This is a genomic window from Nonomuraea deserti (genome assembly GCF_004348685.1).
Classification (GTDB): domain Bacteria; phylum Actinomycetota; class Actinomycetes; order Streptosporangiales; family Streptosporangiaceae; genus Nonomuraea; species Nonomuraea deserti.
The window spans coordinates 56,260-112,164 of record NZ_SMKO01000008.1; the positions used below are offsets into that span (position 1 = coordinate 56,260).

The 55,905-nt window shown below is 71.8% G+C and carries 53 protein-coding genes and 1 pseudogene (2 of these 54 cut by a window edge); 27 read left to right on the top strand and 27 right to left on the bottom strand.

What is annotated here, in order from left to right; translation table 11 throughout:
- Positions 1-277: the 3' end of an NAD(P)H-dependent flavin oxidoreductase gene (locus tag E1292_RS05470; RefSeq protein WP_132592613.1), read on the top strand. 752 nt of this gene lie to the left of the window's left edge; only the last 277 of its 1,029 coding nucleotides appear in the window; the start codon falls outside the window, past its left edge; its stop codon occupies positions 275-277.
- Between the two features lie 88 nt (positions 278-365).
- Here the strand turns inward: E1292_RS05470 and E1292_RS05475 are convergent, their stop codons facing one another.
- Genes E1292_RS05475 through E1292_RS05485 form a run of 3 tightly spaced genes read right to left on the bottom strand, consistent with a single transcriptional unit; the run spans position 366 to position 3,763 of the window.
- On the bottom strand, positions 366-1,037 hold the full coding sequence (locus E1292_RS05475; RefSeq protein WP_132592615.1) for a pentapeptide repeat-containing protein: 672 nt from the start codon (positions 1,035-1,037) through the stop codon (positions 366-368).
- Between the two features lie 4 nt (positions 1,038-1,041).
- The gene (locus E1292_RS05480; protein WP_132592617.1) at positions 1,042-2,541 is read right to left on the bottom strand and encodes a glycoside hydrolase family 3 protein; all 1,500 of its coding nucleotides are present in this window, start codon (positions 2,539-2,541) and stop codon (positions 1,042-1,044) included.
- A gap of 52 nt (positions 2,542-2,593) precedes the next feature.
- Positions 2,594-3,763, bottom strand: coding sequence for an acetyl-CoA C-acetyltransferase (locus E1292_RS05485; protein WP_132592619.1), 1,170 nt, complete (start codon positions 3,761-3,763; stop codon positions 2,594-2,596).
- Between the two features lie 97 nt (positions 3,764-3,860).
- Between E1292_RS05485 and E1292_RS05490 the strand changes: the two genes are divergently transcribed.
- Both E1292_RS05490 and E1292_RS05495 read left to right on the top strand, forming a co-directional pair.
- A complete protein-coding gene (locus E1292_RS05490) occupies positions 3,861-4,529 on the top strand; it encodes a TetR/AcrR family transcriptional regulator (protein ID WP_132592621.1) in 669 nt (222 codons plus the stop codon).
- Positions 4,526-5,209: a DNA alkylation repair protein gene (locus E1292_RS05495; protein ID WP_132592623.1), complete on the top strand. Its 684-nt coding sequence runs from the start codon at positions 4,526-4,528 to the stop codon at positions 5,207-5,209. Before E1292_RS05490 ends, E1292_RS05495 begins: the two co-directional genes overlap by 4 nt.
- Here E1292_RS05495 and E1292_RS05500 read toward each other — a convergent pair.
- Positions 5,199-6,038, bottom strand: coding sequence for a helix-turn-helix domain-containing protein (locus tag E1292_RS05500; protein WP_132592625.1), 840 nt, complete (start codon positions 6,036-6,038; stop codon positions 5,199-5,201). The genes E1292_RS05495 and E1292_RS05500 overlap by 11 nt on opposite strands.
- 102 nt (positions 6,039-6,140) lie before the next feature.
- Between E1292_RS05500 and E1292_RS05505 the strand changes: the two genes are divergently transcribed.
- Positions 6,141-6,848: an SDR family NAD(P)-dependent oxidoreductase gene (locus E1292_RS05505; RefSeq protein ID WP_132592627.1), complete on the top strand. Its 708-nt coding sequence runs from the start codon at positions 6,141-6,143 to the stop codon at positions 6,846-6,848.
- A gap of 1 nt (position 6,849) precedes the next feature.
- Here E1292_RS05505 and E1292_RS05510 read toward each other — a convergent pair whose 3' ends face one another.
- Positions 6,850-7,713, bottom strand: coding sequence for a LysR family transcriptional regulator (locus E1292_RS05510; protein ID WP_132592629.1), 864 nt, complete (start codon positions 7,711-7,713; stop codon positions 6,850-6,852).
- Between the two features lie 61 nt (positions 7,714-7,774).
- Between E1292_RS05510 and metE the strand changes: the two genes are divergently transcribed.
- Together metE and E1292_RS05520 are read left to right on the top strand one after the other, a co-directional pair.
- Complete coding sequence (gene metE, locus E1292_RS05515) at positions 7,775-9,928, top strand: 5-methyltetrahydropteroyltriglutamate--homocysteine S-methyltransferase (RefSeq protein WP_132592631.1); 2,154 nt, start codon at positions 7,775-7,777, stop codon at positions 9,926-9,928.
- Positions 9,929-10,078: 150 nt separating this feature from the next.
- Positions 10,079-11,695 carry an RICIN domain-containing protein gene (locus E1292_RS05520; protein WP_342775615.1) on the top strand — a complete coding sequence of 539 codons (1,617 nt, stop codon included), beginning with the start codon at positions 10,079-10,081 and terminating at the stop codon, positions 11,693-11,695.
- 174 nt (positions 11,696-11,869) lie between these two features.
- Here E1292_RS05520 and E1292_RS05525 read toward each other — a convergent pair whose 3' ends face one another.
- From E1292_RS05525 to E1292_RS05545, 5 genes are read right to left on the bottom strand one after another with little or no spacing between them, the layout of a single operon-like run.
- Positions 11,870-12,736: a carbohydrate ABC transporter permease gene (locus E1292_RS05525; protein ID WP_246089944.1), complete on the bottom strand. Its 867-nt coding sequence runs from the start codon at positions 12,734-12,736 to the stop codon at positions 11,870-11,872.
- A gap of 57 nt (positions 12,737-12,793) precedes the next feature.
- Positions 12,794-13,705, bottom strand: a complete 912-nt coding sequence (locus E1292_RS05530) for a carbohydrate ABC transporter permease (RefSeq protein ID WP_132592637.1) — start codon at positions 13,703-13,705, stop codon at positions 12,794-12,796.
- Complete coding sequence (ngcE, locus tag E1292_RS05535; RefSeq protein ID WP_132592639.1) at positions 13,705-15,111, bottom strand: N-acetylglucosamine/diacetylchitobiose ABC transporter substrate-binding protein; 1,407 nt, start codon at positions 15,109-15,111, stop codon at positions 13,705-13,707. Before ngcE ends, E1292_RS05530 begins: the two co-directional genes overlap by 1 nt.
- A gap of 19 nt (positions 15,112-15,130) precedes the next feature.
- Positions 15,131-15,865, bottom strand: coding sequence for a sugar isomerase domain-containing protein (locus E1292_RS05540; RefSeq protein ID WP_132592641.1), 735 nt, complete (start codon positions 15,863-15,865; stop codon positions 15,131-15,133).
- Positions 15,866-16,735, bottom strand: coding sequence for a MurR/RpiR family transcriptional regulator (locus E1292_RS05545; protein WP_132592643.1), 870 nt, complete (start codon positions 16,733-16,735; stop codon positions 15,866-15,868).
- 82 nt (positions 16,736-16,817) lie between these two features.
- On the opposite strand from E1292_RS05545, the gene E1292_RS05550 reads away from it, so the two are divergent.
- Positions 16,818-17,894, top strand: a complete 1,077-nt coding sequence (locus E1292_RS05550; protein WP_246089952.1) for an N-acetylglucosamine kinase — start codon at positions 16,818-16,820, stop codon at positions 17,892-17,894.
- Positions 17,895-17,980: 86 nt separating this feature from the next.
- Positions 17,981-18,385 (top strand): winged helix-turn-helix domain-containing protein, encoded by a 405-nt coding sequence (locus E1292_RS05555; RefSeq protein WP_132592647.1) that lies wholly within the window; start codon positions 17,981-17,983, stop codon positions 18,383-18,385.
- On the opposite strand, the gene E1292_RS05560 is transcribed toward E1292_RS05555, so the two are convergent.
- From E1292_RS05560 to E1292_RS05590, 6 genes are all read right to left on the bottom strand, one after another.
- On the bottom strand, positions 18,375-19,193 hold the full coding sequence (locus E1292_RS05560) for a carbohydrate ABC transporter permease (RefSeq protein ID WP_165974395.1): 819 nt from the start codon (positions 19,191-19,193) through the stop codon (positions 18,375-18,377). The two genes, E1292_RS05555 and E1292_RS05560, sit on opposite strands and share 11 nt — an antisense overlap.
- Complete coding sequence (locus E1292_RS05565; RefSeq protein ID WP_165974396.1) at positions 19,190-20,074, bottom strand: carbohydrate ABC transporter permease; 885 nt, start codon at positions 20,072-20,074, stop codon at positions 19,190-19,192. Before E1292_RS05565 ends, E1292_RS05560 begins: the two co-directional genes overlap by 4 nt.
- A complete protein-coding gene (locus E1292_RS05575; RefSeq protein ID WP_132592653.1) occupies positions 20,074-21,333 on the bottom strand; it encodes an extracellular solute-binding protein in 1,260 nt (419 codons plus the stop codon). The genes E1292_RS05565 and E1292_RS05575 overlap by 1 nt, the downstream gene beginning before the upstream one ends.
- A 60-nt stretch (positions 21,334-21,393) precedes the next feature.
- A complete protein-coding gene (locus E1292_RS05580) occupies positions 21,394-22,746 on the bottom strand; it encodes a cellulose binding domain-containing protein (protein ID WP_132592655.1) in 1,353 nt (450 codons plus the stop codon).
- Between the two features lie 77 nt (positions 22,747-22,823).
- Positions 22,824-23,603, bottom strand: coding sequence for a sugar isomerase domain-containing protein (locus tag E1292_RS05585; protein ID WP_132592657.1), 780 nt, complete (start codon positions 23,601-23,603; stop codon positions 22,824-22,826).
- The gene (locus E1292_RS05590) at positions 23,600-24,499 is read right to left on the bottom strand and encodes a MurR/RpiR family transcriptional regulator (protein ID WP_246089947.1); all 900 of its coding nucleotides are present in this window, start codon (positions 24,497-24,499) and stop codon (positions 23,600-23,602) included. The genes E1292_RS05585 and E1292_RS05590 overlap by 4 nt, the downstream gene beginning before the upstream one ends.
- Positions 24,500-24,559: 60 nt before the next feature.
- Between E1292_RS05590 and E1292_RS05595 the strand changes: the two genes are divergently transcribed.
- A complete protein-coding gene (locus E1292_RS05595; RefSeq protein ID WP_165974397.1) occupies positions 24,560-25,789 on the top strand; it encodes an N-acetylglucosamine kinase in 1,230 nt (409 codons plus the stop codon).
- Positions 25,790-26,049: 260 nt separating this feature from the next.
- On the opposite strand, the gene E1292_RS05600 is transcribed toward E1292_RS05595, so the two are convergent.
- The 3 genes from E1292_RS05600 to E1292_RS05610 all read right to left on the bottom strand — a co-directional run bounded on the left by E1292_RS05600 (position 26,050) and on the right by E1292_RS05610 (position 28,682).
- Positions 26,050-26,958: a hypothetical protein gene (locus tag E1292_RS05600; RefSeq protein WP_132592661.1), complete on the bottom strand. Its 909-nt coding sequence runs from the start codon at positions 26,956-26,958 to the stop codon at positions 26,050-26,052.
- Between the two features lie 38 nt (positions 26,959-26,996).
- The gene (locus tag E1292_RS05605; protein ID WP_132592663.1) at positions 26,997-27,530 is read right to left on the bottom strand and encodes an RNA polymerase sigma factor; all 534 of its coding nucleotides are present in this window, start codon (positions 27,528-27,530) and stop codon (positions 26,997-26,999) included.
- 90 nt (positions 27,531-27,620) lie between these two features.
- Positions 27,621-28,682, bottom strand: a complete 1,062-nt coding sequence (locus E1292_RS05610) for a thiolase C-terminal domain-containing protein (protein WP_132592665.1) — start codon at positions 28,680-28,682, stop codon at positions 27,621-27,623.
- Positions 28,683-29,047: 365 nt separating this feature from the next.
- On the opposite strand from E1292_RS05610, the gene E1292_RS05615 reads away from it, so the two are divergent.
- Together E1292_RS05615 and E1292_RS05620 are read left to right on the top strand one after the other, a co-directional pair.
- Positions 29,048-29,896, top strand: coding sequence for a LysR family transcriptional regulator (locus tag E1292_RS05615; protein ID WP_132592667.1), 849 nt, complete (start codon positions 29,048-29,050; stop codon positions 29,894-29,896).
- Between the two features lie 15 nt (positions 29,897-29,911).
- Positions 29,912-30,532: a MerR family transcriptional regulator gene (locus E1292_RS05620; RefSeq protein WP_132592669.1), complete on the top strand. Its 621-nt coding sequence runs from the start codon at positions 29,912-29,914 to the stop codon at positions 30,530-30,532.
- On the opposite strand, the gene E1292_RS05625 is transcribed toward E1292_RS05620, so the two are convergent.
- Positions 30,496-31,437 carry a LysR family transcriptional regulator gene (locus E1292_RS05625; RefSeq protein WP_165974398.1) on the bottom strand — a complete coding sequence of 314 codons (942 nt, stop codon included), beginning with the start codon at positions 31,435-31,437 and terminating at the stop codon, positions 30,496-30,498. The two genes, E1292_RS05620 and E1292_RS05625, sit on opposite strands and share 37 nt — an antisense overlap.
- Before the next feature lie 109 nt (positions 31,438-31,546).
- On the opposite strand from E1292_RS05625, the gene E1292_RS05630 reads away from it, so the two are divergent.
- Together E1292_RS05630 and E1292_RS05635 are read left to right on the top strand one after the other, a co-directional pair.
- Entirely contained in the window at positions 31,547-32,176 is a 630-nt protein-coding gene (locus tag E1292_RS05630; protein WP_132592673.1) for a flavodoxin family protein, read from the top strand.
- Positions 32,177-32,192: 16 nt separating this feature from the next.
- On the top strand, positions 32,193-32,570 hold the full coding sequence (locus tag E1292_RS05635) for an ectoine synthase (protein WP_132592675.1): 378 nt from the start codon (positions 32,193-32,195) through the stop codon (positions 32,568-32,570).
- Between the two features lie 15 nt (positions 32,571-32,585).
- Here E1292_RS05635 and E1292_RS05640 read toward each other — a convergent pair whose 3' ends face one another.
- Entirely contained in the window at positions 32,586-33,473 is an 888-nt protein-coding gene (locus E1292_RS05640) for a hypothetical protein (RefSeq protein WP_132592677.1), read from the bottom strand.
- 51 nt (positions 33,474-33,524) lie between these two features.
- Positions 33,525-34,199, bottom strand: coding sequence for a ThuA domain-containing protein (locus tag E1292_RS05645; RefSeq protein ID WP_132592679.1), 675 nt, complete (start codon positions 34,197-34,199; stop codon positions 33,525-33,527).
- Between the two features lie 143 nt (positions 34,200-34,342).
- Here E1292_RS05645 and E1292_RS05650 point away from each other — a divergent pair, with 143 nt between their 5' ends.
- The 3 genes from E1292_RS05650 (at position 34,343) to E1292_RS05660 (ending at position 38,001) form a co-directional block, all read left to right on the top strand.
- Positions 34,343-35,188 (top strand): RNA polymerase sigma-70 factor, encoded by an 846-nt coding sequence (locus tag E1292_RS05650; RefSeq protein ID WP_246089948.1) that lies wholly within the window; start codon positions 34,343-34,345, stop codon positions 35,186-35,188.
- Between the two features lie 263 nt (positions 35,189-35,451).
- Positions 35,452-36,213 (top strand): SDR family NAD(P)-dependent oxidoreductase, encoded by a 762-nt coding sequence (locus E1292_RS05655; protein WP_132592683.1) that lies wholly within the window; start codon positions 35,452-35,454, stop codon positions 36,211-36,213.
- Between the two features lie 138 nt (positions 36,214-36,351).
- On the top strand, positions 36,352-38,001 hold the full coding sequence (locus E1292_RS05660; RefSeq protein ID WP_132592685.1) for an NAD(P)/FAD-dependent oxidoreductase: 1,650 nt from the start codon (positions 36,352-36,354) through the stop codon (positions 37,999-38,001).
- A 206-nt stretch (positions 38,002-38,207) separates the two neighbouring features.
- Here E1292_RS05660 and E1292_RS56070 read toward each other — a convergent pair.
- Positions 38,208-38,312: pseudogene (locus tag E1292_RS56070) on the bottom strand (helix-turn-helix domain-containing protein); the annotation flags it as partial.
- A gap of 169 nt (positions 38,313-38,481) precedes the next feature.
- Between E1292_RS56070 and E1292_RS05670 the strand changes: the two are divergent.
- Together E1292_RS05670 and E1292_RS05675 are read left to right on the top strand one after the other, a co-directional pair.
- Positions 38,482-39,927: an ATP-binding protein gene (locus tag E1292_RS05670; protein WP_132592687.1), complete on the top strand. Its 1,446-nt coding sequence runs from the start codon at positions 38,482-38,484 to the stop codon at positions 39,925-39,927.
- A gap of 219 nt (positions 39,928-40,146) precedes the next feature.
- The gene (locus E1292_RS05675) at positions 40,147-41,280 is read left to right on the top strand and encodes a M20 family metallopeptidase (protein WP_246089949.1); all 1,134 of its coding nucleotides are present in this window, start codon (positions 40,147-40,149) and stop codon (positions 41,278-41,280) included.
- 185 nt (positions 41,281-41,465) lie between these two features.
- Here the strand turns inward: E1292_RS05675 and E1292_RS50925 are convergent, their stop codons facing one another.
- Positions 41,466-41,612, bottom strand: a complete 147-nt coding sequence (locus tag E1292_RS50925) for a hypothetical protein (protein ID WP_165974399.1) — start codon at positions 41,610-41,612, stop codon at positions 41,466-41,468.
- 480 nt (positions 41,613-42,092) lie between these two features.
- Between E1292_RS50925 and E1292_RS05680 the strand changes: the two genes are divergently transcribed.
- The 3 genes from E1292_RS05680 to E1292_RS05690 are packed head-to-tail and all read left to right on the top strand — an operon-like array spanning position 42,093 to position 45,849.
- The gene (locus E1292_RS05680) at positions 42,093-43,157 is read left to right on the top strand and encodes an LLM class flavin-dependent oxidoreductase (RefSeq protein ID WP_132592689.1); all 1,065 of its coding nucleotides are present in this window, start codon (positions 42,093-42,095) and stop codon (positions 43,155-43,157) included.
- Positions 43,154-44,647 (top strand): AMP-binding protein, encoded by a 1,494-nt coding sequence (locus E1292_RS05685; RefSeq protein WP_132592691.1) that lies wholly within the window; start codon positions 43,154-43,156, stop codon positions 44,645-44,647. Before E1292_RS05680 ends, E1292_RS05685 begins: the two co-directional genes overlap by 4 nt.
- 50 nt (positions 44,648-44,697) lie before the next feature.
- Positions 44,698-45,849: a cytochrome P450 gene (locus E1292_RS05690; protein ID WP_132592693.1), complete on the top strand. Its 1,152-nt coding sequence runs from the start codon at positions 44,698-44,700 to the stop codon at positions 45,847-45,849.
- A 65-nt stretch (positions 45,850-45,914) separates the two neighbouring features.
- On the opposite strand, the gene E1292_RS05695 is transcribed toward E1292_RS05690, so the two are convergent.
- Positions 45,915-46,823, bottom strand: coding sequence for a cyclase family protein (locus tag E1292_RS05695; RefSeq protein WP_132592695.1), 909 nt, complete (start codon positions 46,821-46,823; stop codon positions 45,915-45,917).
- Between the two features lie 27 nt (positions 46,824-46,850).
- Between E1292_RS05695 and E1292_RS05700 the strand changes: the two genes are divergently transcribed.
- Positions 46,851-48,032 (top strand): serine hydrolase domain-containing protein, encoded by a 1,182-nt coding sequence (locus E1292_RS05700; RefSeq protein WP_132592697.1) that lies wholly within the window; start codon positions 46,851-46,853, stop codon positions 48,030-48,032.
- 11 nt (positions 48,033-48,043) lie between these two features.
- Here E1292_RS05700 and E1292_RS05705 read toward each other — a convergent pair whose 3' ends face one another.
- Positions 48,044-48,781: an SDR family NAD(P)-dependent oxidoreductase gene (locus tag E1292_RS05705; RefSeq protein ID WP_132592745.1), complete on the bottom strand. Its 738-nt coding sequence runs from the start codon at positions 48,779-48,781 to the stop codon at positions 48,044-48,046.
- Positions 48,781-49,401: a cysteine hydrolase family protein gene (locus E1292_RS05710; RefSeq protein WP_132592699.1), complete on the bottom strand. Its 621-nt coding sequence runs from the start codon at positions 49,399-49,401 to the stop codon at positions 48,781-48,783. The genes E1292_RS05705 and E1292_RS05710 overlap by 1 nt, the downstream gene beginning before the upstream one ends.
- Positions 49,402-49,560: 159 nt before the next feature.
- Between E1292_RS05710 and E1292_RS54800 the strand changes: the two genes are divergently transcribed.
- The 5 genes from E1292_RS54800 to E1292_RS05735 all read left to right on the top strand — a co-directional run.
- Positions 49,561-51,507 (top strand): serine/threonine-protein kinase, encoded by a 1,947-nt coding sequence (locus E1292_RS54800; protein ID WP_132592701.1) that lies wholly within the window; start codon positions 49,561-49,563, stop codon positions 51,505-51,507.
- A gap of 239 nt (positions 51,508-51,746) precedes the next feature.
- Entirely contained in the window at positions 51,747-52,103 is a 357-nt protein-coding gene (locus tag E1292_RS05720; protein ID WP_132592703.1) for a Zn-ribbon domain-containing OB-fold protein, read from the top strand.
- Positions 52,100-52,423 carry a VOC family protein gene (locus E1292_RS05725; RefSeq protein ID WP_342775162.1) on the top strand — a complete coding sequence of 108 codons (324 nt, stop codon included), beginning with the start codon at positions 52,100-52,102 and terminating at the stop codon, positions 52,421-52,423. The genes E1292_RS05720 and E1292_RS05725 overlap by 4 nt, the downstream gene beginning before the upstream one ends.
- A 29-nt stretch (positions 52,424-52,452) precedes the next feature.
- Positions 52,453-53,961 (top strand): class I adenylate-forming enzyme family protein, encoded by a 1,509-nt coding sequence (locus E1292_RS05730; RefSeq protein ID WP_132592705.1) that lies wholly within the window; start codon positions 52,453-52,455, stop codon positions 53,959-53,961.
- Positions 53,958-55,905, top strand: the 5' portion of a protein-coding gene (locus E1292_RS05735; RefSeq protein WP_132592707.1) for an acetate--CoA ligase family protein. It continues 77 nt past the right edge of the window; only the first 1,948 of its 2,025 coding nucleotides appear in the window; it begins with the start codon at positions 53,958-53,960; its stop codon lies beyond the right edge, outside the window. Before E1292_RS05730 ends, E1292_RS05735 begins: the two co-directional genes overlap by 4 nt.

A 55,905-nucleotide genomic window follows, 5' to 3' on the forward strand; every position in this document is an offset into this window, starting at 1 on the left:
CAGGTTCCGGCGGCTGTCGGGGCTGTCATGGGCCGGGCTGATCCGCGAAGGGCGGCGGATGCGGCGGGGCAGGGAGCTGACCTGGGCACAGGTGCTGCAGGCGGCCAACACGCCGGTGCTGCTGCGGGCGGCCATGGTGGACGGGCGGGCGGATCTGGGGGTGATGGCGTCCGGGCAGGTGGTGGGGGTCATCGGTGACCTGCCGTCATGCCGGGAGCTGATCGACCGCGTCATGGCCGAGGCCGAGACCGCCCTGGCCCGCCTGCCGGCGCGCTGAGCCCGCCAGGGAAGCGGATCTCCGCCTGGCGCTGAGCCCGCCGGCGCGGAGATCCGCCTCGGTGCGGCCCCGGCTTCGACCCGGCGGGTCAGACGACCGTGATGCCGCGGGCGGCGAGGATGGCGTTGGCCTGCGTCTGGTTGATGACGGCGCCGGCGAACGCCCGGAGCTTGGCGTCGTCGGGCTGCCCCAGGTCGGCCCCGCGCAGGTCGGCCTTCGTGAACGTGGTGTTCAGCAGGCGCGTGCCGATGAGGCGGCAGTCGCTGAGCGTGGCCTCGGTGAAGTCGCAGCCCGACAGGTCGGCGTCGTCGAAGCGGACCCCCTCGATGTGCTCGCCGCGCAGCGAGCAGCCGCCGAGGTTGGCCAGGGTCAGGTTGGAGCGGGTGACCGTGAAACCGGTGCCGCGCGAGGCGGTCAGCGCGGCGCCGATCATGCGGCAGCCGGTGAAGGACACGTCGGTGAGCAGCGCGCCGCCGAACTGGGCCGAGGACAGGTCGACGTCGGTGAACGTGACGTCGATGAGGTCGGCGTCGTTGAAGCGGATGCGCATCCCGCCCCCGCCGGTGAAGACCGCCCCGTCGAGGTCGGCCTTGCGGAAGTCGGTCTGCTCCAGCACGCACGACTCGAAGCGGGCCCCCGCCAGGGAGGCGCCCCACAGGTCGGCCTCCGTCAGGTCGCATCCGCGGAAGACGTGTGTCTCGCCGGCCGAGAGCCGTTCGGCCAGCGCCTTGTGTGAGAGGTCCTCGCCGTCGAAGTTCACGGTCTCAGAGACTACCGGCCAGGATCTCCGCGGCGGCCTGGCCGCAGACCCGGGCGGAGCCGTACGTGGCGATGTGCACGGCCCCGAGGTCCGAGCGGGCGGGCAGGCCCATCTCGACCACCACGGCGTCCTTGCGGGCGCTCAGCAGGTGCCTCAGCGCCTCTTCCTGCCACGGGTGGCGGTGCGCGTCGCGGACCACCACGACCAGGGGGCGGCCGGCCGCCGCGCCGAGCAGCCGTTCGAGTGCCGGACCGGTCGTCTCCCCCGCGGCCATGCGCGTGACCACGGTGCCGGGCAGCAGCCCGGCCAGCGGCTCGCCCACTCCCCAGGGGGTGTGCCGGTCGATGGCCAGGTTCATCTCCGGCACCAGCTCCACCACGTGCGGGGCCGCGGCCAGCGGCAGCGCCGGCGTGGTGGAGCGCCGGACGACCCTGACGGCCCGCCGGGCCGCCACCAGCCCGGCGCCGCCGTCGCCCGCGGCTCCGGCGAGGACGACGTCGGATGGGCTGCCCGAGGACGCGGTCCATGCCGCCAGCTCGCGGACCCTACGAGCGGCGTCGGCCAGCCGGTCCTCGGGCAGCAGTCCTTGGGTCACCGCGGCGGCGATCGCGTCGCGGATCCCCGTGGCGGTGGCCTCGTCGGCGTGCTCGCCGCCGACGCAGATCGCGTCCGCCCCGGCGGCGATGGCGCGGGCCGAGGCGCCCCCGATCCCGTACGCCGCCGCCACCGCGGCCATCTCGATGGCGTCCGTGATGATCACCCCTTGGAACCCGAGCTCCTCGCGCAGCAGCCCGGTGAGCACCTTGGGGCTGAGCGTGGCGGGCAGTTCGCCGTCGTACGAGGGCACGAGCAGGTGGCCCGTCATGACCGCTTTGACGCCCTCCCTGACGGCGTCCGCGAACGGCAGCAGCGCGTCCTCGACCGTGTCCGCGGCCATCTCGGGCACGCCGTGGTGGGAGTCGACCGTGGTGTCCCCGTGGCCGGGGAAGTGCTTGACGCAGGCGGCCACTCCGGCGGACTGCAGGCCGCGGACGAACGCCCTGGCGTGCCGGGAGACCAGTGCGGGGTCGGCGCCGAAGGAGCGCAGGCCGATGACCGGGTTGTCCGGGTTGGAGTTCACGTCGGCGGAGGGGGCGAAGTCGATGGTGATGCCCGCGCGGGCCAGGTCGGCGCCGAGGTCCGCGGCCAGGGTCTCGGTCATGGCCACGTCGTCGACCACGCCGAGCGCGTACGCCCCGGGGCGGCTGCTGCCGGTGGCCGCCTCCAGCCGGGTGACCTCGCCCGACTCCTCGTCGACGCCGACGAGCACCGAGGGGTTCTCCGCGCGCAGGGCGGAGGTCAGCCGGGCCACCTGGGCCGGGCCGGCGATGTTGCGCGAGAACAGCGCCACCCCGGCCAGCCCCTCGCCGAGCCGGCGGCGGAGCCAGTCGGGTGGTTCGTGTCCGGCGAAACCGGGGAAGAGGACGGCGTCGGCAAGGCGCAGCAGGTCACCGCTCATGGGCATGACCCGCAATCTAATAGGAAAGTTTCCTATTTGCTAGTGGCATTTTCTGACGTCAGGCCGCTCCCATGCCGACGAGCCGTTCGATGACGGTGACGTTCGCCTGCCCTCCGCCCTCGCACATGACCTGCAGGCCGTACGTCCCGCCCGTTCGCTCCAGCTCGTGCAGCAGCCGCACCGCCAGGACCGCGCCGGTCGCTCCGAGCGGGTGGCCGAGCGCGATCGCCCCGCCGTTCGGGTTGACCCTGGCGGGGTCGGCGCCGGTCTCCTTCATCCAGGCCAGCACGACGGAGGCGAACGCCTCGTTCACCTCGATCGCCGCGAAGTCGTCGATGGACATGCCGGTCACGCGGAGGGCGCGGGCGGTGGCGGGGATGGGCGCGGAGAGCATCGTGATCGGGTCGGCGCCGCGGGCCGACAGGTGGTGCACGCGGGCGCGCGGGGTCAGGCCGTGCTCGCGTACGCCCCTGGGCGAGGCGACGAGCAGGGCGGCGGCGCCGTCGGAGATCTGTGAGGCCAGGGCCGCCGTGATCCTGCCGCCCTCGGTCAGGGGCTTGAGCCCGGCCATCTTCTCGGGCGAGGTGTCCGCGCGCGGGCCCTCGTCCGCCGCGACGCCCTCGTAGGGGACGATCTCGCGCAGGAAGTGACCGGCCTCGATGGCGTGCAGGGCCCGCCGGTGCGACGTGTACGCGTAGCGCTCCATCTCCTCGCGGGTGATCTCCCAGCGGGCGGCGATCCGCTCGGCCCCGGCGAACTGCGAGACCTCCTGCGTGCCGTACCGTTCGGCCCAGCCCTTGGAGCCCTCGAAGGGGGTCTCGTGCCCGAGCGGCCGGCCCGCGAGCATCGCGGCCGAGATGGGGACCATGCTCATGTTCTGCACGCCGCCGGCCACCACCAGGTCGTTCGTGCCGGAGAGCACGGCCTGGGCGGCGAAGTGCAGCGCCTGCTGGGAGGAGCCGCACTGGCGGTCGATCGTGACGCCTGGCACCTCCTCGGGCAGGCCGGCGGCCAGCCAGCAGGTGCGGGCGACGTCGCCGGCCTGCGGGCCGATGGTGTCGACGCAGCCGAAGATCACGTCGTCGACGGCCGAGGGGTCGGCGCCGGCGCGGCGCATCAGCTCCTTGAGCACGTGGGCGCCGAGGTCGGCGGGGTGCGCTCCGGCCAGTCCGCCGTTCCTGCGCCCGACGGGGGTGCGGACGGCCCCGACGATGTAGGCCTCGCTCATCGACGCATTGTAGCAAGCGCTTGGTCTAGCGCGGAATGCCGCATGAACTGCGCAGGTTGGGTGAACAAGCGATTGTCTGAGGCTCCATAATGGGAACGTGACCACGCGAAAGAACTCCGGCACCGCGACCACCCCGGCCAAGCGCCAGCGCACGACCTCGTCAGGGTCGGCGTCAGAGCGCCGCGACCACCTCGTCAAGCTCGCCGCGGAGCTCTTCGCGCGCAAGGGCTTCCAGGCCACGACCGTCCGCGAGATCGCCGACGAGGCCGGCATCCTCTCAGGAAGTCTCTACCACCACTTCGACTCCAAGGAGACGATCGTCGACGAGGTGCTCTCCACCTTCCTCGACGACCTCATCGCCCGCTACCGCGCCGCCCTCGAGTCCGGCGGCGACGCGCGCACCGTGCTGTCGGAGATGGTCCGCATCGGCTTCGGCACGCTCGAGCCCCACCGCGCCGCGATCACCGTCATGCAGAACGACTGGAATTACCTGCGCCAGTTCCCCCGGTTCAACTACCTCGTCAAGGCCGAGGACGAGGTCGAGCAGATGTGGGTGTCGCAGATCAAGGCCGGCCAGGCGGCCGGGCTGTTCCGGCCCGACGTCGACCCCAAGCTGACCTACCGCATGATCCGCGACACCATCTGGGTCGCGGTCCGCTGGTTCCGCCCGGGCGGCAGGCTCAACACGAGCGGCCTGGCCGAGCACTACATCACCGTGCTGTTCGACGGGCTCGCCACGGGCGAGCGCACCACGCACAAGAAATGAGCCTGGGCAAGGCGGTGCGGCTGGCACTGCAGGAGGTCGCCGAACCGGCCAAGGCCGAGGCGATGCGCGCCTACACGAAGTCCGCGCTGCCGTTCCTCGGCGTCCAGGCCGTGGCCCGGCGGGCGGCGCTGCGGCGGGTGTTCGCCGCGCACCGCCTGGAGACCGCGCCCGAGTGGCGGCGGGCGGTGCTGACGTTGTGGCGGGAGGCCGAATACCGCGAGGAGCGCTACGCCGCCGTCGAGCTGTCCGGCCACCACTACTACCGCGAGTTCCAGACCCTCTACACCGTGCCGATGTACGAAGAGATGATCGTCACCGGCGCCTGGTGGGACCTCGTCGACGAGCTGGCCACCCACCGCGTCGGCGGGCTGCTGACCGCGTTCCCCGACACCATGCGGCCGCTCATGCTGGAGTGGGCCCACGACGCCGACCTGTGGAAGCGCCGCACCGCGATCCTCTGCCAGAACCGCTTCAAGGCGCGCACCGACACGGCCCTGCTCTACGCGTGCATCGAGCCGAGCCTGTCCGACAACGACTTCTTCGCGCGCAAGGCCATCGGATGGGCGTTACGCGAATACGCCAAGACCAACCCCGCCGAGGTCATACGCTACGTCAACGCCAAGGGCATCTCGGGCCTGAGCCGCCGCGAGGCGCTGAAGAACCTGCCCGCTAGCCCGTGAGGGTCTGGGTGCCGAGGACGGCCAGCAGCACGAGGCGTTCGGCGTCGTCGGTGCCGGGCTCGGCGGTGTAGACCATGATGCGCAGGTCGCTGCCCGCCACGCTGAGCACGTCGCAGTCGAGCGTCAAGGGCCCCACCTGCGGATGCTCGATCGTCTTGCGCGCCGCCTCGTGCCGGCCCACGATGCCGGAGTCCCACAGCTCGGCGAACCGGGCGCTGATCGCGCGCAACCGCGCGATCAGGCGGCGCACCTGCTGGTCGCCGGGATAGCGCCCGGCGGTGGCGCGCAGGTCGGCGACCAGCGCGGCCTCGAACGCGCGCCGCGCCTCGGGCGTGTGGCGCACCCGGCCGCCGGGGCCCGCGAAGTTGCGCCAAACGCCGTTGCGTTCGTCGCCCCGCCATCCGGACGGATCGCCCATCAGCGCCGCGTACATCGGGTTGGCCAGGAGCAGCGTCCAGGCCGCGTCGTAGACCCCGACGGGCGTGCCGGCCAGCCTGTCGAGCAGCCGCTGGACGCTCGGGGTGATGAACCCGGGCACCATCTCCGGCCCCGGGGGCTCGAGCCCGGCCATCCGGAACAGGTAGCCGCGCTCGTCCGCCGACAACCGCAGCGCCCGCGCCAGCGCCTCGACGACCTGGGCCGACGGGCTGACGGCCCGGCCCTGTTCGAGGCGGGTGATGTAGTCGGCGGAGATCCCGGCCAGCAGGGCGAGCTCCTCCCGGCGCAACCCGGCCGCGCGCCGGCGCCCGGCGGCGGGCAGCCCGACCGTCGCGGGCGACATCCGGTCGCGCCAGCGCCGCACCGCCCGCCCGAACTCCGTCCGCGTCATGCCACCAGTGTGCACGCGGCACCGGTGTGCCCGCCTGGTACTGACGGTCCCAGGACAACCGGACGACTGGCCGGCCGGACCGCCCCGCCGGAGGCTGAGGGCATGACGACCACACTGATCACCGGAGCGAACAAGGGCCTGGGCTTCGAGACCGCCCGCCGGCTCATCGAGGCAGGTCACACCGTGTACGTCGGCAGCAGGAACGCCGAACGCGGGCGCCTGGCCGCCGAGCGGCTGGGCGCGCGGTCCGTCCTGCTCGACGTCACCGACGACGGCTCCGTCGCGGCCGCGGCCAAGACCATCGAGGCCGAGGGCGGGCTCGACGTGCTGGTCAACAACGCGGGCATCGAAGGGCGCACCCCTGACGGAGGCGTACTCGGCGCCGCGGACGTGACCGCCGACATGATGCGCACGCTGTTCGAGACGAACGTCTTCGGCGTCGTCCGCGTCACCCACGCCTTCCTGCCGCTGCTGCGGCGGTCGGCGGCGCCCGTCATCGTCAACGTCAGCAGCGGCCTGGCGTCGCTGGCCGGGGTCACCGCCCAGGGCACGCCGGCGCACGCCTACCCGGGTGTGGCCTATCCCGCCTCGAAGACCGCGGTCAACATGATCACCGTGCAGTACGCGAAGGCGTTCCCCGGCATGCGGATCAACGCGGTTGAGCCCGGCTACACCGCGACGGACCTGAACGGGCACACGGGCACGCAGACCGTGGAGGAGGGCGCGGAGATCATCGTACGGATGGCGCAGGTGGGCCCCGACGGCCCGACCGGCGGCTATTTCGACGTCTCGGGCACCCTCCCGTGGTAGGTCACCTGGTCCACAGGGCGTCCTGGACGGCCTGCACCAGGGCCATCAGCTCCGGTGTGACGCGCTCCTTCGACCAGGCGAGCGCGTAGGTGATGCGCAGGTCACCCGCGTCGAGCGGCACGAAGCGCACGTCGTCCCGCTTGATGGTCCTGACCAGCAGGTGCGGGATCGGCAGCAGCCCGGCGCCCGCCGCCACCAGGTCGAGCGCGGCGGCGAAGTCGTCGTCGGCCACCATGCGCGCGCGGCCGGGCAACCCCGACCACGGCCGGCTGAACGGCGTGAGCAGCACCTGGCCGCCCAGGTCCGCCGGGGCGACCCTGGCTGCGGGCGCCAGCCGGTGGCTCACGGGGACGGCCAGGTGGTCGACGGTGACGTGGAACCGGGCGGCGGTGACGAACTGCGCGGGAGCGGGGGTGGCGAGGATCGCCGCGGAGACCTCCCCGCCCGCCAGCGCCCGCGCCGCCGCGCCCCGGCCGGCGGGCCGGAGCTCCACGCCGAGCGCCGGGGTGCGGCTCGCGAGCCGCCTGGCGATCCGCGCGGCGAGCGTGCCGACGAGCGGAGGATAAGCAAGGTGAATGGTCGGCCGGGCCAGCCGCTCGGCCTCATCGGTGAACGCCCGGGCCGAGTCGATCACCTGCCGCGCGTGCGCGAGCAGCGCCTTGCCCTCCGCCGTGAGCCGCACTTCGCGGGCCGTGCGCTGGAAGAGCTGGACGCCGGTGGCGCGTTCGAGACGGGTGATGGCCTGGCTCATGGCGGGCTGCGACATCCCCAGGTCGGCGGCGGCCCTGGAGAAGCTGAGCCGTTCCGCCACCCTGGTGAAGCAGTGGATCTCCCTGAGCATAAGCAGCACCAATACATAGTGCATGACTCCAGGGGTACTCGGCAGGATCTCAGCGATCTGATCCACGTCCTAGGGAGCCTGGAAGATGTCCCCATTTCCCACGTCCACGGTGCTCGGATACCCGCGGATCGGCCCGCGCAGGGAGCTGAAGCGGGCGCTGGAGTCCTACTGGGACGGCCGCGCCACCCGTGACGAGCTCGACCGGGTGGGCGCCCAGCTCCGCGAGCGGACCTGGCGCGGGCTGGCCGGGCTGGGGCTGGAGGGGCTGCCGAGCAACACCTTCTCGATGTACGACCAGGTGCTGGACACGGCCGTGCTGCTGGGCGCGGTGCCGGCGCGCTATCGCGCCGCGGACGACCCCTATTTCGCGATGGCCAGGGGCACCGAGGGGCTGGCGCCGCTGCGGATGACGAAATGGTTCGACACGAACTACCACTACATCGTGCCGGAGGTCGGGCCCGACACGGTGTTCAAGCTCGACCCGGGCAAGCCGCTGTCCGAGGTGCGGGAGGCGCGGGCGCTGGGGTACGAGACGCGGCCCGTGGTGGTGGGGCCGGTGACGTTCGTGCTGTTGGCCTCGGCCCTCGACCGGCTGGACGAGGTGCTCGGCTGCTACGAGGAGCTGCTGTCCGCGCTCGCCGCGGAGGGCGTCGCATGGGTACAGCTCGACGAGCCGGCGCTGGTGGCCGACCGGACGCCGGAGGAGCTGGCCGCCGTACGGGCCGCGTACGAGCGGCTGGGTGCCGCCGGCGCGCGGCCGGGGTTGTTCGTGGCGACGTACTTCGGGGACGCGGGCGAGGCGCTGCCGGTGCTGGCCGGCACGCCGGTGGAGGCCATCGGCGTCGACCTGGTCAGGGGCGGCGTGCCGGAGATCGACCTGCCGGGCAAGACCGTGGTCGCGGGCGTCGTGTCCGGGCGCGACGTGTGGCGCACCTCGCCCGAGCGGGCGCTGGCGGCGCTGGCCGCCGTACGCGCCGGGCGGGTGACGGTGAGCACCTCGTGCTCGCTGCTGCACGTGCCCTACGACGTGGCGGCCGAGCCAGGGCTGGACCCGGCGCTGAAGGAGCGGCTGGCGTTCGCCGAGCAGAAGGTGGCCGAGGTGGTGGCGCTCTCGCAGACTGCCTTCCCTCCGTCCACCGCCGCCCTCGTCCCGCCCGGGCCGTCCGTGGCGCTGCCCGCGCCCGTGGCTGCGGAGGGGCGCGGCCCGTACGCGGAACGCGCGGCGGCCCAGGCCGAGCACCTGCGGCTGCCCCCGCTGCCGACCACCACGATCGGGTCGTTCCCGCAGACCGGCGAGCTCCGCGCGGCCAGGGCGGCGGTCGCGGCCGGCACCCTGTCGCGGGACGACTACGAGCGGCGGGTCGAGGCCGAGATCGAACGGGTCATCCGGCTGCAGGAACGGCTCGGCCTCGACGTCCTCGTGCACGGCGAGCCCGAGCGCAACGACATGGTGCAGTATTTCGCCGAGCACCTCGACGGCTTCGCCGTCACCGCCAACGGCTGGGTCCAGTCGTACGGGTCGCGCTGCACCCGGCCGCCGATCCTGCACGGCGACGTCGGCCGCCCTTCGCCGATCACCGTCCGGTGGGCCACCTATGCGCAGTCGCTCACCGACAAGCCGGTCAAGGGCATGCTCACCGGGCCCGTCACCATCGTGGCCTGGTCGTTCGTCCGCGATGACCTGCCGCTGCGTGACGTGGTGTTCCAGGTGGCCGACGCGGTGCGCGAGGAGGTGAGCGACCTGGAGGCGGCCGGGGTGCAGATCATCCAGGTGGACGAGCCGGCGCTGCGCGAGCTGCTGCCGCTGCGGCGGGCCGCGCAGGCCGACTACCTGGAGTGGGCGGTGGCGGCGTACCGGAGGGCCACGTCGGGGGCGAGCGACCGCACGCAGATCCACACGCACCTGTGCTACTCCGACGCCGACCAGATCCTGGCCGCCATCGACGGGCTGGACGCCGACGTCACCACCATCGAGTCGGCCCGGTCGGGAGGCAGGATCCTGGGAGCGGTGGAGGCGTTCGGGCGCGGGCTCGGGGCGGGCGTCTACGACATCCACTCGCCGCGCGTGCCGAGCGCTGAGGAGGTCGAGGAGCTGCTGCGCAGGACGCTGGCGGTGCTGCCCGCGGAGCGGGTGTGGGTGAACCCGGACTGCGGGCTGAAGACGCGGACGTACGAGCAGGTGGAGGCGTCGCTGGCGAACGTGGTCGCGGCCGCCCGCGACGTGCGCGCCGGGTTGTGAGGCTCAGGCGTGGCGCTCGGACATCGGATGAAAGTTTCACCGGGTTTGGGCAGGCAGGCGGGCCTGGCGGCCCCTACCCGCTTGACTATGTCCCGGCCGCTCGCTGATCTGATCCCAGGAAAGCGCTTTCCTCCAGGATGGGAGCAGACAGTGAGATCCTTACCCCAGGCCACCGGACGAGGCTGGCGGCGCCTGCTCGCCGTCCTGGCGGCGATCCTCGCCCTGACCGGCGCCGTCGTCGCGCAACCGCCGCCCGCCGGCGCGGCCAGCGTCGACACCAGCGCGTGGTACGTGCTGGTCAACCGGCACAGCGGCAAGGCCCTCGACCTGTACGACTTCGCGACCGACGACGGGGCGCCGATCGTGCAGTGGGCCCGCAACGACGGCAACCAGCAGCAGTGGCAGTTCGTCAGCTCCGGCGACGGCTACTACCGGCTCAAGTCGCGCCACAGCGGCAAGGTGCTGGACGTCTACGAGTGGTCGACCGAGGGCGGCGCGGAGATCGTCCAGTGGGCCGACCTCAACGCCGCCAACCAGCAGTTCCGCCTGGCCGACTCCGACGGCGGCCACGTCCGGCTGATCAACCGCAACAGCGGCAAGGCCCTGGAGGTGTGGGAGTGGGGCACCGGTGACGGCGCAAGGATCTCCCAGTGGGACGACCTCGGCGGCGCCAACCAGCAGTGGCAGCTCGTCAAGATGGGCGGCGGCGGGTCCGGCGACTGCGGCAGCGGGTCGTTCAACGCCGAGGCCGTGCTCAGCGGCAGCACCTGGACGGCCAGGAACGGCGGCACCACCCTCTACAACGGCGGCAGCATGATCGAGGCCATGCGCGCGGCGGTGGGCAGCCTGACGTCCGGCCGCACCTCAAAGCAGAAGGTGATCGTCCGCGGCTCCGGCTCGATGAACGCCAACCAGTCGCTCGACCTGCCCAGCTACACCGTGCTCGAAGTCTGCGGCACGATCAACGTGTCGGGGAGCATCAGCGCCAACAACGCGGTCGTGCGTGCCCAGAACGTCACCGACGTCGAGGTCACCCACCTCACCGTGACCGGCAACCCGTACTTCGGGGTGTTCGTCCGCAACGGCACCAACATCACGCTCGGCCGGCTCGACCTGCGGCTCGGATCGTCCGGGCTCGGCGTCCGCATCGACAACCACGCCAACAGGAACGTCCGCACCCGCAACGTGCGCATCGACAGCGTGTACGCCTCGGGCGGCAGCAGCCACGGCGTCGAGACGTACGGCGTGGACGGCATCACCATCGGCACGGTCACGGCGCGCGACACCGGCGAGTCGGGCCTGCTGTTCAACGACACGATCAACGCCACGGTCGGCACCGTCGACGCCCAGGGCGCCGGCACCGGAACCGGATACGCGGCCTTCCGCATGGCCAACCGCAACGGGCGCATCGGCAGCGGCTACCCGACCAACGTCCGGGTCGGCACCGTCATCGCCAGGGGCGGCGGACGCGGCGTCTTCTGCGTCTCGGAGAGCGGCGGCGCCGTCATCGACCGCGTGGACATCTCCGGCACCGGCAGCAACTCGATCCTGATCGAGAACTGCTACAACGTCACCATCGCCGCCCAGAGCGGCACCGTGAACGGCTCCGACATCCGCATCGCCGCCCGCAGCGAATTCCCCGTGACGTCGGACATCACCCTGCAGAACCTGACGCTGACCAACTCCGCCATCAACGAGAACCCGTGCGGCGACAACATCGTCATCCGCGACATCGAGCTGGTGAACTCGCAGATCAACCGCTGCTGACGGCCTGCGACGCCCCCGGTCGTGGACCGTGCCGCAGGAGCCGGTCCGCGACCGGGCCCGGGGAGGGCCCCGAGCCGCGTGGGCGTGGAGCCGTGACAGCGTGTCGGCCTCCTGGCTGGCGTTGCCCCGCCGCCGGCCCCCCGCAACCGCACCCGACGTCCAGCGCGGCACCGGCTACTTGAGCGCCCCCGCGGTCAGGCCGGACTGGATCTGCCGCTGGAAGACCGTGTAGACGACCAGCATGGGCAGGATGGCCAGGGTGAGGGCGGCGAACAGGGCCGCCCAGTCGGCGTCGTATCCGGCGGCGGTGGAGATGTCCGCGATGCCCTGGGTGAGCACCCACTTCTCGCGATCCTGGAGCAGGATCAGGGGGATCTGGTACTGGTTCCACTGGCCCAGGATGTTGAAGATCGTGATGCTGATGATGCCCGGTTTGGCCATCGGCAACATGATCTGGAAGAAGACCCTGGTGTGCGACGCCCCGTCCACCATCGCGGCCTCCGCGACCGCCGTCGGCAGCGTACGGAAGAAGGCGGCCAGGAAGAAGACCGTGAACGGCATCGAATAGGCGATGTAGACCAGCACCGCGCCCGCGTACGTGTTCAGGCCGATGAACTGCCCGATCACCGGCACGTTGCCCATGTTCTGCACCACGAAGAACAGCGGGGTCAGCGCCAGGAAGAACGGGAAGGCCAGGCCCGAGACGAACAACATGTAGATCGCCCGGTTGCCGCGGAACGGATAGCGCGCCAGCACGTACGCCGCCATCGAGCCGACCAGCATCGTGCCGAACGTGCTGAACGACACGACGACGAGGCTGTTGAGCATGTACTGGCCGATGCGCGCCTGCTCCCAGGCCCTGGCGAAGTTGTCCCACTGCAACGTGGCCGGCAGCGACCAGGCGTCGCCGAAGATCTCGTCCTCGCTCTTGACCGAGGCCAGGAAGGTCCAGACGATCGGCACCGTCACGAGGAGGGTCCAGATTCCCAGCGCCGCGTGCGTCAGCACGCCCATCGGCCCCAGCCGCCGCTTCCGCTCCACGCGGGCGGCGCTCCTCGAATGCGCCCCTGGGGTCGCCTGAGTCGTCGTTGCCATCTCTCAGTACTCGATTCGTTCGCGCCGCGACAGGCGCAGCGACAGGACCGCGAAGCCGACGGTGAAGAAGAACATCACCACGCCGAGGGCGGAGGCGTAGCCGAAGCGGAAGTATTCGAAGGCGTTGCGGTAGATCTCGGCCGCCATGACCGTGGTCGACCAGTCGGGCCCGCCCTGCTGGTCGGTCATCACCCAGACGATCGCGAAGACGTCCATGGCGAGGATGCCCAGATAGACCCAGGCGACCTGGACGGTGTCCCACAGCAGCGGGAGCGTGACGCGGAAGAACAGGGTGATCCGGTTGGCCCCGTCGATCTGGGCCGCCTCGAACATGTCCTTGGGGATGCTCGCCAGCCCGGCCGAGAACAGCACGACGTAGAAGCCGACCGCCTGCCAGACCAGGACGCCGAGCACCGACCAGAACGCGACGTCAGGGTCGGACAGGAACCCGACAGGGTTGAGCCCGAGCCCCATCAGCGGCCCGTTCAGCATGCCGCTGCCGTCGGGCCTGAACACCTGCTGGAAGAGCACCGCCACGATGGTGACGGCCAGGACCTGCGGGAAGAAGAAGACCACCCGGTAGAAGCCGGACCCGGGAATGCCCGACACGCCCTGCCGCCCGCCCACGTTGAGCAGGAAGGCGAAGAACAGGGCGATGACGATCGTGATCACCGGCAGCAGCACCAGCAGGGCGATGTTGTGGGTGACGGCCTTCCAGAAGACGCTGTCGCCCAGCAACCGCTGGAAGTTCTCCAACCCGATGAAATTCGGCGTGGCGGAAACGCCGCGCCAGTCGGTCATCGCGATGTAGAACGCCTGCACGTACGGCGAGATCACGTAGACCAGGTAGAGAATCACCGGGGCTGCCAGGAACGAGGTGATGAACAGCCCACGGCGATACCTGTTGAACAACATCAGCGCTTGTACTTCTTGATGGAGGAGTCGTTCTTGATCTCGTCGGCCTTCTTCTGGACGCGCTCGAGGTACGCCTTCGGGGTCAGGCCGCCCGACATGAGCTCGCCGGTGGCGGCCTTGGCCTCGTCGTTGAGCGGGCCGTACCACGCCGCCCAGCGGTAGTAGACGGCGTTCTCGCCCGCGTCGGCGACCGCCTTGGAGGCGCTCGTGACACCCGGTGAGATGTCGCGGCCCTCGCTCGCGCCCTTGACCACCGTGACCGTGGTGACCAGCTCGCTGAAGTCGCCGGCCGCCTTCTTCGACAGCATGGCGCGCAGGTATTCCATGCCGGCCTGCGGGTGGGCGCTCTTGGCGGCGACGATGAAGTTCTCGCCCGGCTGGGTGTGCAAGGTGCCGTACGGCATCGCGTCGGAGTCCGTGATGTCGGGGATCGGGAACATCGCGTACGCGAAGTCGTCCGGCGTGGTGGTCTTCTGCTCGTTCTCCAGCCACGAGCCGCAGGGCAGCATGGCCACCTGGTTCTTGTTCTGGGCGGTCTGCGTCTGCACGTGGTCGAGGCCGGCGGTGCCCTGCATGAGGTATTTGGAGCCCACCTCGGCCCAGTGCTCGGCGGCGGTCAGCATGGGCTCGGCGGTCCAGGCGCCGTCTTCCAGGTTGTCGATGTTGACCAGCACGTCGTTGCCGCCGATCTTCGCGGCCATGGTGAGCAGCGGCTCGTACAGGTACTGCGGGTGCTTGCCGGCGTAGGTGAAGGGCGCCATCTTGCCCGACTTCTTGATGGTCTCGCACAGCGCGAGGAACTCATCCCAGGTCTTCGGGACCTCCCACCCGTTGTCCTTGAAGACCTTCTGCGAATACCAGATGCCGTGGATGTAGTTGACGTAGCCGAGGACGCTGAACTTGCCGTCGTACGTGCCGATGTCGATCACCGACTGGTCCAGCAGGTCGCGCACCTTGACGTTGGGGTCGTCCCACGAGGGCGCGTCGAGCAGCGGCGTCAGGTCCTGGAGCTGGCCGTCCTGGGCGAGGGCGCCGAAGTCCATGGCGTTGGCGCCGGAGTTGTCGATCACCTCAGGAGGGTTTCCACCGGCGAAGCGCGGCTGGAGGACCTTGGTGATCTCCTTGGTGGAGTTGTGCTTGATCTCGACTTTCGCGTACTTGCTCTTGAACAGCGGCTGGTGGATGTCCGTGGCATAGGCCTGACCGAAACCGCCGTCGAAGATCCACACCTCGAGGGGCTTGTCGCCCACGCCGAACGGGTTGGCCGCGCTGGTGGCGGCCGGCGCCGCCGAGGAGGGCGCGGGTTGGGCGGCGGGGGTAGCGCACGCGGCGAGCGCGCCCGCGACGGGCACGAGAGCGGCACCGCGAAGAAGCTCGCGCCTGGTGATATGGGGGGTGTTGGGCATGGTTACTGCTCCTGACCTTTCATGCTCCGCGCCGGATGCGCCCTGCGTAGCGGCTCTCCAGCGCCTTGTTGTGCTCGTCCCCGCCCGCCACGTTGGCCGACAGGTAGATAGGAGGCGTCTCGCCCATGGCCACGAGCTCGTCCACCGCCTCGGTGACCACCATCTGCGCGAGCAGCGCGGAGGTGATCGTGGACACCGCGCCGTAGCTGCCCCCTCCTGGTAGGTCGAGGAGAGCGTCGCCGTACGGCGCGCCGTTGTCCAGCACGACGTCGGCCAGGTCGAGCAGCTTGCTGCCCGACGGGTGGCGCGAGGTCATCTGGGTGCTGTGCTTGACCGAGGTCAGCGCGATCAGGGGGTGGCCCTGGTCCTTGACGATACTCGCCAGCTCGACGACCGTGCCGTTCACGCCCGAGCTGGAGATCAGCACGAACACGTCCTGCGGCGCGACCGGCGCCAGGTCGTAGATCTGCCGCGCGACGGCAGGGTCGCGCTCCAGCTCCGGGGTCAGCACGCCGGGCGGCTGACCGCCGTACAGGACGAGGTCTCTCGGCGTGAGGCGGTTGCTCGGGACGAGGCCGCCGGCCCGTCCGGCGATCTCCATGGCGATGGCCTCGGAGTGCCCGGAGCCGAAGGCGTTGACCACGCCGTCCGCCCTGAGCGAAGGCACGAGCAGCGCCGCCGCCTTCCGCACCGGCTCGGCCTGGCTCTCCGCGACCTGGTGCGCCAGATCGAGAACCCTGTCTGCGTACGTCATCTAGCCTCTCTCCACCCGATGGCTTTCCACGGCGCTGATCGTTCGCTCGAACGCCTCGTTGGTCCGTTCGTACGTGCTCTGGGCGATCGCCACGTAGACGGCGTCCAGCACGAACAGTTGCGAGTGGACGGCGGCCAGCCCGCCGAGCCGGAACGTGGTCTCCCTGCTGGCGGTGGTCAGCACCAGCTCGGCCAGCTCGGCCAGCGGGGAACGGGCGAAAGAGGTGACGGCGACCGTCAGCGCGCCGTGGCTGCCGGCCTCGGCCAGCGCCTCCATGACCTCGCGGGTGCGGCCCCTGTGGCTGATGCCGACGGCCACGTCGCCTTCCTTGAGCAGCGCCGCCTCCGACAGCGCCACGTGGGCGTCTCCCGCGCTCCAGCAGGGGACGCCGATGCGGCGCAGCCGGCCTTCGAACATGGTGGCGACGTTACCGCTGGTGGAGACGCCGACGAGGAGGACGCGCGGGGCGGCCACGATGGCCGCGGCCACCTGGGCGACCACGTCGAGGTCGAGCTGCGCGGCGGTGTCCTGGATCAGCCGGACGTCGGCGGCGGCCATCACCTCGATGGCCGCGTCGAGCGGGTCGTCGGGGCCGATCTCGTGCCCGACGCCCGCGCCCCAGCCCGCCTGCGCCGCCCGCCCGGTCTCGGTGGCGAGGGCGACCCGCAGCTCGGCGTAACCGGAGAAGCCGAACGCCCGGCAGAACCTGGTCACGGTGGCGGGCGAGCTGCCGGCGCGCTCGGCCAGCGCGATGATGGTCGACCGCGCGGCCTCCGCCGGGTCGCCGAGTATCACCTCGCCCACCCTGCGCAGTGCCTCCGGCAAACCGGGTAGCTCTGTTTCGACGCGCCCTAGCGCTCCTGAAGTCACGAATATTCCTTCCGAATACTCGGTCTTCTGGCGAAAATTATTCTTGCTTCCTGGCCACGTCAAGCCCCAGACTCAGTCCGTGATGCAATCGCTAGTCGTCGGTGTCGATGCCGGAGCCACCTCCACGCGGGTCGCCGTTCACACGCTCGACGGCACGCGGGTGGGCTACGCCCGGGCGGGCGCGGGCAATCCGACCGCCCACGGGCTGGCCAAGGCGGTGTCGGCGATCGAGACCGCGCTCGGGCAGGCGCTCGGCTCCCTCGACGGGTCGCGGGTGGTCGCCTCGCTGGCCGGGGTCGCGGGGCACGTCGAGGAGATGGTGCCCGCGCTGGCGAAGGTCTGGGCCGGGCACGGCGTCGCCGCGGGGCCGCGTTACATGGGCGACGTGCCGATCGCCTACGCCGCGGGGTCGCCCGAACCGGACGGCTCGCTGCTGCTGTCGGGCACGGGCGCGGTCGCGGCCAGGATCGCCGGGTTCGAGCTCGGCGTGGTCGCCGACGGGCTGGGATGGTTGCTGGGCGACGCGGGCTCGGGCTTCTGGATCGGCCGCGAGGCCGCCAGGGCGGTGGTCGACGCCTTCGACCGCGGCCTGCCGGTCACGACCCTGGACCGCACGGCGACGGACGCGGACCGCGATCCCGCTCCCCGCTCGGGAGCTGATCGAGATCCCGCTCCTGGCACGAAGGCGGACCGCGATCCCGCTCCTGGCGCGGGCGGCGCTGCGGCCGGGAGCGGTCTGCTCGTCGCTCTCGTCGGCGAGCACTTCCTCGGCGACGAGCGGCCCGCCGCGCCGCGCGCCGTCGCCGACCGCATCGTACGCCTGGCGCAGGCCGACCACATGCGCCTGGCGGAGCTCTCCTCGCTGGTCAGCCGGGCCGCGTCGGAAGGCGACCCGCTGGCCGCCGGAATCGTGCGCGAGGCGGCCGGCCACCTGGTCGCCACGCTGAGAAGGGTGCACACGTCGGGGCCCGTGGTGCTCGCCGGCAGCGTGCTGACCAGCCCTGGGCCGGTGCGCCAGGCCGTGACGGAGCTGCTCGCGGGCGAGCAGGTCAAGACGGCGGGTGAGGCGGCCGGTGCGGCAGCCTGGCTGGCGGCCCGCGACCTGCTCCCGGAGCCCGACGCCAAGGCCCTGCACGCCGCCTTCACCACCACCCTCTGACGGGGGCACCACGGGCTCAAGGTGTCGGTTCTTCAGCCGCAGGGGTGATCAGATCTTCTTGACGACGATCGAGTCGGGGCGGGGAGTTGCGGACCGGCGAACCCGTGCCGAGCGAGGCGGACCTGGAGGCGGAGTTCGACATCGCGCGCAGCACCGCGCGCAACGTCGCCCGGGAGCTTCGCCGACGGCGGCTCGCCCATACCGTTCGGGGCGAGGGCACCTTCGTCGGGCCCGCCGGCGTGCCACGTGAAAAGCCGACGAGAGCCAAGTATGCGATCATCGCCGATGACCTGGCCGTGCGCATCAGACGCGGCGAACTCCGTCCCAACAGGGCGATCCCCAGTGAGCAGGTGCTGATGCGGCAGTACGGCGTCGCCAAGGTCACGGCCCGGCTGGCCGTCTCGCGGCTGCGGGAACAGCGGTGGGTCGTCACGGTGCCGCACCGGGGAACCTACGTGTGCGATCCGGCGCGATGGCCCGTCAGCCCTTGACCGCGCCCGCCGTCATCCCGGTGCCGACGCGGCGCTGCAGGAAGAGGAAGAGCAGCAGCGCGGGCAGCGCGAACAGGCTGGCGGCGGCCATGGTGGCGCCCCAGTCGGTGCCGAACACGTCACGGAACGACGACAGCCACACCGGCAGCGTGCGCTTGTCCTGGTCCTTGATGATCAGCACGTTCACGAACGCGAACTCGTTCCACGCCGTGATGAACCCGAACAGCGAGGTCGCCATCAGCCCCGGCGCCAGCAGCGGGAAGATCACCCGCCGGAAGGCGACCAGCCGGCTGCAGCCGTCCACCTGCGCGGCCTCCTCCAGCTCCGGCGGGATCGCGGAGAGGAACCCGCGCAGCGTCACGATCGTGAACGGCAGCGTGATCATGAAGTAGACGCCGGTCAGCATGGCCAGCGAGTCGAGCAGGTCGGTGTCCCTGGCGATGATGAACACCGGCACCAGCAGCGCCTCCCACGGCGCCATCTGCGCCGCGAACACCGCCACCACGAACGCGCTCCGCCCGCGCCAGCGCATCCTGGTCATCGCGAACGCCGCCAGCAGCGCCACCACCAGCGCGATCAGCACCGCCGCGACCGTCACCAGCAGGCTGTTGCGCCAGTAGGTCCAGAACCCCGGCGCGCTGACCGCGGTGACGAAGTGTTCCAGCGTCGGATCGGCGGGCCAGAACGTCGGCGTGGCCGCCTGGATGTCCCGGGTCGGCTTGAACGCGGTCAGGAACATCCAGTAGACCGGGAAGACCGTCGTCACGAGCACGGCGACCGCCGTCGCGTTGAGCGCGAGACGTTTCACGAGCGCACCATCCTTCGCAGGTTGCTGACCAGGGCGACGGCGAGGATCACGACCGTGAGCATGGCGACCGCCGAGCCCAGGTCGTAACGGTGCAGCACTCGGGCGATCTTGAACGCGTAGACCGGCAGGGTGGTGGTGGCGTCGTCGGGGCCGCCCTGGCTGAGCACCCAGATCTGCGGGAAACACTTGGCCACCCAGATCACCTCGAGCGAGGCGATCAGCGCGAACAGTTGCCTGAGCATCGGCACGGTGATCTTCCAGAACACCTGCCAGCCGTTGCCGCCGTCGATCCGCGCCGACTCGTACAACTCCGCCGGGATCGTGGTGAGGCCCGCGTACAGGGTGAGCGCGGCGAACGGGACCGACTGCCACACGACCAGGATCACGAGTACGGCGAACGTGGCCGTGCCGTCGGCGAACCAGGTGTAGCCCTGGAAGGAGTCGAAGCCGAGGGTGACCAGCAGCCAGTTGACCACGCCCAACTCCGACTGGAACAACCACTGGAAGATCGTGGTCGCCGCGATGATCGGGGTGGCCCAGGCCAGGGCCAGGGCGCTCATCACGGCCAGGCGCAGGCCGCGGCGCAGGCGTACGAGCATGAGGGCGACGCCGGTGGACAGGACGACGATGAGCACCACGTTGATCGCGGTCCACGCGACGGTGCGCCACACCACCTGCCAGAACTCCGTGCCGCCCAGCAGTTCGGCGTAGTTCTCCAGGCCGACGAGGGTGGCGCCGCCCCTGATCAGCTCGCCCATGCGGAAGTGCTGGAACGAGATCACCGCCGCCTTGAGCATGGGATAGAGCAGGAGGAAGGCCCCGCCTGCCACCGTGGGGGCGATGAGCAGGAAGGGCCAGAACGAGCGGTGTCCAGCCCGCATCAGGATCCGCTGTTCAGCGTCGTGGTGATCGACTCGGAGACCTTCTTCGCCTCCGCCGCCGGGTCGGCGCCGGTGAGCACGGCGGTCATGTACTGCTTGATCACCGAGGTGGCCTCGACGGCGGCCCAGTTGGGGGTGTTCGGGGTGGCCCGGCCGTTGGCCGCGCCGACGGCCATCGCGGCGGTGCCCTCGTCACCCGACAGCACGCCGGCCAGCGAGGTGCGGTTGGGGACGAAGCTCATCGTCGTGGCCAGCTCTTTCTGGAACTTCTCTCCGGCCAGGGCCTTGACCAGTTCGTACGCCTCATCCTGGTGCTGCGAGGCGACCGGGATGATCAGGTCGGAGCCGCCCGTGAAGACCGTGCCGGGTTTGTCGGCGGTCTTGCCCGGGATGGGGAAGAAGCCCATCTTGTCCTTCAGCTGGTCGTCCACCTCCAGCACGCGGGCGGCGACGCCGGGGACGGCGATGATCTGCGCGACCTTGCCCTGCGCGAACACCTCGTGCTGCGGCGGGTTGGCCTCGTCGGCGTCCTTGGGGCCCTTGCCGAGGGCCTGGAGTCGCTGGTAGAAGTCCATGCCGGCCCGGGCCTGCGGGGTGTCGAGGGCGCCCTTCCACCGGCCGCCCTCCTGGACGGCCAGGTCGCCGCCCTCGTCCCAGATGAATCCGGCGAGCGCGTACCAGGTCTGGCCGGTCAGATAGATGCCCTGGTTGCCACCTTTATTGAGCTTTGTCGTGATATCTAGCCACTCATCGCGGGTTTTCGGGGGCTCCTTGATGCCGGCCTCGGCGAACAGGTCCTTGTTGTAGACGACCACGCGGTTGGCGGCGTACCAGGGGATCCCGTACTGCTTGCCGTCGATGTTGCCCGGCTGGGCCAGCCCCGGCAGCCAGTCCTCGCCCTTGAGGTCGGCGATCTTGGCGGTCAGGTCCGTGACGCCGCCGCTGGACGAGTACTGGGCGACCTGGGTGTTGCCCACCTCGATCACGTCGGGCGCGTCGGTGCTGGCCAGGGCCGCGGTGACGCGCTCGCCGATGCCGTCCCAGGCCTGGATCTGGATGTCGAGGTCGACACCCTTGTGCGCGTCCTCGTGCTCGGTCTCGAACTTCTTCAGCAGCTCCTGCGTGACGCTGCCGTCCATGATCCAGACGGTCAGCTTCGCCGGGGCGCCGCTCGCCGCCGCCCCGGTCTCCGGCTCTGCGCCGGTGCCGCACGCGCCGACCGCGAGCACGGCCGCCAGGGCAAGGATGCGGTACTTCATGGTGTTCCTTCTGGGGCTGGGGGGTGGGACCCGCGCCCGCCGGGCGGGCGCGGGGCGCGGTCACACGTTGGGGACGGTGTCCTTGAACGCGGTGCCGGACGAGCGCAGCGAGCCGACCCGGCTCTGCACCTCGGCGGGCGAGAGGACCTCGTTCTTGCTGTGGAAGACGTAGTCGACCTGCTGGCGGTACGTACGGGTGCCCGTCGTTCCCTGGAGATCGATGAACCACTGGTTGAACATGATCCACATCGGGGTCTCGGGGTAGTAGATGTCACCGTGGTCGGCGAAGAGCCGGCCGTCCACGTAGTACTTCATCCGGCCGCCGGAGACCTGGATGACGAGGTCGTGCCAGCCGGCGAAGCTGGCGCGCTCCTCCGTGTGGGTGTTCACGGCCTGCCAGGGCTCGCCCTGGTAGGTCTCCCAGCTGGTGGCGTAGAGGATGTTGGCCGGCTCGCCCCAGCCGCCGTTCGGCAGGTATTCGAAGTCCAGCTCGCCGTAGTCGGGGTCGAGGTTGAAGCGCAGCGGGGTGATGGTGAAGAACGTCTGCACCACGTGCTCGCCGTCGGGGCCGCTGGTCGGCGCGTCGCTGAAGCGCACGCGGGCGGCGTACGTGCCCTCGTGGAACTTGCGGTTGGCGGTGGACAGCTCGGTCTGCACGGTGCCCGAGGGGGTGCCGTTCGTCGAGGAGTCGAGCGTCAGCAGGCCGCCGGGGAACGAGACCGCGCCGGGCGACCAGGTGGCGCCGGGCACGCCGGGGCCTCCCGAGCTGCCGCGGACCGTCCAGCCGCGCTGGGCGAGCCGAGGGTCGTTCGAGCCCGTGTAGGTGAAGTCGTCGAACAGCTCGCCGCCCGGCCCCGGGGGCACGGTGGGCGTGACGGTGGGGTCGGGGTCGCTGCCGTTGGGCTTGCCCCAGGAAAGCGTGCCGTTGACGTAGACGGCGACCTTGTCCCAGTTCGAGTAGCTGGTCTGAGGGCCGTAGGAGTAGTCGTCGCCCTGCGTGAACGTCTGCCAGTCCGAGCGGTAGAAGCGCAGCTGCAGGTCGCCGGTGGTGCGGCCGGGGGCCAGGCTGCCCGAGGTGAAGCCCACCTCCAGGTACTGGTCGGCGCCCGACTGGCGGACGAACTGGCCGGTCACCGTCGAACATCCCACGACCGCCCAGGAGCAGGCGAAGCGGTAGGTCTCGCTGCCGGTGAGGTAGTAGCGGATCTTGACCTGGTTGAGCGGGATCGTGGTGGTGCCGTCGTTGAAGAGCTGGAGCCAGGGCTCGGCCTGGGCCGTGGTGGCGCCGGGCGCGCTGGTGCGGTACTGGAGGCGGACGGCCTGGTCGGCGTTGGCGGGCGCGACCAGGGCGACGGCGACGAGGAGAGCGGGGATGGCTAAGGAGAGCAGGACTTTACCGAAATTTCGGGACATGACTGGGGTTCTCCTTGATTCGACGGGTCCCCCGACTGTCGTGCGGTGCCGAAGAGCAACGGTGGGTGCGGCGCGGGTCAGGCGCCGCGGCGGATGCGGCCCGCGTACAGCGCCTCCAGGCGGAGGTTGTGCGCGTCGCCCTCGGGGACGTTGGCCGAGAGGTAGACCGGTGGCACTTCACCGGCTTCGAGCAGGTTGCTGACGGTCTGGGCCACGACGAGCTGGGCCAGCAGTGCCGAGGTGATCGTGGAGACCGCGCCGATGGATGCGGGCGCTGTGGAGCCTCCGCCGGACGGGGGCAGGGGAAGGACCGCGTCGCCGTAGGGGGCGTGGTTGTCGAGGACGACGTCGGCCAGGTCGGCGAGCCGGCGGCCCGAGGGATGGCGGGACGCGACGGCTTCGCTGTGGGCGCGCGAGGTGATCGCGATCAGGTCGTGACCGCGCTCCTTGACGAGCGTGGCCAGCTCGACGACCACGCCGTTGACGCCCGAGTTGGAGATGATGACGAACAGGTCGTGCTCCTGGACGGGGGCCAGGTCGAGGATGGTGCGGGCGATGGCGGGGTCGCGTTCGAGGTCGTAGCGGTCGAGCTCGGCTCTGGGGGCGTCGCCGTACAGGACGATGTCACGCAGCGCGAGCCGGTTGGTGGGCACGAGGCCGCCCGCGCGGCCGGCGATCTCCATGGCGACCGCCTCCGAGTGACCCGACCCGAACGCCTGGATCACGCCTCCCGCGGTCAGCGCCTTGGTGAAGAGGCCGGCAGCCCGCGAGATCTCCGGATCCTTCGGGACCACCTGGACGAGGTGCGCGATGTGCTCGGCGAAAGCCTGCGGGGCGACTCGCTGGTTGACCGTCATATATCCCCTTCTGCTGAGCCTGGTCCTGTCAGGCCCTGTTCTGGTAGTCGGTGTCCGGCCACGGCCCGCACGGTGACGTCGAACGCCTGCTTCGTACGTTCGTACGTGCGCTGGGCGACCGACACGTAGACGACATCGAGGACGAGCAGCTGCGAGTGGATCGCGGCGAACCCCTCGGACCTGTAGCTCGTCGCGCGGCTCGCCGTCGTCAGCACCAGCTCGGCCACCTCGGCCAGCGGCGACCTCGGCTGCGAGGTGACGGCCACGGTGATCGCGCCATGGCTGCCCGACTCCGCGAGCACCTCGATGACCTCGCGCGTCCGGCCGCTGTGGGAGATGCCGATCGCCACGTCGCCCTGGCCGAGCAGCGCCGCGTCCGTCAGCGCGGTGTGGGCGTCGGACCTGCTCCAGGTCGGCACCCGCATGCGCTGCAGCCGGTATTCCATCTCGCTGGCGACGGCCGCGCTGCTCGACACCCCGAACAGCAGCACCCGCCCGGCCCTGGCCACGGCCTGCGCGACCTTCTCCACCACGGCCAGGTCGAGCTGGTCGCCGGTCTCCTGGATCAGGCGGATGTCGTTGCCCGACACGACGCTCAGCACACGGTCGAGACTGTCGTCGGGCAGGATCTCGCGGCCGATGTCGGTCTGCCACGTCTGCTGCGCCACCCGGCCGGTCTCGGTGGCGACGGCCACCCTCAGCTCGGCGTAGCCGGTGAAGCCGAGGGCACGGCAGAATCGGGTGATCGTGGCGGTGGACGTGGCACTCCGCTCGGCCAGGTCGACGATGGTCAGCCGGGCCGCCTCCGCCGGGGCGGCGAGAATCGCATCGGCCACCTTGCGCAGCGCCTCGGGCATGTCGTGCTGCTCGGCCCTGATGCGGCTCAGTAGTTCCACGCGGTGATAATTATGCTCAACACCTGGTGCCGTCAAGGTGTTTCGGCAATAATTTTTGACATGCACCTGGTTCTGGGCGTCGACGCCGGCGGCACCTCGTCACGGGCCGCGCTGTTCACGCTGGACGGCACGCTGGTGGGCCGCGGGCAGGCGGGCGGCGCCAATCCGGGGGCACTCGGCATGGACACCGCCGCCGCCAACCTCACCGCCGCCGTACGCGCTGCCCTGGAGCCCGGCTCGGCGCAACTCCCGGGCACGGGCGCGGGCACGGTCGTCGGCGTGGTCGTGGGCTTGGCCGGCAACCCCGCGCTCTGCGCGACGCTGGCCGAGCGCGTCTTCTGCGCCCTCCTGCCCGGGGCGCATCTCACCGGCGAGCCGGGCGTTCCCGGAGCCACGCCGGTACGGGTGATGGGGGACATCGTGACCGCCTTCGCCGCCGGCACCCCCTCACCGTCGGGCACCGTGCTCATCTCCGGGACGGGGGCGATCGCAGCCAAGATCGTCGACCACGCTCCCGCCGGCACCGCCGACGGGTACGGCTGGCTGCTCGGCGACGAGGGCTCGGCCTTCTGGATCGGCCGCGCCGCCGCCCGCGCCACCATCCGCGCCCTCACCACCCCGCGCCCCTCCCCCACCAGGTCGGGCGTTGATCTGGTACGCGACCACGAGCCGAACGGCACGGCGCACCGCCCAGAGCCGGGTCGCAACGAGACGGGCGGCGGCCGCGAGCCAGGCGACTCCGAGGCGGACGGCTGCAGGTCGGTGTGTGGCGAAGGTGGCGACCGCGAGGCGGGCGTCCGCGGAGCGGGTGAGAACGAAGCCGGCGTCCGCGGAGCGGGTGGGGGTGGGCGGTGCGGTGGCTGGGCTGGTTCGGGGTTGTTGGTGAAGATGGTTCTGCGGCGGCTGCTGCCGGATGGCCCAGGTGGTGACCCGGGGGCGCGGCTGGCCGCCGCGGTGCATGCTCGGCCGCCCCTCGCGCTTGCCAAGCTGGCGCCGCTGGTGAGCGAGGCGGCCATGGGGGGCGATCCGGTGGCGGTGTCCATCGTGGCCGAGGCCGCGTCCAGGCTGGCGAACTCCGCCTCCCGGGTGCACGAGCCGGGCCTGCCCCTCGTGCTCGCCGGTGGTGTGCTCACGGCGGAAGGCCCCGTACGCGATGCCGTACGGGGCCTTCTGGAGGGTGCGGTCACGGCGGGGGATCCGGCGGGGGCGGCGGCGTGGCTGGCCGCACGGCCCCTCCTGGGACCGCGGGCGTCCGATGAGCTCCATCACCGTTTCACCCGGCCCGGTTGAGCCCGTCGCTCCCGTTCACGCGTCCCGGTTGTCCACGCCACTCCCACACCCTGGTTGCGCGCCATCCCCGCCGCACAGCCGGTTCAGGCGACACCCCCGTTCACATCCCGGTCAGGCGCGCCTCCCCGTTCACGTCCTCGTCGGGCGCCGTCCCCGGTCCACGTCGGGTCCGGCGCTCCCGGCTGGGACGTGTGGGCCTGTGCGGGTTGAACAACTGCCGATACAACTCCGTCAACGGTAGGTGTGGCTCCGGAGTCCGGTCAGGCGGGTGCGGTGGGGTTTCTCGGCAGGCGTTCGCGGGTCACGAGCAGGCGCAGCACCCCGGCCTGCTCTGATTCCGCCCTCCAGACGATCCAGTCGTCGCCGACCTTGGCCCGCCGCCGCTCCGGTTCGATCCGGTAGCCGGTGTAGTCGGGTGAGGGGGTGATGACCTGGAACGCCGTCTTCAGGCCGCGATCGCGGGCTTCGGCACGTACCTCTCCCACGGTCTTCTCGGCGGGATCGTAGCCTTCGAGCATCTCGCCCTCGGCCGTCGCCGATCCCCGGTTCTGGTACTTCTCCCCCGGCCGGGCCGGTCGGCCGAGTTTGACGACGGCGCCACCGGTGAAGTCGCTTTCCACGATGACGGTCATCGCGCAGCCGTCCTGCCCGAGCGTGCAGCCCGCCGGCGCACTGCCCGAACCGAAGGGGAGCTGGTTAGGATGGCTGACCTTGGGATGGCCGTGCGTGCGCCAGCCCGTGACCTTGCCCACCTGGGACGGCGATGAGGGCACGAGCTGCAGCCGCACGTCCAGGCCCACTGCCTTGAACCCCTTGGTGTACTCGGCGTACTCGGCGAGTGGGTCCTTGATGGTGGCGACGTACTGGTCGCCGCGCAGTTCGATGTCGATGGCGGAGCTGGCGTAGGAGGTGGCGGTACCCCCGACGACGGCCGGACCGATGACGGCGGCGGCGGCGAGGCCCGCGACGGCCACGCCGCCTGCGGCCAGGCGGCGGGTTCGGCTGCGGAACAGGCCGCCCCTGGTGGGGGGAACAACCGTCGCGTCGCTCGTGACGATTTCGAGGGCTTCCCCGGTGATCGAGGTGAGGAGCGTCCGCGCCCCCGCGCCGGAGGCCTGTCCTCGCAGGTTCTCGTCGCGGATCCGGGCGAGCTGCTGCAGATCGTTCATCGATCCGTCCCTTTCGCTGAAGTACGTACGGGGAGAGGTCACAGCGACTCCATGACGACGCCGGCGACGGAGACGCCGGCACCGGCCAGCGCCTTGGACAGGCGCTTGCGCGCCCGGTAGAGCCGGATGCGTACGGCGTTGCGCGAGCAGCCGAGGACTTCGGCGATCTCCCCGTGGTCGAGGCCCTCCCAGGCGACGAGCGAGATCAGCTCGCGGTCGTCGTCGGGCAGTTCGCGCAAGGCCCGCGCGATCGTGCTGAGCTCGACGCCGCTCTCGGGCGAGTGGCCGTAGAGGTCGGCGATCTCGGTGTCGAGCTCCGCGTTCCCGTGCCGGTGTCTGGCCTGGCCACGGCGGTGGTTGGCCAGCACGTTCCTGGCCACTCCGTACAGCCAGAGCGGGGCCTGCTCGCCGGGCGGCAGGGCGTCGATCCGGCGCCATACGATGGCGAAGGTCTCGGCGACCACGTCCGCCGCGTCCTCGGGAGAGTCGCAGCGGCGTACGGCATAGCCGAGTATGCGTTCGTAGGTTTCCTTGTAGACGGCCTCGAACCGGCTTTTCCGGTCGTCATCCACGGGCGGATCCCATGGTCCGCCTCCTCGGAGCTCGGGGGATCTGAACACCCCGTACATGTCGAAGGGGCCATCAGCATTTCAGCCGATATTTCACCTCACGAGCAGGGCGGCGCTCCCGTAGCTTCCGCCGAACCCCGTCACGAGCGCCACGGATCGCCCGGCCCGCAGTTCCCTGACGGCCTGGGCGACGTTGTTCATCCCGTGCACGTAACCCTCCGACAGCAGGCCGCCGTGCGGGTTGACCCAGGCGTGCCGCCGCTCCGTCAGGTAGGTGCCGAGCTCCTCGCGCGCCGCGAAGCCGAAGTCCTCCAGCTGCCTGGGCACGAGCCACGAGTACGCGTCGTACAGCAGCGCCACGTCCACGTCCGCGGGCCGCATGCCGGAGGCGTCCCACAGCATGGGGGCCACGTACGCGGAGAAGATCGCACTGACGTCGGGCGCGCGGTCCATCGACGAGCAGCCCGGCCCTCCCCCGCGCACCACGGCGTGCACGCGCGGCCCGTCGAGCACGGCGCTGACCAGCAGCGCGCACGCCCCGTCGGTCTCCTGGCAGCAGTCGACCGTGCGCAACGGGGTGCAGACGTACGGTCTGGCCAGGTAGGCGTCGAAGGTGAGCGGGTCGCGGCGCAGGGCGCGGGGGTTGGCCGCGGCGTTCTCCCTGGACTGGGCGACGACGGCGTGCAGGTGCTCGGCGGTGAGGCCCGTGTCGTGCAGGTAGCGGGTGGCGGCCATGGCGAACAGCGGGATCGGGCCGGCCAGCCCGTACGTGGGGGTGCCGGTGGAGACGGTATTCATGCGCTTGCCGGAACGCCCGTTCAGCGCCCGATAAATCAGGATATTGCTGGCGAGACCGGCCTGGATCAGCATCGCCGCGTCACCCAGGATCGACGCCGCCTGCGTGCCCCCGCCGGCGATGTCGTTGTGCCAGCCGAGCCGCTCGATCCCGAGCGCCCTGGCCACCCGTACGACCGGCGCGGAGTCGTTCATGTGATGGCTGAGCACCGCGTCCACCTCGCGCGGCCCGATCCCCGCGTCCGCGCAGGCCGCCCGGCACGCCTCGGCCGCGAGCTCCTCCTCGGTGCGCCCGGACTCCCTGGTCAGGGCCGTCATCCCGATCCCGGCCACGGCCGCCCGCCTCGCGAAGGGCTGCATGCTCCCTCCTCCGGCGTCCCGCCGCGGCCGGCAGGGCGCGCCATCCGCCTCGCGCGGCCGGCCCGGGACGGGCCACCGGCGCCTCGCCGATCACGCTAACCGGCCGCACCCACTTCAGACAAGCGCTTGCTCAAGGAGCCCCATCCCGATTTACGGACAGCCAAAACAACCGCGTCCCTCGTCCGAAGCCCCCGCCCACGGACCGGCACGAACCGCGGGATCGGCCGCCCGACCAGCGGATCGCCGCGCAGCACCGGAAGATCGACGGCGGCGGATAACTGTGTATCTTCACGGAAGCTATCGCCTCTTGTAATACCGAGGTTCGATCAACCGATAGCCCATCATCATCACGCCCGAGGTGAGCGATGGATCTACGCTACGTCCGCTACGCCCTGGCGATCGCGCGCGCGGGCTCCCTGCGCCGGGCCGCCACCGCACTGCACATCTCCCAGCCCACGCTGTCCGAGCAGCTCAGGGCGCTGGAGAAGGAGATCGGCGTCGAGCTGTTCAGCCGCTCGCGGAGCGGGGTGCGGCTCACCGAGGCGGGCGAGGCGTTCCTGGCCCAGGCCACCGTGGCGGTCGACGCCTTCGAGCGGGCCGTGACCGCCGCCAGGAGCAAGGGCCACGTCGCGCGCCTGGGCGTGGCCGACGGGCTGACCGACGTGGTGGCCCGCCTGCTGTCCCAGCTCCAGAACGGCAACCTGCGCGTCGCCCCCATGGGAACGGCCGAGCAGATCGTCTCCATCGCCGACGGCGCGCTCCAGGCAGGGCTCGGCTACGCGCCCGGCTCCATGCCGAGGGGTGTGGCCCGGATGCTCGTCCACCGTTTCCCGGTGCGCGCGCTGATGCCGCGCACTCATTCCCTGGCTGCCGCCGGAGCGCTGTCGCTGGCGGACCTGGCGTCGGAGCCGCTGGTCATGCCGGAGTCCGACGCGGTGGCCGGCGCCCGCCGTTTCCTCGAAGGGTTCGTACGCCACCGCCTGCACCCCCGCCTCGGCCCGTCGGCGGCCACGCACGACCTGGTCATCGACATGGTGGAGGCGGGAGTGGGCTACGCCCTCTGTGTCCACGAAGGCACGAAAATTCCCGACACGCTGGCCTTTGTCCCTATCAAGGAGGACGTCCCGCCCCTGGAGGTCGTCTTCCTCTGGAACCGCCAGGCCGACGTGCAGGAGCTGGTCAGCGCGGCCCGCCATCTGGCCCGATCTGGATAGCGCTATTATCTACCGATGCGCATCTCCGAACTGAGCGCCAGGTGCGGCGTGGCCATTCCCACGATCAAGTACTACCTGCGCGAAGGCATGCTCCACCAGGGCGTGCAGACAGCCGCGACGCGGGCCGAATATGACGAGTCGCACCTGCGCCGGCTCCGCCTGATCCGCGCCCTGCTCGACGTGGGCAGGCTCTCCGTGTCCTCCATCAAGAAGGTCGTCGCCGCCGTCGACGACGAGTCGCTGCCCATTCACGAGATGCTGGGCATCGCCCACTACGCCCTGAGCCCCGGTGCCCAGCCCGAGCCAGGCGAGGACTGGCAGCAGGCCCGCGCCGAGGTCGACCGCCTCGTCGAGGAGCTCGGCTGGGACGTCACACCCGACGCCCCCACCCGGGACGAGCTGGCCCAGACCCTGGTCAGGATGCGCCAGCTCGACATGGCCGTGGACCTGGCGCCCTACGTCGAGGCGGCCAGGAAACTCGTGTCGGAGGTGGAGATGGACAAGATCCCGTTCGACGGGCCGCGCGACGCCGCTGTGGAGGCCCTGGTGCTCGGCACGGTGCTCTACGGCAGGGCGTTCGACGCGCTGCGCAGGATGGCTCAGGAGTCGGAGTCGGCCGCCCGCCTCGGCTCATAGCCCCGCGCCGGCGACGCGACGGCCTTCAGCGCCGCGAGATACGCGGCTATCGCCGGCCTGACCTCCGCCCCCCGCCGGACCGCCGCGTAGATGTGCCGCCGGATGTCGTGCCCGGTCGGGGCCACGGTGACGACGCCGCCGGGGATGGGCAGCCGTGCGGCGCGGGGGATGAAAGCGATGCCCATCCCCGCTTCGACCAGGGCCAGGATCGCCGTCCAGTCGCCGACGCGATGCCGCACCCTGGGACGGAAGCCGGCGGAGGCGCAGGCGAGGTGCAGCAGGCGGTCACAGGCGTCGCCTTCGATGGTGCTGACCCACTCCTCGCCTCGGAGCAGCGACAGGGCGATCGCCGGCTCGCCCGCCGACGGGTGCGCGATCGGCAGGGCGAGGTCGAAGTCGTCGGTGCCCAGCTCCACCCTGGTGTGCCTCGCGTCGTCGCCGCAGGGCGCTCCTTCGGCCTCCACCTCGACTACCACGTCGAGGTCCCCGCCGGCGAGCTGGTCGAGGCAGTCGGGCGCGGTGACCTCACGGATGTCGACCTGCAGCCGTGGACGGCTGTCGCGGAGCATGAGTGCCGCCGGAATGAGCAGCGACGAGATCGTGGAGGGGAAGGAGCCCACCGTGATCCGCCCCAGCTCGCCGTTCACGGTGGCCTGGATCTCTCCCATCGCCCGCTCGAGCAGCGCGAGCATGGCATAGGCGTGGTCGACGAGCACGCGGCCGGCGTCCGTGAGGCGCAGCTTGCGGCCGTCGGCCTCGGCGAGCGGCACCCCCGCCTCGCGGGTCAGCGTCGCCAGCTGCTGCGAGGCGGCTGACGGGGAGATGTGCAGGGTGGAGGCGGCGGCGTGGAGCGTGCCCTGCTCGTGCAGGGCCACGAGCACCTTCAGGCGAGCCGGATCAACCATGCACATCAACTTACCATTACCGGCCGTAAACATTTGATTGTCTTCACAGTTCGCGGGCGGCACCATGGAAGCCCAGGCACCAAGGTCGAAAGGAAGGGGTGCACGGTTCATGAAGGCACTCGCCCTGAGCGCAAGCCCCCGCAAGGACGGCAACTCCCGCATGCTGGCGGAGACCGTCCTCGAGGGTGCGGCGAGTCGCGGGCACGAGGTCGAGCTCGCCGATCTGACCGACGCGGTCGCGGCGCCGCTGCGCGACTGCCGCACGTGCCGGCAGGCCGACGGAGCATGCTCGATCGGGGACGGCTACGAGACGCTGCTGCGGCGGCAGGTCCTTCCGGCAGACGCGCTCGTCCTCGCCACCCCGCTCTACTGGTACGGCATCGCCGGACAGCTGAAGATCTTCATCGACCGCCTCTTCTGCTACATCAAAGCCGACCACCCCGACAGCGCGGAGGTCACCCAGCGCCTGGTCGGCAAGCGGATGGCCGTCGTGGTGAGCTCCGAGGAGACCTACCCGGGCTCGATGGTCGGCGTCACCGCGCAGTTGCAGGAGCTCGCCCGCTACCTCCACCACGATCTGGTCGGCGTCGTGCGCGGCGTCGCCAACTCGCGCGGAGAGGTGGCGCGCGACCCGGCGGATCCGCTGGCCCAGGCGTTCGGTCTCGGGACGCGCCTGTTCGACGGACACGTGAGCGACCACCGCATCGACACCGTGCGCAGCGGTGTCGTGTGGCCCTGACCGCGCTGGAGTCACGATGCTCATCCGGACACTCGACGACGTGCTGGGCTCCGCGCAGGACGTCGACTGGACCAACGGCACGAGCCGCCGCCTCCTCGTCGCGGCGGACGGACGCGGATACACGCTCACCGACACCCGCGTGCGTCCGGGCACCACCACCCTCCTCCGCTACGACCGGCATCTCGAAGCCTGCTACTGCGTCGAGGGCGAGGGCCGGGTCGAGACGGCCGGCGGGCTCTTCACCATCGCCCCAGGCACGCTGTACGCACCGGACCCGGGCGAGGAACACCGCCTGACCTCGGCCGGCGGGATGCGGCTCATCTGCGTGTTCAGCCCTGCGCTCGAAGGTGACGAGAACCACGATCTCGCGCCGGGACGCCCCTCCGGATTCTGACGAACCCCACGCTCCCTAGACCACGCCGTTGGCCCGCAGGGTCCGCACGGCGCCGACCGTGACGTCCCCGCGCCAGTCGAGCGCCCCGGCGGGCGAGATGCGCGCGAAGTCGACGACCCACCCGCCGTCGTCCTGCTGCTCCCCCGCCAGCCGTACGAGATCGGCGGCGATCACCTCGGGCTCGAACAGGCCGCGAACCGGCCTGCCGGGGAGGGGCGCGAAGTCGAGCGGCCGCAGCGCCTCGTTCTCGGTGCCGCCCTCGACCGGCACCCGCCCGTCCGCGGGGATGTGGCCGCCCAGCCGCTTGAGCAGCCCGGCCGCTTCCGGCCTGCTGTCGTGGACGGCGTCGAGGAAGTGCACGGAGAACAGCAGCACGTACGCGTGCGGCACGCCCTCCAACTGCTGGATCGTGTCGAGACAGTAGCGGGTGGCCCGCTCCAGCCACGGATGCGCGGCGACGGCCGGATCGTGCGCGGCGACCTGGTGGGCCGCGGCCGCGGTCACGGAGGTGATCTGTAGGGACGAGACGGCCGGATCGCCGCTCCTCCACCAGGGAGCGCTGGCCTCGGAGACCGTGAGCGGCAACGAGAACGGCAGCCCGCCGTCGGGCGACGTCACCGAGTCCAGCCAGTCGCACAGGGCCACGGCGTGCGGCGTGGTATGCGGGGCGACGTCCCCGAACACCGCGAAGGCGTGCAGCGCCGCCCCCGGCTGGCTCTCGGGCGTGCGCAGGTCGGGCTCCAGGCCCCAGCCGTAACCCCCGTCGGGATTGCGGTAGGCGTCGAGGGCGGCCAGCACGGAGGCGGCGTCGCCCTCGCCCGTCATCAGGTCGTAGCGGCGGCGGTCAAGGACACGCGCGTGCCCGGCCAGGAAGCCGGGGATCGCGGAGAGATTCACGTTCATACCGTCATCGTGCCCGGATCGCCGCCCGTGGTCTTGTAGGTTCCGGACACGTCACTCGCGGATCGTGACCGGCCGCTTGAGCAGCCACAACGCCGCCCGCTGGAGGAGCGTCCGGTGGATCTCGTTGTCGTAGGACCTGGTGTCGTGGCCCAGCGCGTCGTAGAGGACCCGGCCACGCCGGACCGGCCGCGCCCACACGAGGGGCTGGCCGTTCGACGAGGCCAGCGGCCTGACGTCGGGCAGCACGTCGAGGTCGCTGTAGACCTCGTCCACCACGTCGAAGTCGCGCAGGCCCTCGACCACCGGGTGTCCGCCGTGCACCCGCACCCCCGTCCACCCCAACGGGGGATGGTGGGACTTGGGCCAGCTCCAGCAGCCGCCCAGGACCCGCGGCCAGCCCTGCCAGTCGTCGAAGCAGATCGACGCGGTGTGCATGCACAGCAGCCCGCCGCCCCGGTCGAGGTGGTCGAGAAGGGTGGTGCGGGCCTCGGCCGGTAAGGAGAAGGCCCAGGCGGCCCGCTGGTCGGCGAAACGGTCGTGGCCCATCTGCCAGCGCAGCGCGTTGACGGTGATGAGCTGGACCTCCGACGGCTCGCTCAGCGCGCCCGCGATGTCCTCGGTGATCTCCGACTCGACCCCGACCTCGGAGAGCACTCCGGCGAGCGCCTCCGACGTGGCGGCGAAGTCGTGGAACAGGCCCCCTGAGAGGATCAGATTTCTCGCCACCCATCCAGCCCATCATGCTTGCCGCGGCATTTCCACCCGTGAACTGTCACGTCCTGCGGCCGGCCAAGGGGATCGCCGTCCGCTCGCGGCTCACAGGCGGCCCCGGCACGCACCCCGCCGCGGTGACAGGGCATGATGCCACCGTGGACTTCGAGGAACACCGCCCCATGCTGCTCGGGCTGGCCTACCGCCTGCTCGGCAGCATGTGGGACGCCGAGGACGTCGTACAGGAGGCGTGGCTGCGCTGGCAGGGCACCGACCACGACGAGATCAGGGAGCCGCGGGCGTTCCTGGTGACCGTGGTCTCGCGGCTGGCCCTCGACCAGCTCCGCTCCGCGCGGGCCAAGCGGGAGGCCTACACCGGGCCGTGGCTGCCGGAGCCGGTGCTGACGTCGGACGCCGGCCCGCTGGACACCGCCGAGCTGCGCGACACCGTCTCTTTCGCCACCCTGCACATGATGGAGCGGCTCTCGCCGCCCGAGCGGGCGGTGTTCGTGTTGCGGGAGGCGTTCGAGCTTCCGTACGACGAGATCGCCGCGATCGTGGAATCCTCCGTGGCCAACGCCAGGCAGATGCACCACCGCGCGTCCATGCGGCTCGCCCAGGGACGCGACAGGTTCCAGCCGACGACGGAGGACCACACCAGGCTGCTGGTGAAGTTCATAGAGGCGGCGAAGGACGGCGACCTTGACGCGCTCACCGAGCTGTTCCACCAGGACGTGGTCTCGTGGAACGACGGCGGCGGCAAGGTCAGGGCGGCGCTGCGGCCGGTCGCCGGCCGGCGCAAGGTGCTGGCCTTCCTGTCCGCGCTGGTGACCCGCTACGCGTTCACGTACGTGCGGCTGCTGGACGTCAACGGCCGTCCGGCGCTCTGGACGCGGTCGGACGAAGGCGATCAGGTCGTGATGGTGCACATCCACGACGGCCGCATCAAGGACATCTACACCGTCCTGAACCCGGACAAGCTGGTACGCGTGCGCAAGATGTGACGCCCGGCCTCACCGGTCCGGGCGCCCGCACGACCTATAGTCACGCGTGTGACTCCTCCGCTTCCCGAAGGGAGGGGCTTCTCGCCCCGCTCGCGCGGGAGACGACGGCCAAGCCCTGACCGATGCCCGAAAGCACAAGCTCATTTCTCTCCGGAGGTGGCGACAATGTCTGGGGTTCTGCCACTGCACGCTCGGGCCTTGGCGGCCCTCCCGCTCCCAATCCCCCCATCGCCTGAAGGCGACGGTCCCCTCAGGAGGCTCTGATGGATCTCGGCATCTCGGGCAAGGTCGCCCTCGTCACCGGAGGCAGCGCGGGCATCGGGCTCGCCGCGGCCAAGAGCCTCGCGCGCGAAGGCTGCGACGTCTGCGTCAGCGCCCGCAGCCCGGAACGGCTCGCGGACGCGGTGGTGGAGCTGCAGGAATACGGCAAGGTCGTGCACGCCGTGCTGGCCGACGTGGAGGACCCGGCGACCGCCCGGCGGGTGGTCGAGGAGACCCGCGACGTGCTCGGACCGATCGACATCCTCGTGGCCAACGCGGGCGGCCCGCCGGCCGGCCGGTTCGACGAGGTGGGGCTGGAGGAGTGGGACGTCGCGATCCAGCGCAACCTGCTCGGCACCGTACGCCTCATCCACGCCGTCCTGCCGGAGATGCGGGCCCGCGGGTGGGGCCGGATCATCACGGTCACCAGCAGGTCGGCCCGCGAGGCGATCGACGGCCTGGCGCTGTCCAACGCCACCCGCTCGGCCGTGGCCGGCATCGTGCGCACGCTCGCCCGCGAGGCCGGCCGCGACGGCGTGCTGGTCAACAACGTGATGCCGGGCCCGATCGAGACCGAGCGGCTGCGGGAGCTGGCGGGCGGCGACGAGGCGCTGCGGCAGCGGGGCGAGTCCGTGCCCGTCGGCCGCATCGGGCGCGCCGAGGAGGTCGGCGACGTGGTGGCGTTCCTGGCCGGAGAGCGGGCGTCGTTCGTGAACGGGGTCTCGCTGCTGGTCGACGGCGGGGAGAGCCACGTCATCGCCTGACGCCCGCACCTGCGTGAGGCCTGCTTGAAGGCTCCCCGGTCGGCGCTGCGCGGACCGGCGGGCTCCTGCTCGGGCACCGCTCAGCACATGACATCCTTCCCTTAAGGGACGGAGTGCGATAAGGCAGGGGCGTAACGCATGGAGAAGCCGGTCATCGTGACGGTGGACGACGACCCGGGTGTCTCGCGGGCGGTCGCCCGTGACCTGAGACGCCGCTATGGCCAGGACTACCGGGTCGTCCGCGCCGAAGCGGCCAGGGACGGCATCGAGGCGGTCAAGGAGATGCGGCTGCGCGGCGTCGAGGTGGCGGCCATCCTGGCCGACTACCGCATGCCGCAGATGAACGGCGTGCAGTTCCTCGAAGCCGCGATGGACCTGTATCCGTACGCGCGCCGGGTGTTGCTGACGGCCTACGCCGACACCGACGCCGCGATCCAGGCGATCAACGTGGTCGACCTCGACCACTACATGCTCAAGCCGTGGGACCCGCCGGAGGAGAAGTTCTACCCGGTGATCGACGGACAGCTCGACGCCTGGCTGCGCACCGACAGGATCGAGCGGTCGGAGCTGCGCGTGGTGGGCGACCGGTGGTCCGCGCAGTCCTACAAGGTGCGCGACTTCCTGGCCCGCAACCACGTGCCGTACCAGTGGATGCTGGCCGAGGACCCGGAGGGCGCGCAGCTGGTGAGCGCGGCCGGCGAGGGCTGCCACCTGCCGCTGGTGGTGACCGCCGACGGCACCACGATGGAGTCTCCCGACCAGTCCGAGCTGGCCACGGCGGTGGGGCTGTCGACCACTCCGGCCACCGACTTCTACGACCTGATCGTGGTGGGCGGCGGGCCTGCCGGGCTCGGCGCGGCCGTCTACGGCGCGTCGGAGGGGCTCAACACGGTGCTGGTCGAGGCGTACTCGTCGGGCGGCCAGGCGGGCCAGAGCTCCCGCATCGAGAACTACCTGGGATTCCCCGACGGCGTCTCCGGCCAGCAGCTGGCCGACCGGGCGCGCAGGCAGGCGCTCAAGTTCGGGGCGGAGCTGCTGACCGCGCGGAAGGTGACCATGCTGGAGCCGCGCGGGCAGGCGCGGGTGATCGGGTTCAGGGACGGCGGGGAGATCGCGGCCCACGCGGTGATCCTGGCGACCGGCGTCACCTACCGCCGGCTGGAGGCGCCGGGGCTCGACGAGTTCGTGAGCCGGGGCGTGTTCTACGGCGCGGCCCTGACCGAGGCCCCGGCGTGCAAGGACACCGAGGTCTACATCGTGGGCGCGGCCAACTCGGCCGGGCAGGCGGCCGTCTACCTGTCGGGATTCGCGAGCAAGGTCCACTTGGTGGTGAGAAGTGATGGTCTGGAGAAGTCCATGTCTCACTACCTCATCGAACAGATCGCCGCGCTGCCCAACGTCGAGGTGCACCTCCAGACGGAGGTCGTCGGCGGTGGCGGCAGCGACCACCTGGAGCGGCTGACGCTGTCGTTCAAGGGCGAGGAGCGCGTCGTCGACGCCCAGTGGTTGTTCGTGTTCATCGGCGCCGAGCCGTACACGTCCTGGCTCGGGGAGACGATCGAGCGGGACGCGCGGGGGTTCTTGCTGACCGGGCCCGACCTGGTGCAGGGCGGACGGCGACCGCGCAACTGGCCGCTGCGGCGCGAGCCGTACTACCTGGAGACGAACGTGCCAGGGGTGCTGGCCGCGGGCGACGTACGCGCCGAATCGATCAAGAGAGTGGCCTCCGCCGTCGGCGAGGGCGCGATGGCCGTCGCGCTCGTGCACCGCTACCTGGAGAAGCATTGACATCCTCCCCCTCGCGAACGGGGGTTCCCACGGTCGCCCATGGGGGTTGCTGCTTCGTCGCCGGTCGCCCACCCGAGAGGAATCTCGTTGAGGTCTTACATCAGCTCCACAGGCGTTTCAGTTCTCCGCAGCCCGGCGGCGAGCACGTTCCTGGCCGCGTTGACGTCCCGGTCGTGGGCTGCGCCGCAGGCGCCCACCCACTCGCGCTCAAGGGCCTTACTGTAGACGAGGCGGATGCAGCCGAACGTCCGGGCAAGCTCTTCCGCCTGCTCGGGGCTCGGAAAGAAGCGGTATTTGTAGGCCCGCTTCACGATCTGCGCCGCGCTCCGCACTCTACCGCGGGATCACCCTGTTATTGCGCGCGTGTTCGATACTGCAAGTCCGCCTGACGACGGACCCACTTCCTTTGCGCCGCTCCGCAGAGGTCCGGTTCCTCCCTCGCCTTGGATTGAGGAGCGGGGGTTTTCTCGGAGGTACCTGATGAGCCGACAAACGAATATCGACATCGACGAGCTGCGCAAGCTCTTCCTGTTCGAGCGGCTGACCGACGAGCAGCTCACCAAGCTCGCCGGCAGCGGCGCGGTGCAGACGTACGCGCAGGACGAGGACATCGTGCGGCAGGGAGAGCCGGCGGAGTGCTTCGCGGTGCTGATCGAGGGCGAGGTGCAGATGATCAGCGAGACGGTCAGCGCCGGCACCGTCGCCATGCCCCGCACCTCGCAGCCCGGCGTCTACGGCGGCGCCACCTCGGCCTACCTCGGCGAGCGGGCGCCGCTGACCTACCAGCACACGCTGCGGGCCACGGCCCCCTCGCGGATCTTCATGCTGCCGGCCAAGAAGTTCGCCTACATCGTGGCCGAGTGGTTCCCCATGGCGATGCACCTGCTCGACGGCCTGCTGTCGGGCGGCAGGATGCAGCGGGAGATCATCGACCGGCGGCAGCGGCTCACCGCGCTCGGCACGATCACGGCCGGGCTCACCCACGAGCTGAACAACCCGGCCGCGGCGGCCGTACGCGCGGTCAGCGAGCTGCGCACGCTGCTCAGGGCCTCGCGGTTGCAGCTCGCCCAGCTCGCCCAGGACGGCATCGCGCCCGACAAGCTGCGCACGCTGGTCGAGGTCCAGGAGCACTGCACCGAAACCCTGGGCAGGCAGCAGCGCTCGCCGATGGAGATCTCCGACGCCGAGGACGCGCTCGGCGAGGAGCTGGACGAGGCGGGCGTCGAGGACGCGTGGGACCTGGCGCCGTCGCTGGTCAACGCCGGGTTCTCCAGCGACGACCTGCAGAAGGTCCGCGGGAAGGTGGGCGAGGAGCACACCCCGGCCGCGCTGCGCTGGCTGGCCGACGCGATCGAGATCTCGCAGATGTTGAACGAGGTGACCGAGGCGACCGAGCGCATCACCTCGCTGATCCGCTCGGCCAAGCAGTACTCCCAGATGGACCGGGCGCCGTTCCAGATGGTCGACGTGCACGACCTGCTCGACAGCACGGTCGCGATCTTCCGCGGCAAGATCGCGCCGGGCGTCACGGTGGTCACCGACTACGACCGCACGCTGCCGCTGATCCCCTGCTACGCGGGCGAGCTCAACCAGGTGTGGACCAACCTGATGCACAACGCGCTCGACGCCATGGGCGAGTCGGGCACGCTGACCATCCGCACCGCGCACGACGAGGACGAGGCGATCGTCGAGGTCGGCGACACCGGGCCCGGCGTGCCCGAGGCGATCAGGGACCGGATCTTCGAGCCGTTCTTCACCACGAAGACCGTGGGCGAGGGCACCGGGCTGGGTCTCGACATCTCCTACCGGATCGTGGCCGGGCGCCACGGCGGCGAGATCAAGGTGCGCTCGAAGCCGGGCGACACCTGGTTCGAGGTACGGCTGCCGCTGCGCGAGCCCACGGCGGTCCCCGAGCCATCCGTATGAGCCTGAGGACGCGGCGCGTGCGGGCAATCAGCGGCAATCTCGACTTGTCATGATGAGTCGTGACCCCATGTAATGGTTGACCGTAATGCGGAAAGGAGGCATGCCCGTGGCCACGCCCGCCGCCGGCCCCGGTGAGCCCGGGCCTGCCCGCGACCCGATGACCCGGCGCCCCGCCCGGCCCGGCGCTTCCCTTTCCCGGCAGCCCTCGGAAGGACTTTCGTGCTGATCATCGACTGGACCCGGCAGGCCCTACCGGCCATGCTCGACGACCTGAAGGCCGTGGTCGAGCTGGAGACCCACAGCTACGACAAGGCCATGCTGGTCAAGGGTCTGCGCGAGATCAGGGCCAGAGCCGTCGGGCTGCTCGGGACACCCGACGACGAGATCCTGCACGAGGGCGGGCAGCACGGCGACATCCTGGAGCTCACCTACCAGGGCACCGCCCCGGGCACGGTGCTCATGCTCTGCCACTACGACACCGTCTGGCCGACGGGGACGCTGCGGTCCTGGCCGTTCGCGGTGGTGGACGACAAGGCCACGGGGCCCGGCGTGTTCGACATGAAGACGGGGCTCGTGCAGTCGATCTGGACGCTGCGCGGGCTTCGGGAGCTGGGCCTGCCGCACCCGAGCGTGCGCTACCTGTTCAACGGGGACGAGGAGATCGGCAGCCCGGCCTCGCGCGAGCACATCGAGGCGGCCGGCGTCGACGCGCTGGCCACCCTGGTGTTCGAGGCGTCCATGGACGGCGCGCTCAAGACCGCGCGCAAGGGCGTGGGGCTGTTCAACGTGAGCGCCACGGGGGTCGAGGCGCACGCTGGGCTCGACCCGTACGCGGGGGCGAGCGCGATCCACGCGCTGGCCGAGGTCGTCACCACGCTGGCCGCGGCGGGCTCGCCCGAGCGCGGCACCACGGTCAACGTCGGCCTGATCGGCGGCGGCACCGGCCGCAACGTCGCGGCCGGGCGGGCGACCTGCGGCGTGGACGTACGCGTGAGCGATCCCGCGGAGATGGAGCGGATCGACGAGGTGTTCGCCCGGCTGAGGGCGTCGGACCCGAGGGTGTCGATCTCGTCGACCGGCGAGTGGAACCGGCCGCCCATGATGCCCAACCCGGCCTCCCAGCGGCTGTTCAAGGAGGCGCAGGAGGTGGCGGCCGGCTTCGGGTGGCTGCTGGACGAGGCGGCGGTCGGCGGCGCCAGCGACGGCAACTTCGTCTCGGCGCTCGGGCGCCCGGTGCTGGACGGCATGGGGGCGATCGGCGACGGGGCGCACGCGCGGCACGAGCACGTGCTGGTGGAGCACATCCCCGAGCGGACGGCGCTGGCGATCGGCCTGGTCAGCGCCCTGGCGTGACCGCGCTGAAACGTTGTCACGGGCGCGGTCGAGCGCTGTGAGCACGGCTCCGTGAAGCACCGCGTCACCCTTGACCGTGGTGGCGCGGATCTCGGTGGGCGCCGGTGACATGGCCCGCAGACGCTCGGCCACCTGTTCCGCCAGCGCGTCACCGCCTTGCTGTCCCAGCTCGCCGCCGAGCACGATCAGTCCGCTCCGGCGACGACGCCGGCGAGCGGGTCGGCGAGCGCTCTCGAAGCCGCGCCGACCGGCCGGCCCGCGAGGTCGGCGACCGTGACGTGGACGGCCGAACGCCGCAGGTCGACGCCCGCCACGTGGGCGCGGCCGGCCACGAGCCAGGATCCACCTTCCGGCGGTCTCCCTCGTCCTGATCGCCCTGGGCGCGGTGGCCGGGCGGAGCCTGCCGCCCGGCGAGGCGTCCGCCCACGCGGCCGCGCCCCGCCGCCTCGTCCTCCCCTCCCGCGGATTCCTGGCCATCGGCGCCGTCGGGTTCTGCGCCACGTTCGCGGAGGGCGCCGGCGCCGGCTGGGCCGCCGTCTACCTCTCCGAGATCGCCTCCGCCGGTCCGGGGGCGGCCGCCGCCGGATACACCGTGCTCGGGCTGGGCGTGGCGGTGGTCGTGCCGCTGGTGTTCGCCCCGTGCTGCGGCCCGCGCCCGCGTCCACCCCACCGCGGGAAGGAGCACTCAGCGCCCGCTGACCGGCGTTCCGGCGCCGGGGCGCGGACCGCGAGGCTCCCGGCCTGGACTGCGGCGGCCTCTCGCGTATACGCTCCCAAGCGAGCGCTTGGTTTATTCGCTGAGGGGCCGCCGCATGAAGTTCTCGACCTTCCACCTCTTCCACCGCTTCGACGGCCAGAGCTTCAAGGACGTCTACGACTACCACCTGGAGCTCATCGAGCTGGCCGAGGAGCTGGGGTTCGACGGGGTACGGCTGGCCGAGCACCACTTCCGCGACTACGGCGTCGTCCCGAACCTGTTCACCATGCTCGCCCACGCCGCCGCCCGCACCAGCCGCCTCCGGCTGGGCACCGGCATCGTGGTGCTGCCCCTGCACGACCCGATCCACGTGGCCGAGGAGGCCGCGCAGGTGGACGTGCTCTCCGGGGGGCGGCTGGACCTGGGGATCGGGCGCGGATACCAGAGCGTCGAGTTCGAGGGGTTCGGGATCGACCTGGCGGAGGCCCGCGACCGGTTCAACGAGGCGCTCGAGGTGATCGTCGGGCTCTGGACGCGGGAGGCGTACCAGCACGAGGGGAAGTTCTACCGGACCGGCGCCGAGGTCTCGCTCGTGCCCAGGCCGCTGCAGACGCCCCACCCGCCGCTGCACGTCGCGGCCGTCTCGCCCGAGACCGTCACCATGTACGCCGAGCGCGGGCTGCCCATCCTGGCCGACCCCGCGGCGACGTTCCGCAAGGTCTGCGCGGCGGCCGGGACCTGGCGGGAGACGGCCGCGCGGGCCGGCCACCCGGACGGCGCCGAGCTGGTGGTGGCGCGCAGCGTGTACGTGGCCCCGACCCTGGAGCAGGCCCGCGCGGACCAGGAGCGCTTCGAGGCGTCGTTCGACCGCTCGCGCATCTTCAACGAGCGCAGCGCCCCCATCGACCCGAAGACGGGCCGCGCCGCGCAGGGCTTCGAGTACTACCAGGACCGCTATCTCAAGGGCGGCTCCGTGTCGGCCGGCTTCCGGTGGGAGCAGCTGGAGGTCATCGGGGATCCGGCACGGGTGATCGAGCAGATCGCGCTGCTCAGGGACGCCGGCTTCACGAACCTGCTGTGCGACTTCGGCAGCACCCGGCCGATGCCGCTGGAGGAGATGAAGCGGGTCATGCGGTTCTTCGCCGCCGAAGTGATGCCCGCCTTCCGGAGGTTCTCATGATCCACAGCCTGTCCCTGTCGGACGTCCTCGCCGACCACGCCCGCAGCCGCCCAGGGGTCACCGCGGTGGTGGACGGGGCGACGCGGCTGACGTACCCGGAGCTCGACGCCCGCGTGACCCGCCTGGCCGGCGCCCTGGCCGGGCTGGGGGTCGGCGGCGGCGACCGGGTGTTGTGGCTGGGCCGGAACTCCCACGCGGTGCTGGAGCTGCTGCTGGCCTGCTCGCGCCTGGGCGCGGTGTGCTGCCCGGCCAACTGGCGGCAGTCGGAGGACGAGCTGCGGTTCGTGCTGGCCGACCTGACCCCTTCGGTCGTCGTCTGGGAGCCGTCGGACACGACGGCCGCGCTGCGCGGCTCAGGCCCGGGGACGTGGGTGCGGGCAGGGGACGAGTACGAGCGGCTCATCGCGGACGCGAGCCCGCGGGAGTTCCCCCAGGTGCCGGACGCCGAGCCGGTGCTGGCCCTCTACACCGCGGGGTTCGGCGGCCGGCCGTGCGCCGCCCTGCTCAGCAGCGCCGCGCTCATCGCCCACGCGACCTCGCTGCTCGTCGTCCGGCAGATGGAGCCCGGCTTCACCTTCCTCAACAGCGGCCCGCTCTACCACGTGGGCACGATGATGTTCTGCCTGGCCACGTTGCAGATCGGCGGCACGAACGTCTTCACGCCCGCGTTCGACGCCGAGGAGGTGTGCCGGCTGGTCGACGCCGAGCGGGTGACGCAGGCGTTCCTGTTCGGGCCGATGATCGACGCCGTCGCGAAGGCGAACGCGGACGGCGCGTACGACCTGTCGTCCCTGCGCTTCGTCACCCACTCGGCCGAGTGGGACGACATGATCACCGTGGACGGTTCGCCCTGGTGCCGGTCGAAGATGGGCGGGTACGGGCAGACGGAGGTGGGCGGGATGCTCACGTTCCTGGGGCTGGCCGAGGGCGGCGCGGGTTTCGCGGGGCGGCCGAACCCGCTGGTCCAGGTACGGTTGCTGGCGCCGGACGGCGTCGAGGTGCCGGTGGGCGAGGTGGGGGAGATCTGCGCGCGGGGCAAGACCCTCTTTTCCGGATATTTCGCCCGGCCTGACTTAAATGCAGCAAAGTCAGCGTACGGCTGGCACCACACCGGCGACCTCGGCCGCCGCGAACTCGACGGCACCATCACCTTCATCGGCCCCAAGCTGCGCATGATCAAGTCAGGGGCCGAGAACGTCTACCCCGCCGAGGTGGAACGGGCGCTCGCGTCACATCCCGCGGTGGCCGGCGCCGCCGTGATCGGGGTGCCCGACCCCGTCTGGCAGCAGGCGGTCAAGGCCGTCGTCGCGCTCCACCCGGGCGGGACGGCGACGGGCGACGAGCTCATCGGGCACGTCCAGGCGTTGCTGGCGTCGTACAAGAAGCCGCGAGAGGTCGTCTTCGTGGACGAGATCCCGAAGCGCGGCCCCACTCCGGACTATGACGCCCTGGACGCCGCGCACGGCGGCGGAGGTTACCCCGGCCATTGATCCGGACAATATGCGAGCGCGATCAAATTTGATGGTTTACTCTCATATTCATGAGACTTCCTATCGAACGTCACCAGGATCGCCCCTTCGACCCTCCCGCCGGGCTCCGCGGGCTGCCGGCGATGGGCCGGCTGGAGTTCGCCGACGGCCACCTCGGCTGGCTGGCCACCACCAGCGCCGCGGCCCGCGCCGTGCTGGGCGACCCGAGGTTCAGCGCCCGCCAGGAGATCAAGCACGTCGTCACGCACTCCTCACGTCCCGACGGGCCCGGCCAGGCGGCCCCGCCGGGCTTCTTCGGCAACATGGACCCGCCTCGGCACACCCGCTACCGCCGGCTGCTCACCGGCCAGTTCACCGTGCGCAGGATGCGCCTGCTGGAACCGCGCATCGAGCAGATCACCGCCGACTTTCTCGACGCCATGGCCGCGGCCGGGCCGCCCGCCGACCTCGTGCCGGCGTACGCGCTGCCGATCCCGTCCATGGTCATCTGCGAGCTTCTCGGAGTCCCGTACGCCGACCATGACTTCTTCCAGGAACGCAGCTCCCAGCTCGTCGTCCCCGGCGGCGACCCCGCGGCTGTCGCGGACCTGACCGCCTACCTGCACGAGCAGGTACGGCGCAAGCGCTCGGCGCCCGGCGACGACCTGATCAGCGGCCTCGTCACCGAGCTGACGGACGAGGAGCTGGCCAACGTCGCCCTGCTCCTGCTCGTCGCCGGCCACGAGACCACCGCCAACATGCTGGCCCTCGGCGTGTTCGCGCTCCTGGAGCGCGGCGCTCCTCCCGGCGAGGTCCCGGACGATGCCGTCGAGGAGTTGCTGCGCTGGTTGTCGATCCTGCACCTGGGCGCGCCCCTCCGTACGGCGCTGGAGGACGTCGAGGTCGCGGGCGAGCTGGTCAGGAAGGGCGAGACCGTCGCCGTGTCCCTCCCCGTCGTCAACCGCGACCCGTCCGTCCACGACGACCCGGAAACGCTCCGCTTCGACCGGGGCGCCTCGATCCGGCACCTGGCGTTCGGCCACGGCGTGCACCAGTGTCTCGGGCAGCAACTGGCCAGGATCGAGCTGCGCATCGGCTACCGCGCGCTGTTCGAGCGCTTCCCGGGGCTGCGGCTGGCCGTCCCCGCGACCGAGGTGCCGCTGAAGCACGACGCCACGGTGTACGGCGTCACCAGCCTGCCCGTGACCTGGCCCACGGGCTGACGCTCGACGCGGGGTGCCGGCCCACGGTCCGGGCCGTCTCCCGGCTCTCCAGCCGTGTCAGCGGATCACAGGATGGCCAGCGGGGTGAGCGGGCTGCCGGTGCCGCCCTCGATCCTGAGCGGCGCCGCCACGAACACGAACTCCGTACGCCCGGCCGCGGCCAGCTCCTCCAGCCAGAGCAGCTCGATCAGGTGGACGCCGTGCCGGTGGAGGAGAACGAGGTGCAGGTCGTCGGCGAGGCCTTCCTCGGCGCGCCCGCGCGCGTCGAGCCCGCCGATCGCGGCGTTGTCCGCGGCGACCGCCGCGACGTCGTGCGCGGCCAGCCACCGGCCCGCCGGGGCCGACAGTCCCGGCTGGCCCGACCAGTACTCCTCGCGCGACCGTTCCCACACCTGGGGCCAGCCCGTACGGATCACCGCGACGTCCCCCGGCCGCGGGGTGGCGATGTCCGCCAGCAGGTCGGCCGTGATCCGGTGATCGGCCGGCAGGTGGTCCAGGCCGAGGTGGCGGGGAACGTCGAACAGCACGCCCCTGGCGACCACCCCGCCCACCCGCTCGATGCCGCACCGGGTCGCGCCGTAGGAGCGCACCCTGGCCGCGGGGTGGCCGTTGTAGAGCTCGTCGCCCGACCACATGTGGCACAGCGCGTCCATGTGGGTCGTGGTGCCGTGGTGGGTCACGAGCAGCGCGTCGTCGGCCACCCGCAGGCCGTCCCCGATCGGCCGCGCCCCCGCCGCGTAGTCGCCGCCGTCCACGGACATGAAGTGCTGCGGCAGCGGGCGGCCGGGCAGGTGCGGGACCGTCGTGGGCGCGGGCGAGGAGGTGGCGCCCCTGATCGGCATGGCCAGGCTCAGCACCTCGCCCGTGGTGGCGCTGCGCAGCGCGTCGAGCACCACGGCGGGGGTGAGGAGGTTGAGCGTGCCACGCTGATCATCTGGGCCGAATCGTCCCCAGTTGTTAGGCTCGTCTACCACTGAGCTCCCTTTCTCCGCGGAGGTCTGATGCACTGCGATCCCCGGTTCTCCGGCGTACGCGAGGTCTTCGAACGGCACTTCTCCGACGGCGAGGAGCTGGGCGGCGCCCTGGCCGTCTATCTGGACGGCGAGCTGGTCGTCGACCTGTGGGGCGGGGTCGCCGACCGGCACACCGGGCGGCCCTGGCAGGAGGACACGCCCGCATTCGTCTACTCCTGCACGAAGGCGGTCACCGCCACCGTGCTGCTGCAGCTGGCGGAGCGGGGCCAGGTGGACGTCACCGCGCCGGTCGCCGACGTGTGGCCCGAGTTCGCCGCCGAGGGCAAGGCGGCCATCACCGTCGAGCAGGTGCTCACCCACCAGAGCGGGCTGCCGGTGATCGAGGAGCCGGTGCCGGTGGAGGAGTTCGAGGACCACGCGGCGATCGCGGCCCGGCTCGCCGCCCAGGCGCCGCTCTGGGAGCCGGGGAAAGCGCACGGTTACCACGCGCTGACCTACGGGTTCCTGCTGGGCGAGGTGATCAGGCGGGTGACGGGCAAGACCGTCGGGGATCTGGTCGCCGCCGAGATCGCCCGACCGCTGGGGCTGGAGCTCTGGGTGGGGGCGCCGGACACCGTGATCGCGCGTACGGCCCGGCTCCAGGCCGGCGAACGCGCGCAGCCGGGCCAGGCCCCCGCCCCCACCGAAGCCGTGCCGGTCGAGCCTCCGGGCGGGCGGGCCCGGGACGTGCTGGCCGAGATGACCAGGGCGGCACAGGACCCGCAGAGCCTGATGAACCGGGCGATCGGCAACCCCGGCATGCACCTGCTCAAGGGCGGCGCGAACCATCCGGTCATCCTGCGCGCCGGATGGCCGGCGGCCGGGGCCGTCGCCACCGCGCGCGGACTGGCCGGGTTCTACCGGGCGCTGATCGCCGGCGAGCTGCTGCCCTCCGGCGCGCTGCGCGAGGCCGTACGTCCGCGCGTGACCGGCCCCGACCGGGTGCTGCTCCTGGACACCTCGTTCGGGCTCGGCTTCATGCGGCCGTCGCTGACGTTCTTCGTGCCGTCGGAGACCGCCTTCGGCCACACGGGCATGGGTGGCTTCATCGGCTTGGGCGACCCCGAGCGCGGCCTGGCCGTCGGCTACGTCATGAACAGGATGGCCGCCGCGCTCTCCGGCAACCTGCGCGGCATCCGCCTGGTGGAGGCCGTCTACCGAGCCCTGTGACCGCATGGGGCTCAGTGCATGGTCACGCCGCCGCTCACCGACAGTATCTGCCCGGTGATGTAGGCGGCGCGATCCGTGCACAGGTAGGCGACCAGGCCCGCCACGTCGGCGGGCGTGCCGAGGCGGCGCAGCGGGATGCCGCGCGCGATCTTGCCGACGAGCCCCGGATCGGCCTCCGACACCCTCCGCAGCATGGGCGTGTCGGTGGGGCCCGGGCAGACGACGTTGGAGGTGACCTGGGCTCTCGCGGCCTCGCGGGCGAGCGTCTTGGCCAGCCCGAACAGCCCTGCCTTCGTGGCCGCGTACGCGCCTTCGCCTCCCGAGCCGGCCCTGGCGCCGTCGGAGGAGACGAACACCAGCCGCCCCCAGCTCCGGTCCAGCATGCCGGGCAGCAGGAGCTTGGTGAGCAGCATCGGCCCGCGCAGGTTGACCTGCCACATGAGGTCCCAGCTCGCCGGGTCGCTCTCGGTGAACGGCTGCACGACCGACACCCCGGCGTTGTGCACCAGGATGTCCACCGGCCCCACGGCGCCGCCGAACGCCTCGACGGACGGGGGCGCGGCCAGATCGACGGCCAGCGCCCGCGCGCCGGGCAGGCCCGAGGCGACCCTCCCGGCGTTCGGGAGGTCCACGTCGGCGATCACCACGCGGGCGCCGAGCGCGGTCAGGTCGGCGGCGACGGCCGCGCCGATCGCGCCCGCTCCCCCGGTCACGACCGCCACGCGCCCGTCCAGGCGCAGCCCGTTCATCAGGTCGGCACCCGTCTCGTCCACGCCTGGGCCAGGTCCGCCGCGGCGGTGCGGGTGGCGAGCAGGCCGATCGTGTGCTTCATCACGGCCCGCGCGTAGTCGTCGGGGATGCCCGCCACCGCGTCCTTGACCACCGTCACCCGGTAACCCAGGTTGACCGCCTCCAGGGCCAGCCCGGGGATGCCCAGGTTGAGCGAGACCCCTGCCGCGACGACGGCGGTGACGCCCATCGAGCGCAGCGTCATGTCGAGCGAGGTGCCGGTGAACGGGGAGAAGCCGTGGTAGCGCCGGCTCTCCAGGTCGCCGCCGTCGCGCAACTCGGGGATGACCTCGGTGGCGGGCGTGCCGTCCAGCATGTGGCCGGGGTCGTTGAGCAGGGAGACGATGAACGGACAGTTGCCCGTGTGGGAGCCGGCCCGGTCGGGGCGGAAGGCGGCCGTGCAGTGGATGACCGGGATCGCGGCCGCCCGGGCCGCGTGGAGGAGGCGGGCGGCGTTGGCCACGACGTCGTACCGGATGCACGCATCCACCAGATCTGGAAATTTCGTGAGATCGCCGACGACACCCCGCTGCATCTCCATCACCAGCACGGCTACCCGCTCCACCGGCGACCTCCGCATGCCTTTTAGCCGAGCGCTTGCTTGGTAACGTCGATCAGCATAACACCTGCCGTCCAGCGTCATCCCCGATTGACGCTGGGCGAAATTTCTGGACTCGTGACAACCGGAACCCCGGGTGAGACCGTCGAATCCAAGACGGCTGCCTGATGGGGGTAGGACTTGGTCCCTGGTTACCGTGAAGTACGCCAGCTCGGCGCGGGCCGTACCGGCCGCGTGTTCCTCGCCACCTACCAACAGACCGGCGCCTACGTCGCGATCAAATACCTGAACGCCACACTGCGCCGGGACACCGAGTTCATGGACCGCTACCGGACCGACACCCACGAACTCGTCGAGATCGACGACCCGAACGTGGTCAAGCTCTACGAGTACGTCGAGACGCAGAGCAGGGCCGCCATCGTCATGGAGCTGGTGGACGGCGTCACGCTGCGCACCCTGCTGGCCGAGCACCACAGGACCAGCCCGGAGGCGGCCCTGGCCGTGGTGAAGAGCACGCTGCTGGCCCTGGGCGCCGCCCACGAGCGGGGCGTGGCGCACCGCGACGTCAAGCCGGAGAACATCCTCGTCCAGGCCGACGGCACCACCAAGCTGGCGGACTTCGGCGTCGTGGTGCACGCCGAGGAGCCGGGCGTGCCCGCCGGCAGCCCCGAGTACATGGCGCCCGAACTGTGGACCCAGGGCAGGACGGGCCCGCCGGCGGACGTGTACGCGGCCGCGTGCGTCCTGTTCGAGGCGGCCAGGGGGCGGCCGCCCTACCGGGCGTACAAGGAGGGCGACGACGGCGAGCTGGACGTGCCCGCCCTGCGCGACAGACATCTGGTGGAGCCGGTGCCCGTGGAAGTCGCCCCCGACACGCTGCGCGACCTGCTCAGGCGGGGCCTCGCCAAGGACCCCGCGCTCCGGTACGCCTCCGCCCGGCACTTCGCGGCGGAGCTGGAGGAGGACGCCGTCGCCGCGTACGGCCCCGACTGGGAGAAGCGCGGGCGCCGCCACCTCGCCGAGCTGGCCACGCTGCTCGCCCTCCGCTTCCCGCTGGCCAGGACCGACCACTCCGCGACGGCCGCGTCCCGCATCCGCGACCGCATGCCGAGGGTGCCCCGGCTGCCCCCGCACCTGTGGGTGGCCGGCGCGACGGTGGTCGCCGTGTCGATCACGCTCATGATGTCGGGCGGCCGGCTGCCCCCCGGACCCGGGGCGATCCTCATGCCGCCGCCCGAGACGCAGAGCGAGCCGGAACCGACCCGGGCCGACGCCACCACGCCCGGCCCGACCAGGACGTCCGCCGCCCCCAGGCGCACGACCGCCGGGCCGACGCCCACGCCTCCCGCGCGCAGCGCCTCACGATCCGTCCCCACCGTCCGGCGGTCCCCCGCCTCGACCCCCACCGTCCGGGCGGCCAGCATCGTGCGGTGGAGCGGCACGGCCGGCGCGATCAGGGTCTCGGCGGACGGCACCGGGCCCGTGCGGCTGCGCATCTCGTACACGCGCCGGGACGGGGACGCCGGCGCGGCCAGGACGGTCCGCCAGGAGTCCCGCACCCTGCACGGACGGACCGCCTACACCAGCGCCGTCACGCACGACCCCGGGGGCGTGGCGTGCGGGCGGCGGGCGTACGTCGGGATCCTCGTGATGACGGAGCCGGCGGCGGGCAACGGGCCGCAGGTGAGCGAGGTGGTCGTGGACGGGCCCGCCTGCGCCGCCCCCACGCCGACCCTGACCTCGTCCGGGTCCACCGTCCCGACGCCCACCCGGGAACCCACCGCCTCGGTCCGCACCACCCCCGCGCCCTCGTCGGCCCGCACCGCCTCGTCACCGCCCGCCCGCCTCGGCTCGCCACCCCCCACGACGGACGGGGTGCCGCCCGCAGCGCCGCGCCGCGCGTCGCCGCCTCCCGCCAGCGACCGCGACACCTCCTCGCCCTCCACCACCGACCCCGGCACGGACCCCGGCATGAACCCCGGCACGGACCCCGGCAGCGCACCGCCCGGCACGAACCGCGACGCCGGGCCACCCGCTACGGACCCCGGCGCCGCACCGCCTCCTGTCACGGACCCCGGCACGGCACCGCCTCCCGTCACGGAGCACCACGCGGCACCGCCTGCCTGACCGCCTGCCTCACCGCCTGCCTGACCGCCCGCCGCTGCGCCGCCGCCCGCCTAAGGAAGATCCGCCACCGGAGCCCCTCCGGAGTCCCCTCCGCCGAGCTCCCGGCGGGTCCTCCCTTCGCCCGTACCAGTACGCTTCAGCGACGACCTTTACGGGAGCGCCCCGCCCAGCGGCGAAGGCGGCGCGGGCCGGGGCCGAGGTCTTGTGAGGCAACCAAGCGTGCGCTAGCTTGGCTAGCGATGAGCGGTGACATCTGTGCCCACCGGGCCGCCCACGGCGAACTGGTCATCCGGCGCTGCACCGGCTGCGACCGCCGCAGCCACCTCCCGGAACCGGCCTGCCCCTGGTGCGGCGGCCGGGACTTCCGCTCCGATCCGGCCTCCGGCGAGGGCGTGGTGCACACGTTCACGATCGTGCACCGCTCGTTCGCCCCCGGCTACCAGGGCCGCGAGCCGTACGTGGCGGCCTGGGTGGATCTGCTGGAAGGGCCCAGAGCGTTCGGGCACGTGGTGGCGTGCGCGCCAGAAGAGGTACGCGTCGGCATGCCGGTACGCGTGACGTTCATAGACGATCTCCCCCATTGGAGGCCCGCGTGAAGCTGGGCAACGTGCTGATTCCCGTCGCCGACCTGGACGAGGCGATCGCCTTCTACGGGTTGCCGGTGAAGTTCCGCGACGGCGACAGGTTCGCGGCGCTCGACGGCGGCGGGGTCACCGTGGCGCTGGCCGGGCCGGCCGAGCACGTCACCGCCTCGGCCGCGCCGTCGTACAAGGTGGACGACGTGGCGCGGGTCGTGCGGGAGATGACGGGACGCGGCGCCGAGGTGGTGCGGGCGCCCGAGGACGGGCCGCACGAGAGGCGGGCCGTGCTGCGCGATCCCTCAGGGAACGTCTTCGTGCTCTATTCGCCCCTCTGACCTGCCCCTCTGATGTGGAGGCACCCCCCATGGCACGATCACCCTACGGCAACTACGGCCACGCGATCCTGACCGCGGGGGCGCTGCGCACGCCCGGCAGGGTGGCGCTGACGTACTGCGGCGAGCGGAGCTTCACCTACGACGAGCTCAACAGGAGCGTCAACCGCCGCGCGAACGCCCTGATCGCCGCCGGGATCACGCCGGGGCGGCGGGTGGCGGTGCTGCTCAACGAGACGTTGCGGGTGGCCGAGGTCTACCTGGCGCAGGCCAAGATCGGGGCGGTGACGGCGGCGCTGAACCCGTACTGGCCGGTGGAGACGGTGCGGGACGTGGTGGCCGCCTCGGGGTGCACGGCGCTGGTCCACGACGCGACGGTCGAGGGAGTGGTCGAGCAGATCAGGGACGAGCTCCCGGCGGTGACCACGTGGATCGACGTACACGAGCCGCTGGAGGGCTCGGACGCCGAGCCGCCGCTCGGCGGGTTCCACGACGATCCGCTGGCGCTCTACTACACCTCGGGGACGACGGGGCTGCCCAAGGCCGTCGTCCACACGCACGCGTCGTCGCTGGCCACGGCGCAGATCTGGCTGGACGTGCCGCGCGGGCCCGACGCGGTGTTCGGCACGGGAGCGATCATCTGGGGCATCGGCTTCCCCGCCATCGCCGGGCCCGCCCTCTACGCCGGGATGCGCCTGGTGCTGGAGCAGGACTGGGGTCCGGCGAACTTCCTGCGCGTCGTCCCCCGCGAACGGGTCACGCACGTGTCGCAGATCCCCTCGTTCTACGCGGCCCTGCTGGGCTCGCCCGACCATGAGAGCGTGGACCTGTCGTCCATCCGGGTGATCATGCTGGGCGGGGAGCCGCTGACCGCGACCATGCTCGACCGGATCAAGGCCAGGCTGCCGCAGGCGGCGGTGTTCTCGTACTACGGCCAGACCGAGGCGCCGTACACATGCATGGGGCGGGTGGACGACGGCTCGATCCCGCTCGGGTCGTCCGGGCGCGCCCGCACGGGCAACGCGGTACGGATCACGAACCGGCGCGGACACCGCGTGACCGACGAGGTCGGCGAGATCAACCTGGCCGGGCCGCACCGGATGGCCGGCTACGACGGCCTGCCGGACCGCACGGCGGAGGTGCTGCGCGGCGAGTGGTACGTCGGGGGCGACCTCGGGACGCTCTCGGCCGACGGCGTGCTGCGCGTGCTCGGCCGGCGGGAGGACGCGATCATCAAGGGCGGCGTCTGGACGCAGCCGGCCGTGATCGAGGAGGCCGCCGCGGCCCTCGACGGCGTGGCCGAGGCGGGCGCGGTCGGCGTGCCGGAGGGCGCGGCGGACCAGCGTGTCCTGCTGGCCGTCGTGCCGCGCGCCGGGCACTCGCTGGACGCCTCGAAGATCGCGCTCTCGCTGACCGACACGCTCCCCGCCCACCAGCGCCCTGACCACATCGTGGTGGCCGCCGGGCTCCCGCACGCGCAGGACGCCTCCGGCGGCCCCGGCAAGCTGCTGCGCAGGAAGATCCGCGAGCTGCACGGGTGAGCGCGTACGAGCACGAGGTCAAGGCGCTGCTGCGCGAGGCGGGAGTGCCGGTCCCGCGCGGGGTGGTGGTGTGCGACGGCGACTTCGGCGCGGCCGGCGAGCTGGCCGCGCCGCTGGTGCTGAAGGCGTTCGGGCCGGGGCTGGTGCACAAGTCCGAGGCCGGGGCCGTGGCGCTGGGCCTGCGGCACGGCGAGCTCGCGGCGGCGGCCGCCGCGATGGCCTGCCGGCTGGACGTCGCGGGGTTCCTCGTCGAGGAGCAGGCGGAGGCCGGGGTCGAGCTCATCGTGGGCCTGGTGCGTGACCCGGGGTTCGGGCCCGTGGTGCTGACGGGCCTCGGCGGCGTGTGGGCGGAGGCGCTGGGCGACACGGCGCTGCGGCTCTGCCCGATCACGGAGGAGGACGCCCGGAGCATGCTGGCCTCGCTGCGCGGGGCCGCGCTCCTGCGCGGGTGGCGCGGCGGCCCGCCGGTGGACGCGGACGCGGTGGTCGAGCTGCTCGTGACGGTCGCCGGCCCCGGCGGGCTGTGGGAGCGGCTGGAGCTGGGCGAGTTCGAGCTGAACCCGGTCATCGCGGGCCCGTCCGGGGTGGTGGCCGCCGACGCCCGCCACCTGCCCGCCGCGGCCCCCGCGCCGGTGGCGGCGCGGCCCCCCGCGGACTTCCTGCCGCTCTTCGAGCCCAGGGCCGTGGCGGTCGCCGGCGCGTCCACGACCCGGCCGAACTTCGGCAACATGTTCCTCGGCTTCTACCGCGAGGCGGGTGTCCCGCTGGTGGCGGTGCACCCCGAGGCGGACGAGGTGTCGGGGGTGCCCGCCGTACGCCCGCCGGCGCTGGCGGACGCGGACGTCGACTACGCGCTGGTCGCCGTGCCGGCCGAGCGGTGCGCCGACGTGGTGCGGCAGGCGACGGGCATCCCGTTCGTGCAGGTGATGAGCGGCGGGTTCGAGGAGGCCGGGCGCCACGAGCTGGAGCAGGAGCTGGTCGCGGCGGCCCGGGCGGCGGGCACGCGGCTGCTGGGCCCCAACTGCATGGGCGTCTACTGCCCGCGCGGCCGGCAGACGTTCGTCGGCGGCGGGCTCGGGCCCGCCGGATCCGTGGCCCTGATCTCGCAGAGCGGCGGCCTGGCCGGCGAGGTCATCAAGGTCGGGGAACGGCGCGGGCTGGCGTTCAGCCGGGTCGCCACGGTCGGCAACGCGGCCGACGTGACCCCGGCCGAGCTGCTGCGCTGGCTCTCGGGCGACGACGAGACGCGCGCGGTCGGGCTGTACCTGGAGGATCCGCGCGGCGGGCGAGAGCTGTACGACGCGCTGCGGGCGACGGACCTGCCCGTGGTGCTGCTCGTCGGCGGGCGCAGCGGGCAGGGGCGGCGGGCGGCGGCCTCCCACACGGGCGGGCTGGTGAGCGACCGGCGGATCTGGGAGGCGGTGGCCGAGCAGGCGGGCGCGGCGCTGGTGTCCGGCCAGGACGACCTGATCGGGGTCCTGGCGTACTTCCAAGTGCACGGCTCTCGGGTCACCTCCGGGGACGGCGTGCTGGTGGTGGGGCCGAGCGGGGGCGCGAGCGTGCTGGCCGCCGACGCGTTCGACGGCGCGGGCGTGCGGCTCGATCCGCTGCCGGACGACGTGCTGGACGCGCTGCGCGGGCTCGGGGTGACCGCGACGGGCAATCCGCTCGAGGTGCCCGTCGGGCCGCTCGGGCGTGCCGGGCTCGTGCCCGAGGTGATCGGCGCGATCATGTCGCGGCGCCCGTACCGGGACGTCGTGGCGCACGTGAACGTGCAGGCCTTCTTCACGTACGGGGACGCGGCCGAGCCCCTTCACGCCTACGCCAGGGCGGTCGCGGAGGCTCAGGACGCGCTGCCGGGCACCCGGATCACCCTCGTCACCAGGAACGGCGACTGCGCGCCCGAGGGCGTCGAGGACGAGGTGAGACGGATCGCGGCGGCGG

Excerpts from the sequence above, each read along its gene's own strand:
- E1292_RS05685 (WP_132592691.1), top strand. The coding sequence starts at position 43,154 with ATGATCCACAGCCTGTCCCTGTCGGACGTCCTCGCCGACCACGCCCGC.
- metE (WP_132592631.1), top strand. The coding sequence starts at position 7,775 with ATGTCCCCATTTCCCACGTCCACGGTGCTCGGATACCCGCGGATCGGC.
- E1292_RS05690 (WP_132592693.1), top strand. The coding sequence starts at position 44,698 with ATGAGACTTCCTATCGAACGTCACCAGGATCGCCCCTTCGACCCTCCC.
- E1292_RS05540 (WP_132592641.1), bottom strand. The coding sequence starts at position 15,865 with ATGACGTACGCAGACAGGGTTCTCGATCTGGCGCACCAGGTCGCGGAG.
- E1292_RS05495 (WP_132592623.1), top strand. The coding sequence starts at position 4,526 with ATGAGCCTGGGCAAGGCGGTGCGGCTGGCACTGCAGGAGGTCGCCGAA.
- E1292_RS05610 (WP_132592665.1), bottom strand. The coding sequence starts at position 28,682 with ATGCAGCCCTTCGCGAGGCGGGCGGCCGTGGCCGGGATCGGGATGACG.
- E1292_RS05595 (WP_165974397.1), top strand. The coding sequence starts at position 24,560 with ATGCACCTGGTTCTGGGCGTCGACGCCGGCGGCACCTCGTCACGGGCC.
- E1292_RS05550 (WP_246089952.1), top strand. The coding sequence starts at position 16,818 with ATGCAATCGCTAGTCGTCGGTGTCGATGCCGGAGCCACCTCCACGCGG.
- E1292_RS05580 (WP_132592655.1), bottom strand. The coding sequence starts at position 22,746 with ATGTCCCGAAATTTCGGTAAAGTCCTGCTCTCCTTAGCCATCCCCGCT.
- E1292_RS05660 (WP_132592685.1), top strand. The coding sequence starts at position 36,352 with ATGGAGAAGCCGGTCATCGTGACGGTGGACGACGACCCGGGTGTCTCG.
- E1292_RS05505 (WP_132592627.1), top strand. The coding sequence starts at position 6,141 with ATGACGACCACACTGATCACCGGAGCGAACAAGGGCCTGGGCTTCGAG.
- E1292_RS05620 (WP_132592669.1), top strand. The coding sequence starts at position 29,912 with ATGCGCATCTCCGAACTGAGCGCCAGGTGCGGCGTGGCCATTCCCACG.
- E1292_RS05625 (WP_165974398.1), bottom strand. The coding sequence starts at position 31,437 with ATGGTTGATCCGGCTCGCCTGAAGGTGCTCGTGGCCCTGCACGAGCAG.
- E1292_RS05635 (WP_132592675.1), top strand. The coding sequence starts at position 32,193 with ATGCTCATCCGGACACTCGACGACGTGCTGGGCTCCGCGCAGGACGTC.
- ngcE (WP_132592639.1), bottom strand. The coding sequence starts at position 15,111 with ATGCCCAACACCCCCCATATCACCAGGCGCGAGCTTCTTCGCGGTGCC.
- E1292_RS05720 (WP_132592703.1), top strand. The coding sequence starts at position 51,747 with ATGAGCGGTGACATCTGTGCCCACCGGGCCGCCCACGGCGAACTGGTC.
- E1292_RS05710 (WP_132592699.1), bottom strand. The coding sequence starts at position 49,401 with ATGCGGAGGTCGCCGGTGGAGCGGGTAGCCGTGCTGGTGATGGAGATG.
- E1292_RS05480 (WP_132592617.1), bottom strand. The coding sequence starts at position 2,541 with ATGCCCATGAGCGGTGACCTGCTGCGCCTTGCCGACGCCGTCCTCTTC.
- E1292_RS05585 (WP_132592657.1), bottom strand. The coding sequence starts at position 23,603 with ATGACGGTCAACCAGCGAGTCGCCCCGCAGGCTTTCGCCGAGCACATC.
- E1292_RS05655 (WP_132592683.1), top strand. The coding sequence starts at position 35,452 with ATGGATCTCGGCATCTCGGGCAAGGTCGCCCTCGTCACCGGAGGCAGC.
- E1292_RS05615 (WP_132592667.1), top strand. The coding sequence starts at position 29,048 with ATGGATCTACGCTACGTCCGCTACGCCCTGGCGATCGCGCGCGCGGGC.
- E1292_RS05500 (WP_132592625.1), bottom strand. The coding sequence starts at position 6,038 with ATGACGCGGACGGAGTTCGGGCGGGCGGTGCGGCGCTGGCGCGACCGG.
- E1292_RS05680 (WP_132592689.1), top strand. The coding sequence starts at position 42,093 with ATGAAGTTCTCGACCTTCCACCTCTTCCACCGCTTCGACGGCCAGAGC.
- E1292_RS05730 (WP_132592705.1), top strand. The coding sequence starts at position 52,453 with ATGGCACGATCACCCTACGGCAACTACGGCCACGCGATCCTGACCGCG.
- E1292_RS05700 (WP_132592697.1), top strand. The coding sequence starts at position 46,851 with ATGCACTGCGATCCCCGGTTCTCCGGCGTACGCGAGGTCTTCGAACGG.
- E1292_RS05565 (WP_165974396.1), bottom strand. The coding sequence starts at position 20,074 with ATGCGGGCTGGACACCGCTCGTTCTGGCCCTTCCTGCTCATCGCCCCC.
- E1292_RS05575 (WP_132592653.1), bottom strand. The coding sequence starts at position 21,333 with ATGAAGTACCGCATCCTTGCCCTGGCGGCCGTGCTCGCGGTCGGCGCG.
- E1292_RS05510 (WP_132592629.1), bottom strand. The coding sequence starts at position 7,713 with ATGCACTATGTATTGGTGCTGCTTATGCTCAGGGAGATCCACTGCTTC.
- E1292_RS05670 (WP_132592687.1), top strand. The coding sequence starts at position 38,482 with ATGAGCCGACAAACGAATATCGACATCGACGAGCTGCGCAAGCTCTTC.
- E1292_RS05530 (WP_132592637.1), bottom strand. The coding sequence starts at position 13,705 with ATGTTGTTCAACAGGTATCGCCGTGGGCTGTTCATCACCTCGTTCCTG.
- E1292_RS05485 (WP_132592619.1), bottom strand. The coding sequence starts at position 3,763 with ATGAGCGAGGCCTACATCGTCGGGGCCGTCCGCACCCCCGTCGGGCGC.
- E1292_RS05640 (WP_132592677.1), bottom strand. The coding sequence starts at position 33,473 with ATGAACGTGAATCTCTCCGCGATCCCCGGCTTCCTGGCCGGGCACGCG.
- E1292_RS05600 (WP_132592661.1), bottom strand. The coding sequence starts at position 26,958 with ATGAACGATCTGCAGCAGCTCGCCCGGATCCGCGACGAGAACCTGCGA.
- E1292_RS05705 (WP_132592745.1), bottom strand. The coding sequence starts at position 48,781 with ATGAACGGGCTGCGCCTGGACGGGCGCGTGGCGGTCGTGACCGGGGGA.
- E1292_RS05630 (WP_132592673.1), top strand. The coding sequence starts at position 31,547 with ATGAAGGCACTCGCCCTGAGCGCAAGCCCCCGCAAGGACGGCAACTCC.